The sequence below is a fragment of the Leptothoe spongobia TAU-MAC 1115 genome (assembly GCF_018739885.1).
Classification (GTDB): domain Bacteria; phylum Cyanobacteriota; class Cyanobacteriia; order Phormidesmidales; family Phormidesmidaceae; genus Leptothoe; species Leptothoe spongobia.
The window spans coordinates 1-40,878 of sequence record NZ_JADOES010000048.1; the positions used below are offsets into that span (position 1 = coordinate 1).

Genomic DNA, 40,878 nt, shown 5'->3' on the forward strand with positions numbered 1-40,878 from the left:
GGACGTGGAATATCCCGTTACACTACAGCAGGGTTACTTCATCCACCATCTAGCAACACATTCGTTCACGGGTATTGGCTTTAAGTTGATACCCTAACAACAGTTAGCTATATCCTCCTTGGTGTGGTCAGTTTTGTCATAACTGTAAAGACAACTGAACAAAGGAAGCTGAACTGAGCAATGGTCCAGAAAAAATCTGGAGGATTTTTATATAAACCGAAGACTGCATAGGTGCCGGGGGCATCAGAGACATCTGGAAAGAAGATAAATGCGATCGCTATGGCAGCATGGCTTAAGCATGAATACAAGAGTGTTACTTTTTTCAGACTTGTTCGTTGTCTGATCAGACTGCCATGGATGATGTAGTGAATAATGAGGATTGGAAAAATAATAATTCCAAATAAAAATCTATACCATCCTATGTTGAACACATAGCTTGCAAGGCACAGGATGATGGAGATAAGATTGGCAATGCATAGGATGATGAGAATAATATAGCTTTTAGACATAATATTCTCCTCTTAAATATCGGCTTAGGCTAAGAAGCTTGTCTCATTATCTATTAGATTGTCTATATCCGGGTATGTCTAACTTGTTTAGAGGTGAGATATACAGATATAGACAGCAGTCTTAGAGCCTTAGTCACTGAATCAAACTTGAAACAAGCGATCGCAGACTAACATAGGCCATGCACACCGACTGCCAAGAGGTCTCGGTGTGATGCTAAAGTTTTTTGCGGCGGGTGATGGGTAACGTTGGCTTGCTTAGTGAAAACCTTAGTTCAGTTTCTGCTTCAGATTCCTCTGCTACTGTGGTTGCTATGGTCGTCATTTTAGGCACTTTTGCTTCCACCCAATCAATGCGGGGGTTCAAGCATAATTGATATTGAGTATTTCTAGAATCATTGATTTACAATGCTTATAGCTACCAAAATAGGTATGTTCCAGCTTGTATGAAGGGGAAAGCCGGTTTGGCGGATGAAGTTAGAGGTGAGGACATATATCCTGGTGATTAGTTGTGTGCCAACCGTCTTGAAAGGTGAACTATGAAAACGTTACTGCACCTATCTGGTTTATTGAGCCTGGGTTTGTTGGGGGCTGGTCTGTTGGGCATCGCTTCATCGGCAAGTGCTCAGACGACTCTACGGGTGAATCACGATACATCGTCGTTTGAGAATGTGGAGCTGTCGACGGGGGATGTGGGTGTACGCGTGAGCTATATCCATTATGGTGATGTCGAGGAAGATGATGAGAATAATTTAAGCTATCAGCTAATTTATCAAGATGAAGAGTACAACGTAGTGGATACGTTTGCTTGGATTTTTGCTGAGTTTGAGTTGCTGGACCTAGATAGTGACGGGACTGACGAGGTGATCGTCCGTAACTATTCGGGTGGCGCACATTGTTGTACGAATACTACGATTCATCGCTGGACTGAGGATGGGTTTGCTGCGGTGGAGACTGGCTTTTTGGATGGGTTAGGTGGAGATTTGGTCGATCTCAATGAGGATGGCTATATGGAAATAGCGATACCCCATCAGGCTTTTTTGTATCGGTTTGGCAGCTATGCGGAGTCGTTCCCGCCGGTTACGTTTTCAACGTATCGCGATGGTGAGTTGGTGGAGACTACCCATGAGTTTCCAGAGCAGATTCGGGAGCAGGCGGAGAGCATGAAGGAGATTTTTCTGCAGGTGCGTGAAGAGGAAGACTATGTGTCTAATAGTTTGCTAGCGAGCTATGTGGCGCAACAGGCTGTGCTAAATGAGGATTTTGAGGCGGCCTGGGAGTTTATGGTAGATAACCATCGTCGGGAGGACCCATGGGGGTTGGAGATTTATGAGGAGGGGGAACAGGTGGGTGTACATAAGGATTTCCCGACGGCGTTGCGGGTGTTTTTGATGGAGACGGGGTATTTGGGTGAGGATGGATTGCCGGTGGGCGATCGTACGTGAAACGTTGGCTAATTTCTTTTCTTATCATAGGTACCTGATGGCCTAAGGTAGGCACGAGGCAGGGTGGGCACAAGGCACCACCCCTACGAGATTGTCTATTCGCATGTAGAAGATTGCGCCATAATTGTGGAGTTATCTCTATAGGAATCGTAATCCTGTGGCAGCTTCCTCTGGTAATCTGACGATTCATCGCTATAAGCGCTCTAACCAGGGTTTTGTGGAAGACCTGGGCAATGGGGTGGCGCTGACGCTGATGCTGGTTCCTGGGGGGGAGTTTTGGATGGGGGCTGCAGAGGATGAGCCTGATAGTCAGGACTCGGAGCGTCCTCGGCATTTGGTGCAGATGTCACGGTTTCTGATGGGGCGATATCCGGTTACCCAGGCGCAATGGAAAGCCGTGACTGGCCTGGAAAAAGAAGAGATTGACTTAAATCCTGACCCATCCAGGTTTAAAGGAGATCATCGACCGGTGGAGCAAGTGTCCTGGTTTGAGGCGGTAGAGTTTTGTCAGCGGCTATCGGCCCAGACCAGTCGAGAGTATGGATTACCCAGTGAGGCAGAGTGGGAATATGCCTGTCGAGCAGGTGCTGAGACGCCCTACCATTTTGGAGAGAAGATTACGACCGAAATCGTTAACTATTACGACAATGATTCAAAGAGAGAATATCGAGGAGAGACTACACCCGTAAATTACTTTGGTGTTGCCAATGCCTTGGGGCTGTGTGATATGCATGGCAATGTAGATGAATGGTGTCAAGATCACTGGCATGAAAATTATAAAGAAGCACCCACTCATGGAATTGCCTGGCTAACGTCCAACCAAAACACTATAAGGATTCTACGCGGCGGTTCCTGGTACACCGAACCGAGGGCCTGTCGGTCCGCCGCTCGCTATAATTCTTCGCCCGATAACCGCAGCTACAATTTCGGTTTTCGAGTAGTCTGTCGTGCTCCAGGGACGCTGCCGTAACCCTGCATCCCCGTCTTACTCTTAGCTTCCAGACTCCGACTGGGAGTCCCCCCGGCGGCTCTGCCGCTTATTCTGGGCTATTCAGTGTCCTTTTGCCAGGTCGGCATAGTCCGCAATTCTCACTCCTAAGACAATCAACAAAACTGCCTCAATGACAGAGAGAATGACAGTAAAGACAGAAACGTTTGAGGCCAGAATCCAGAAAACTATCAAGGCCATCAGTCCTGAAATCACAAATGTCACCTGATCGATAAAGAGCTGGGTATACTTCCGACGTTTACGGCGGGAATCATCACGGTGGGCCGTTTCCCAGCCAAACAGATATTTTTCATCAGCGGAGCCGCCGATCAGGGCAGCAACACGCTTTTCCAGGTCGTAGCGTATATAGCGACCAATAGCAGAAATTTTTTCGTCGTTGATCAGGTAGGTCCAGCCCATGACTAGACAGACCCAGGGAATCACCAGGAAGGCGCTGTAGCCGTTGGCATTGGTGAGGGCAAAGGAGGCGATGGCCCCAAAAATCCCCAGGGTGACGTACAGCAGGTTATCGCGGAAGCCGATGCGCATGCTTTGCTCTGCTTTGAGGACGCGGTACTCCTCCATGAGGATTTCTAGGGTTTTTTCGGTGCGGTCCATGGTCTTGTTGTAGTTTGGAGACGGTAAGGTGCATCAGATTAATTGTGTCGATTCATTGTGAAAGTGGGACGATTCGACGGAAAATTTCCAGAATCTAGGCAAAGTGCATTGTATCGACCAAAATAGATACGACTTAGATTTTGCGCAGTCAACTGGGTGAGGCTGCACCATTGATCAAGTATGGATTAAGCTCCGTTTGACTTGCTTGTTAGGTCCCCAAACCCCCAATTCTGGGGGCTTTGAAGTTGATTTAAGGTATTCTATTTTTACAAGGATTAACGTCGTCACTTATTTGTTTGTGGTTCAGCAATGCCCCATCTGCGTGCAGTTATTCTGACAGCGATATCTACTGAATTTAAGGCTGTCAGGGCATTACTAACGAATAGCCAGCGGGTGAAACATCCAGAAGGCAATATTTATGAACAGGGAACGTTTACAGCCAACCAGCGAACCTGGGCTATTGGCATTGCCGAAATAGGGAAAGGGGATCCGACTGCCGCATCTCAAACTGAACGAGCGATTACCTTCTTTAAGCCCCATGTTATCTTGTTTGTCGGTGTGGCCGGTGGCATGAAGGATGTAAAACTAGGCGATGTCGTAGCCTCCACAAAAATCTATGGCTATGAATCAGGAAAAGCGGCTGAAACGTTTAAAACTAGACCTGAAATCGGTCTTAGTTCATTTGCCTTAGAGGAAGAAGCCAAAGCTGAAGTTCGTAGTGATGCGCAAGCCTGGCTCAAAAGATTGGCCAATACTCCAGATGTGGTGCCTAGGGCCTGGGTTGGTCCGATTGCTGCTGGGGAAAAGGTCATATCTTCGAAGAAATCCAGTGTTTATCGGTTCCTAAAAGCAGAATATAGTGATTCGCTAGCCGTAGAGATGGAAGGCTATGGCTTTTTGCAGACGGTACAAAAACGTCAGCAGCCTGTTTCTGCCATGGTGGTGCGGGGGATTTCGGACCTGATCGATGGCAAAAACGATGATCCGAACCAGCCACCGGAGGACGTACGTCAGGCAACCGCATCCCACCATGCCAGCGCCTTTGCCTTTCAGATTTTGGCAAACTTTGAGCCGAATGTAGGGCTGTTAGGGAGTCAGACGCCCACTTATCAGGTAGCTGCTGATAGTTGGGAGCAGGTGTTTTCTTCCTTCTCGGATTCAGATGTGCCGAGGGTTGCTCCCCTCTGTCGCCAGATCTTTGAGGAGGTGTTGACGGCTGAAAAAGTAGCGTTTGCCTATCCAGAATTTGCCCAGCTAGAAACGGTGCAAGGGTTAAAGCAGCTATTGACCAGGGCAGACGATCTGAGTCTGGCGGTTACCTGGATAGGGCGAGTGATAGAGGAGTTCAAATATCCGTCAGATGGGGCTGAAGTGCGACCGGTACCCGCCAAGTTGCAAGCCTGGTACGATGACCATCGGCCAGTAGAACCAGAACCAGAGCCCCAAGAAAAGTCTCCTGGCTATCTCCTCGTAACCCTGGAACCGAAGGATGATGAAGACACCGTGGCAATCCGTGCAGAGTTTGACGATGGGACAGGTCATGTAACAACAGATTTGCTACCACCAGATGCACAATGTTCTCTGGATGATCCGAACGATACATTATCAAAGCATTTATCAGTTGCGGTGGGTAAAGCAAAAGGGGTTAAAACCATTGAGTTTTTTCTGTCGTGGCGGCATTTTGATCGACCGGTGCATGAGTGGAAGGTGAAGGCGGGGTTGGGAAAGCCAAAAGAACTGAAGCAATTTCGGAATACGGTGGTGCGATCGCTAGATCGACTCATTCTCGAAGACTTTTCAGACGAATGGCTAGAATGCTTACAAAACAAGCTAATTCGGTTACGCAAATGCTGTGATCAAGAATTACTAACCCTCAGCCATCCTGTGACAGACCTGGATTTTGAGGCCTTGGCAGAGGATTTGCCAGAAGGGTGTGATACGCTCATCCTCAAACTGCTGACAGCATTACCGGATGACCATGAGGATTTGGAGCAGCTAATGGCAACGGTGCTATGGTCGGGCATTCCCCTTTGGTTTTGGTCCTATGGGGCTCCGGCGGATACTACAAAGCTGTTAGATCACATTGATACCCTACTACGAGCATCCTACTTGAAAGATTCCGCAACATTTGCTGAGGTTATTCGAAAGGAACGGACTCGCCTACCTGATTTGGGCTTATTATGCGATTGTCCGCATCGACTGCCGGTCTTAGTGGATTGGAAAAATGGTCGTTTGCGTCAGCCTACTGCTTAGAGAAGTCTATGTCTGACTGGAAATTTTTTACAGGTGGTCTCAATCGTGATGGGCGGCCCCAGCAACATCCGCTGCAGTCGATCACTGAGCGACCTGCCTGGCGACAGTTTATGTCCACAGCAGACTTTGATCAGGACTGGCGAGAGGCGAGTGAGCAGCGTTGGACGGAGCTACGGAGTGAGCGACGGTTAGATACTCGGTCTCGGGAACGGGGACAGAGCTTTCGGATCCGGCAGGCAGGCAGCACGGGCCAATCAGAGATTCTGACGGCGGTCAACTCAGCACTGGCCCTGCGTCGTCCTTTATTGATTACGGGCAATCCGGGGTCGGGGAAAACGTCGTTGGCCTATGCCATTGCCTATGAGTTGCAGTTGGGTCCGGTGCTGCTATGGCCGATTACGACTCGGTCCACACTGTCGGATGCGCTGTATCGGTATGATGCGATCGCACGTTTGCAAGATACCCAATTTGATAAATCAGAACTAGAGCTGCAGATCCTGCTGGCTAAAGCCGAAGATGAGGATTATGACCGAGCCAAAATCGATCAGCTCAAGCAGGGGCGCAGTTTGGGCGACTACATTCAGCTTGGTCCTGTAGGTACAGCATTTTTACCCTCCCATCTACCCCGTGTGTTGCTGATCGACGAGGTGGATAAAAGCGACCTGAATTTGCCTAACGATTTGCTCAACTTGTTTGAAGAAGGTACCTACGAAATTCCTGAGCTGGTGCGGCAAAAAAGCGCTGCGACCGTGTCAGTGCGAACAGCCGATGACCAACTGCCAGCGAATATTGCGCAAGGTAAGGTCACCTGCTACGAATTTCCCCTGGTGATTATGACCAGCAATGGCGAGAGAGACTTTCCTCCAGCGTTTTTGCGCCGTTGTTTACGCATTACAATGCCCGATCCGGCAGATAGTACGGTTTTGGAAAATATAGTGGGAGCCCACTTTCAGCGAGAAGCGAGTGATACTAGTTGGGAAGAGGTAAAACAGAAAGTCGATCCGCTGATTGTGGAGTTTGCCCAGAAGCTACAAAGCAAAAAGTCTTCTCTAGCAACAGATCAGTTGTTGAATTTGGTTTACATGGTGCGTCAGTCTCAGCTGAGTGTCAGTGAGAGTCATGATGGGCAGGCAAAAGCTGACGAGTTGAAAGCCTTGGAAGATATTTTGCTACGCCGTTTGACTAGTGATGCAGGGGGCAAATGAACACCGAGCGGTTTGTCGAAGCCCTGAGTACCTATGATCTAAATCCGACAGAGATTGCGGATATTCTTTGGCTAGCGATGCGGCAACCGCCAGAAGACTTTGCGCCAGAACCTCAGATAGATGAGTCTTCTGTAACGGTTGATCCAGATCTAACGCCGACAGACTCTAGCAGGCCCATATCAGATGTGTCCGATAAGGATGAGTCTGATGACCAGGGTGCTGATGATCATGGGACTCGGCCAACCGATGAGCCATCTGCTGATATTGCGTCTGTCCCTTCCGGACCCTTGCCGTCTAAGGCTCTGCCCATTTCTGTTCCTGATGCCAGTTTTTTAGAAGAGACATTGCCGTTGGTAAGGGCGTTGAAGCCTTTACTCAAGCAAATTGCTTCCGAGACGGCTAGTCATGTGGATGAAGCGGCTACGGTAGATCGGATCGCAGAAACGGATATTTGGTCGCCTGTACTGGAATGCGATCGCGAACCCTGGTTTGAGGTGGCCCTGGTAATCGATAGCAGTGCAGGCATGGCCCTATGGCAGCGATTAATCCAGGATATCCAGCGGTTATTGCGCTGTTATGGTTCATTTCGTGACTTCCGGGTTTGGGAATTAGTCTCTACAGATGGACAGTTAGGGATATGTGCTGTACCCGACCGTTCTGTGCGCAGTCCCAGAGCGTTGCTTTCCCCCAATGGTCGACGATTAACTCTGGTATTTAGTGATTGCACAGCAGACTATTGGTGGGATGGTTCTCTGCAACCCGTGTTAGCAGGATGGGGCCAGTCCAATCCCACTGTCATCTGGCAGGTCTTGCCGGATTGGATGTGGAAGCGAACGGCCTTAGGGGTGGGGGACTCTGTGGCTATTCGTAACCGTATTCCAGGGGCCATCAATCCAGACTTAACGCCGACGTATTTATCACTGCGGCCACCCAAGCGTCTGGCGAAAAAGAGTACGGAGAATGGGGTGCCTGTAGGCTCCGGAACTACCATTTGTTTACCGGTAATTACAACAGATGCTCAATCCATTGGGTCTTGGAGTCGGATGCTAGCCGGGGATCGACGGCAGTCCACACCTGGGTTTGTTTTGCCTGCTGACGGCTGGGAGCGGACTAGGGAACGTTCGACTAATGAACCCGATGAGCGGCTAGAACAATTTCGTCTACGGGCGACACCCGAGGCCCGGCGGCTAGCGGCACTACTATCAGCCGCTCCTGTGATTACACTGCCAGTGATGCGTTTGATTCGGTCAGCGATGTTACCAGAGACGGCATCGCCGTTACCAGTGGCAGAAGTATTTTTAGGGGGACTATTGCAGCGGTCAACGCAACAGCCAGAGACGAGCGATCCGGAACAGGTGCAGTATGACTTTTCAGCGGAGACCCGTGAGCGATTGCTGGATATTTTGCCACCCGTAGATGCCGTTACTGTAATTGAAAAGGTCTCTGAACATGTGGCTCAGAGATTAAACTGCACCCTGGCAGATTTCCGAGCATTGTTGTTGTCGCCAGAGTTAAAAGCTGAGGCTGACCAGTATGGTCTGAAAACCTTTGCTCAGGTGACAGCCCAGATTTTGCGGCAGTTGGGGGCTGAGTATGCGGATTTGGCTAGTCAGCTGGATTCTGAGAATAGACAAATCCAGTCTAGTTCTCAGACATGGCCAGACTTTGAACTGGAGACTTTTGAATATGAGGTCGCTGAGTTTCTGGATTTCCCACCATTGCAAACTCTAGATTTTGAAACAGTGACCCTTCAGCTGGATCAAGAATTAGACTTGCCTCCGTTGCAGACTAAGGAAGTAGAAGTCGTCACTATTCTGTTGGAAGCACCTGCTAGTGTCGTTCCCAGTACAGAAATTAAGTCTTTTACCTTTAGTATGGCCACGATTGAGCGTGGTAGTGGATTATCAAGACCATGGGAGATTCGTACTCAGAAACGACAGGCCGAGCGGTATCGGGAAAGGCTAGGAACCGAGACATTTATGATGATGGTTGCAATTCCGACAGGTAGCTTTGTAATGGGCTCGCCAGAAGATGAGCCAGAACGCTTGAATCACGAAGGGCCACAACACGATGTCACAGTTCGTGAGTTTTTTATGGGACAGTATCCAGTTACTCAGGCCCAGTGGCAATTTGTGGCTAAGCTACCCGAAGTTGAAATTCCTATGGAGCCCGAACCTTCTTACTTTCAAAGAAATAACTTTCCAGTAGAGCAGGTGTCTTGGGATGAGGCAGCGGAATTTTGTAAACGTTTATCAGACTACACAGGACGTGACTATGAGCTGCCAACCGAAGCTGAGTGGGAATATGCTTGCCGAGCAGGAACAACAACCCCTTTCCATTATGGAGAGATGATTACACCTGATGTTGCTAACTATAATGGAGACTTCACTTATCACGATGGGGCAAAAGGTCAGAATCGAAGACAGACAACACATGTCAAGCAGTTTAAAGTAGCCAATGCCTTTGGTCTGTGTGATATGCATGGGAATGTGTGGGAATGGTGTCAAGACCACTGGCATGATAGTTACGAAGATATGCCTGCTGAGGGAATTGCTCGGTTAACTTCTGATAAGAATACTCCACGAGTGGTACGCGGCGGTGCTTGGGATTTCAGTCCTGAGTATTGTCGGTCTGCTTATCGCTTTAGCTTCTACCCTGATGACCATTCCTACTGTCTTGGTTTTCGCGTAGTCTGTCGTACCCCGAGGGCTTTTCCTGATGGTCTGTAACTGGATTTTAGCTACAATCGAAGCAAATCAATCTTCCCTGCTGCCAGCGATGAAGTTTATTGATCCTAAGACAGATTTTGCATTCAAGAAGATCTTTGGCTCTGAGCAAAGCCATGACATCTTGATTAGTTTCCTCAATGGGATTCTGTATGACGGGGAAAGTGCGATCGCAGATTTAGATATTCTTAACCCCTATCAAGCCCCAAAAATCGCTGGGATAAAGCAGTCCTATCTAGATGTCAAGGCAAAACTGGCCACGGGTGAAACGGTGATTATCGAAATGCAGGTGCTCAACGTGGAAGGGTTTCAAAAGCGCATTTTATACAATGCAGCCAAGGCATACTCCACCCAATTGCAAACAGGCCAGGGCTATCCATTGCTCAATCCAGTGATTGCCCTAACGATTACCGATTTTGAAATGTTCTCAGACATTGAGGCAGTGATCTCTCGCTTTGTTTTGAAAGAAAAACAGTATTTAATCGACTATCCCATTGATGATCTAGAGCTGGTCTTTGTTGAGTTACCTAAGTTTCAGCAATCGTTAGAGGCGTTGACTACCCTCACCGATAAATGGATCTACTTTTTGCAACATGCGGATGATTTTAGTGTTGTTCCCACACCGATGGGGAATATACCTGCTATTCAGCAAGCCTTTGAGCTAGCCAATGAGGCCAACCTGAGCGCTGATGAACTCGATGAACTTGAGCATCAGTCTATCTTTATTCAAGATCAGCGGGGGGCGATTATGTTGGCGGCCAAGCAAGAAAAACGGAAAATTGCAGCTCGCTTGCTGAGCAGTATGGCCGATAGTCAGATTGCTGCAGTGACAGAGTTGTCTTTAGCAGACATTCAAGCGTTAAGACAAGAACAAAGCGAACAGTAAAGGAATACAGGCTCTATGGCCACTCAGGCAGAATCACAGCAGGCCAACACTTCCTATGAGCGACGCCGAGAAGCAATCCAGTTTTTTGTTGAGGCTCTGGATGAAAATCTGACCCTAGAGATGGTGCAGATCCCGGCAGGCAAATTTACCATGGGTTCCCCAGAAACTGAACTAGAGCGGTTGGATCGCGAAGGACCACAGCATGATGTGCAGATTGAGCAGTTCTTTATGGGCCAATATCCAGTTACCCAGGCCCAATGGCAGTTTGTAGCCGGGGTGGAACAGGTTGAACGAACTCTAGAAGCTAATCCTTCTAACTTTAAGGGAGAGAATCATCCAGTGGAGCAGGTGTCCTGGTACGAAGCAGTAGAGTTTTGTCAGCGACTGTCGACTCATACTGGGCGTAACTATGGGCTACCCACAGAAGCAGAGTGGGAATATGCCTGTCGAACAGGAACGACCACGCCATTTCACTTTGGCAATACAATCACTACTGAGGTCGCTAATTATAACGGTAGCTCCTATGCAGGGGGGCCAGCAGGTGAACCTCTCAAAAGAACTACTCCAGTAGACCACTTTGGCATAGCCAATGCCTTTGGTCTGTGCGACATGCATGGCAATGTGTGGGAATGGTGTCAGGATCTATGGCACAAATCTTATGATCATAAGATTACTCCCAGCCAAGATGGAGTAAATCTACAGCAGGAACAAGCCGATCATCGAGTTGTGCGTGGGGGTTCCTGGTATAGCTCCCCTGGCAAATGTCGATCAGCAAGCCGATTTCATTTTCGTCCTACCACCTGTGAGTCAGATCTGGGATTCCGTGTGATCTGCAAAAGACCATAAGCCAGACATATCAAACATTTTTGAAATGACTGTCAGTAGGACGGAAAGTCAACGTACTAATTGACACATATCCTGCGTCCTCAACTTAACTATATCCGTAAGGTGTAGGTGTTCATTCGTAAATGGAGAAATCCAACATGACACCTATCCCATCCGTGATAGCTGCTTTATATTCCTTTTTTTGGAAGGTAAAAGCTCCACCAGATAGACATTCTGATTTCAACAAAATAGGGATAAGTCCAATGACAGAATTACGAAAAATCTTTGAAACAACTATCTCGATAGCTTTTTTCAATAAAGGAAGCTTACGAGATTTAACGTTGACCACTAAAGGAGGTGATTGCCAATGCCATGACTTGCTGTTTCGACTATGCAAGGGTTTAAGAAGAGGGCCTTCTGAAATTCTTGCATAGTTTGTTCAGTAAGCCCAAGAGCGTATATATTGCTATTTTTTGAGGAGAAAAAGAACATATTTTGGACTAAATGAGGTCAACGAATCAAAATGTTATGGGTTTTGGAGTTCTCTACAAAACTCAAACTTTGAGACTAATTTGCGCTTAAGAACACTCAATGTTTTTCAGAAGGCTCCTCAGATTATCTGGGGAGCTTACAGTTTTGAATATGGGCATCCATTGAATGGTGAAGCAGGTGAGAGGATGTCTGAAAAGTCGTAAGCTACGCTAACCGCCGCACCAGTATCCGTATCATGGCAATATAAATGAAAGTCTCTGAAGTTTCTGGCAAGATCTCATAATCTTTGGACCTGTGCAACTGAAATAAGCCTCATTCCAAACCCTTATATTTATTGAGATAGCGCCCTGTAAGCTCGATTTTCTGAAACCGTTGTCTTACCCTAGAATCAGATGATCAAGTGAGGCCAGAGGGATGGGGAACTACAAAATCAAGGTGAACATCGAAATCGTAGAAAGCGAAGAGGGTGTGAATGAATCGCCCCAGGAAGTGGGCGAGGGAGTCTTTGAATTTAATATCAGTGGAGCAGCCGCAGAAAGCATAGATGCCTGTGAGCAAGCCCTATTGAGTACGAATTATCCAGCCTTACGGTCGGCCTTGGCTCATCATCTCGAAACGATATCAAAAAAAAGCTCGAAGCCGAGACACAAACGGGGATTTGGGAGTTGAAAAGCCATCCCTATCGGGTGGATGGCGAGATCGGTCGATTTCGATTTGAGAGCTATGCAGCAGTGGGTGTTCAGTCATCGGGAGAGCCCCTATCGGTCCGGTCACTGTTTTCTCCCTTGAGTGGCAAAAGTTGGTATCGAACCGAGGGTTTCAAGGACGTTGCCTATGTTCATGGCAGTACAAACGAGTCCTACCGCAAAACGACGGCTCTGCTCAATCGTATCCGCCATCAACCCAACGGTGGGACACCCTTAAGAACCTTACAAGACAGTAGCGAACGGGAGGGCAAGCAACTGCTAGATTATTTAAAGGGTCGCAGTGAGCAAATTCTCAAAGACCACGATTTTACAGAGCAAGGTCGTCCCTTGTCTTCGTCCCCTGCTCATCCCTCTTCGCCGGTCTACCTGCCCTCAGAAGTAGTGCAAAAAGCCTTTGAGCAGTGCAGAAAACCTGAACGGGTTGTGAAGCAAATGCAGGCCAATCCTATCCCCTATGAAGACCCACAACAGAGTGTCCATATTTCAGTCGATGATGTTGGGGTCAAACGACAGAGTGAACATCGACCCGACACCTCTGAGACCAAAGAATCACAACGCAAATATGCTTATCAAATTCAAGCTGGTTCCTCACCCTCAAAAGTAATTGCACAGGTGACATCAGTTTGACACAGTTCGAAAATCTCTTGAACATGAGGTGTTGATTTTGTTGTTAAACCACAAATTTGATATCAAGAAGAAAACAGTGAACAAAAGACAGTGGTTTTTCTAGACTTTAGTAGTAGTCCGTTAGAGTTGACATCGTTCTCTCATTTAGAAGAAATATTTGACGTATAGAGCGTTTCGTTATACTGAAAGCCTGATAAATCCTCTAATCCTGGGGGGCTTTAAGATCTAAAGCCCCAAATCGTTAAGGGCTTCTTGCAAGAGTGTCATCTTCGAGGAAATCCTATGTATTTATTTTGCTTATTGATCTGCTCTAATGCTTTACTGGTTCTTCAAATAGTCTTGTAGTCTTGATCAATAGTATTTTTGTAAATTTATTTAAACTCTCTAAATGCCTAAGACTGTTTCCTCCAAAAGCTAAAACGATTGCTAATGCTGACTTTTTCACAGAAAGGAGTATGGGGCATTAGTCTAGGGTAGACAGCTTTAGGCCATTTGACGATAGGAATACTAAGCACAATGACTTGATAATTAGGAATGCTTTGAACTTGATTTGAGACGCCGAAGGATGGTTCTCCAAAATGTTTAATATTTCACTGCTTAGTCAGTACATGCCCCACGGTTATTGTTATCTGTGGAGGCCCAGTCTGGTTGGTCTGCATTTAGTATCAGACAGTTTAATTGGGCTGGCTTACTATTCTATTCCCATCACGTTGCTGTATTTCCTTAAAAAGCGCCGTGATGTTCCTTTTTATAAGGTTTTTCTACTTTTTGCCGCATTTATCATTTGTTGTGGCACTACCCATTTATTTAATGTCTGGACCCTATGGCATTCAGACTATTGGGTTTCTGGTGTTCTCAAGGCGATGACGGCCTTCGTTTCTACGTATACGGCCCTCGCCCTTATCCCAGTGATCCCTAAAGCGTTAGACTTACGCAGCCCGTCTGAGCTAGAAGCTTTAAATCAACAATTGGAAAAGGAAGTTGCTGAACGTCGACAAACTGAAGCTGAATTACGAGAGGCATCAACACGGTTGAACCTAGCCTTGGAAGCCGTGGGCATTGGTATTTGGGATTGGGACATCACGCATAATACATTGAGCTGGGATAGTCGGTTTTATGAACTCTATGGCACTACCCCCGAAGCCTTTGGAGGCGACTACGAAGCCTGGGCAACATGTGTCCACCCAGAGGACCGACCGTCGGCAGAAGCCTCTATTCAGCTAGCTTTACTCGATGAAGCGGTCTACGATATCGAGTTTCGAGTCATGCATGTCGATGGCGCAATTCGATATATGAAAGCGGACGGAATAGTTCAACGGGATGGCCAGGGGAATCCCATTCGCATGATTGGCACCAACTATGACATCACCGATCGAAAAGAAGCCGAACATCAGCTCAAGGAGAGTGAAGAACGCTTTACTAGTCTTGCCGCAACTGCTCCTGTCGGTATTTTCCGTGCAAATACTGAGGGAAATTGTATTTACGTCAACGAACATTTATGTGCAATTGCCCGGTTAACGCCTGAGCAAATGTTAGGAACTGGATGGGTTCAGGCTCTATATCCAGAAGATCGAGATGCCATTTTGGCAGAATGGCATCAAGCGACTAGTCAGAACCGTCCCTTTAAGTTGGAATATCGATTTGGAAGTCTATCGGGGCCAGTGACTTGGGTCTATGAAGAAGCAGTTCCAGAATTTAACTATACTAATCAGGTGAGCGGTTATGTGAGATGCCTTACAGATATTACCGAGCGAAAACAAGCAGAGTTAAGCCTACAAGTCGCTCAAGATAAAATAGTACAAAAAGAGGCTCTGTTCCGAAACACCTTTGAGCAAGCGGCTGTAGGGATTGCCCATGTCTCTCCCACAGGTAAACTCCTGCGTGTCAACCAGCGCTACTGTGATATTGTCGGCCATCCTAAAACAGAACTTTTAAACCTCGAGTTCCAGGTCATTACACATCCAGAAGATGTAGAGACTAATTTGGCTTATTTCCAGCAGGCTCTAGCAGGCCAGATCAAAACCTACCGCATGGAAAAGCGCTATATCCAAAAAGATGGCACTGTAACCTGGGCTAATCTAACCGGGACTCTAGTCCGTCAGCAAAGTGGCGAGCCCGATTACTTTATTGGTGTCATTGAAGATATCAATGCTCGGAAAAAAACAGAAGAAATGTTGCGCCTCTACGAGAGAGCCATTTGCACCACCCCTGACCATATGTCGTTTGTGGATTGCAATTATATCTATGCCATGGTCAATGACGTCTATGCCCAGAAGTTTGGTAAATCTAAAACCGAGATTGTCGGCCATTCGGTAGCAGAGCTTCTGGGTGAGGCAACATTTCGCCAAACTGTAAAACCTAATCTAGATCGCACCTTTGCAGGGGAAGAAGTCCATTATCAGAGCTTATTTTCCATCACAGATGAGTTACAGCAGTATCTAGATGTCACCTATACCCCCTACCGAGAAGTGGATGGAACGATTACTGGGGCCGTGGTGAGTGTGCGAGATATCTCAAATATCCATGCCGCTGAAATAGCCCTAACCCACCAAGCCCGACGGGCAGAGGCATTGCTAGAGCTACCCCAACTAGCTGAGCAACTGGATGAATATGACTTTATGAAACAGGCTCAGGATATCGCTAAGAACTTGACGGGTAGCCAAGTGGCGTTTCTTTACTTTGTCAATGAGGATCAACAAACCTTCGAACTGATCAATGGGGGGCAGCAAACCTTGTCTAACATGGGTAATGCTGTCTCTGAGACTCACCTTACAATTGATCAGACGGGGATTTTGGCTGATGTTATGCATCAGCGCAAGCCCGTACTATGCAATAGTCCCTGTGGGTCCTCTCTACAAGAACAAGAATTACTACGAAACCAAGGGTTACTACAAGATCATGAAAAAATGAACCGCCTCTTCAGTGTCCCAGTGATTGAAAATGGCAAAGTAGTGATGCTCACGGGGGTAGGCAACAAAAGTAACCACTACACCGATATGGACATTGAGACGGTGCAGTTAATTTCCAACCTGGTCTGGCGCATAGTACAACATTATCGATCGCTCCAAACGGTTCATTTACTGGCTGCCGTTGTCGAGTCCACCGACGATGCCATTATTACCAAGGACCGCAATAGTTTTATTACCAGTTGGAATGCAGGGGCAGAAAAACTTTTGGGCTATTCGGCATCGGCAGCGATTGGACAATCGATTAAAATGCTTTACCCGATTGATCGGATTGCCGATGCCACTCAAATTCTGGAACGGATTAGGCAGGGCCAAAGCATTGACCAGCTTGAAACGGTGCGCCGCCATAAAAGGGGTAACCTTTTAGACGTTTCGCTGACCATTTCCCCCTTAAGGGACCGGTCTGGCCAGGTTATTGGGGCTTCAAAGATCATGCGGGATATTTCTGCTCGCAAGGTTGCAGAACAAAAACTTGAGGCCGAAATGAGAGAACGTCAGTGGGTGATTCACACCCTGCAACGCACGGCTCAACAATTAGAGGAAAGTAACCAAGAACTTCAGGACTTTGCCTATGTGGCTTCCCATGATCTTCAGGAACCTTTGCGAAAAGTCCAGGTCTTTGGCGACCGATTAAACCACACCTGCCAGGATAGGCTTTCTGAGAGAGGGCAAGACTATTTGGCACGGATGCTAAGCGCGGCGGCACGTGCTCAGGTGCTCGTTAATGATTTGCTTAGTTTTTCTCGGGTGACAACGCAGGCTAAACCCTTTACTCCCACAGATTTATCCCACGTTATGGCAGGGGTTTTATCGGATTTGGAAGTTCGCATTGAGCAAACTGGCGCGACCGTAGATGTGGAGCCGCTACCCACTATCGATGCTGACCGTACTCAAATGCAGCAGGTCTTTCAAAATCTTTTAAGTAATGCCCTTAAGTTTCATAAGCCTGGTGTAGCACCTCAGATTCAGGTGAGAGTTCAGCGTTATCTTATGGGAGGAAAAGAAGTTTGTGAATTGCGGGTGATCGATAACGGCATAGGGTTTGACGTTAAGTATTGCGATCGCATCTTTCAACCGTTTCAGCGGCTGCATGGGCGTAAAGCTTACGAAGGCAGTGGCATCGGCCTAGCGATTTGTCGTAAGGTTATTCGCCGTCATGGAGGCCTGCTCCAAGCAGACAGCCAGCCTGGAGCCGGTGCCACATTTATGGTTATCCTACCCGTTCAACAGTCTCAGCAACAAATAGAAGATAATAATGTCCCACCAACGGAGTAAACCGGTCATCATTCTGATGGCCGACGATGATGAAGACGATCGTCTGTTCACCCAAGAAGCCTTAGCCGAAAATCGAATTGTTAACGATCTGTATTTTGTCGAAGACGGCGAAGACTTAATGGATTATCTATACCAACGCGGAAAATACAGCGAACCGGGTATAGCCCCTCGCCCTACGCTGATTTTATTAGATTTGAATATGCCCCGCAAAGACGGTCGTGAAGCCCTGCAAGAAATCAAACATGATCCCGAACTGCGCAGTATTCCAGTCGTGGTATTAACCACGTCTAAAGCCGAAGAAGATATCCTCAGAACCTACGACTTAGGGGCCAGTTCTTTTATTACCAAACCTGTCGACTTTCAATCTATGGTTGATATTATGGAAAATCTTGGTACATATTGGTTTCAAATTGTACATTTACCCGATGAGGTCAGTTCAGCTTAGGAATCAAAATCAATTAATTTCCAGATTCTGGTTGTACAGACGTTCCATGGAACGTCTCCAACATCTAATTTTGGAACTTATTAATGGTTCGCTTCTTAGAGGCTTTGTTAATATATCGAACGTTTTTCTATCACGAATTACTCATCTTTGAGAGTCAGGTCGTATCGTCATAGATGCAAGGAGTGTTATAACAATGAGTGATTTAGCATACCAAGTCTTGCTAATCGATGACGACGAAGATGATTATGTTGTGACCCGAGACTTATTACAAGAGTCAGAGCAAGCATCCTTTGAACTAACCTGGGTAAATACGTTTCAAGCCGGACTGGATGCCCTACAGACTGACCTCCATGATGTTTATTTATTGGACTATCGTTTAGGGGCAGACACTGGGTTAGAACTATTGCAAACTGCTGTAGACTCTGGTCTACGGAAGCCAATCATTCTTTTGACAGGATTAGGCAACCACGACATCGATCGTCAATGTATGGCCATGGGGGCTTCAGATTATTTAGTCAAAGGAGGTCTGTTGACTGGCCCCCTCCTGGAACGCTCTATCCTACATGCGATAGAACGGTCCCAAGCGGCTACAGAGATATGCTTATTAACCCATGTGCTTCAGAGTATTCACGATGGGGTCTATATGGCCACTGAAGAGGGCAAGTTGCTATTCCTCAACCAGTCCCTCAAACAACTCTGTTCCTACCCCATTAGTCCGATGTCGGGGCAAGGGTTAGACCCATTTCAGTACCCAATATTAAAACAACTCTTGTCCCAGGGCAACCAAAACGGTCAACGACAACAATCTCCCATATTCAAAACTGAGCTAGCCCTCAAACCTTCCAGAGGAGCAGATCGGACGGTCTTGCTATCCGAATCATGGGTAAAGGCTCAACAACAAACCCTGCGGTTTGGCATGATTCACGATATTACTGAACGTAAGCAAGCTGAACTAGAGCGCGATCGTTTTTTCAATCTTGCTATAGATTTATTATTTATCGCCGACACAGACGGTACCTTTAGACGCATCAGCCCTTCCTGGGCTGCTACATTGGGGTATACAAGCGATGATTTATTAGGCCAGTCTTTTTGGCAATTCATGCTTCCAGAAGAGCAGGATACTAGACAGGATTTACAGGATACCCTAGGCCAAGGACAAGACATTAATGGGTTGGAAGTCCAAGTTCAGTCAAAAGATGGAAAATGTCATTGGATAGCCTGGAATCTAGTGCAATTCCCCCAAGAAAAATTACTCTATGGTAGTGGACGCGATATCTCTCAACGTAAAGCGTCAGAAGCGCGATTAACCTACGAAACATTGCACGATAGTCTAACGGGTTTGGACAACCGAGTCTGTTGCTTAAATCGTTTGGAGCTAGCAATCGAACACCAAAAACGGCAACCCCATGAACATTTTGCCGTTTTGTTTGTGGATCTCGATAACTTTAAACATATTAATGATAGTCTTGGACATCTGGTGGGTGATCAGCTTCTGATTCAAGTTTCTCAAAGGCTAAAAACGACGGTAAGGGGAGTCGATGAAGTGGCTCGCTTGGGAGGGGATGAGTTTTTGATTCTACTAGAGAAACTAGAGAAACTAAATGATGCTCTAAAGACAGTTTATCGTCTACAAAATGAGTTGCAAAGACCGTTTCAGTTAGAGGCTCGAGAAATTTTTACCAGTGCCAGCATTGGGGTTGTCTTTTCTAATTTATCGTATCAGACGGTCGATGAAATTATTCGTGATGCTGATATTGCGATGTATCAGGCCAAAAGTCAGGGAAAAGCAAGCTATGCCGTATTTGATCAAAAGATGTATCTTCAAACCCTGCATTTAGTAGAAACTGAGGCTGCTTTACGCCAGGCTGTTAAAAAACAAGAGTTTTGTTTGTATTATCAACCCCTAGTGAATCTGCAACAACCCCATCGGCTTGAAGGCTTTGAGGTTTTATTGCGCTGGCATCAACCAGAGAAGGGTATTATGTCAGCATCTGAATTTATCCCTATTGCTGAGGAAACAAGGCAGATTAATCGCATTGGCGATTGGGTTTTACGGAATGCTTGCAAGCAGTTAAAAACTTGGCAGGTTGAAGGGAAAGTTACAACAGATTTATATGTCAGTATTAATCTGTCTGGTCAGCAACTACGAGATCCATCTCTACTTGACACCATTGATACTATCCTGACAGAGACTCAATTAGACCCACAATGTCTTAAGTTAGAAATCACTGAAAGCAGTCTCATTCACAATATTCAGGTTGCTACCGAAATAATGGAGTTGATTCGTAGCCGAGGTATTGAACTGAGTCTTGATGACTTTGGCACTGGGTTTTCCTCTCTGCGATATTTGCAGCAATTTCCTATTTCGACAATTAAGATCGATCGTTCTTTTGTAGATGGATTAAATAATAGCGATCGCAATTTTAGGATTACGAGTGCGATTGTGAATCTGGCTAAAGCATTAGGATTTAAGACCATTGCAGAGGGTATTGAATCCCATGAACAGCTCATTGAATTGCAAGGACTAAGCTGTGATGCTGGCCAGGGCTATCTATTTTCCCAACCTTTACCAGCCACAAAGGTGGAAAATTATTCTACCTGTGCAATTCAAATAGCTTAAGGCTAAAACCACTGCCCTGCTTGAGATAGAGTTCTCGCCAGTCGATTTTTGGCAGTGGAACACCTATCCTAGAGACCATCCGACTACGTAGGGTTTAGGTCATGGGGAACTACAAAATTAAGGTCAATATTGAAATCGTAGAAAGCGATGAGGCCATCAGTGCAGGTCCCGCAGAAATAGAGACCGGCGTGTTTGAGTTTAAGACTCTGGTTAGAAAACCTTTAGCGGTTCTGCTATCAAACTCTTATCTCAACCAGTCTCTTCCTCATTTCATACAAGACGAGAGTATCGCTTGCCAACAGAAGCAGAGTGGGAATATGCCTGTCAAGCAGGTACCAATACACTGTTCTCCTTAATCAGAATCAGGTAACTCAGGTTAAAATAAGGCTACAGCAATGAACTGGAGTTTATGGGTAAAGATGTATTTCATTATGCAGTGAAGGCAGCATTGCAAAAAGACGGTTGGACAGTTACCCATGATCCCTATGGACTAGCCATAGGCGGTGTGGAAATGTATATCGACTTAGGCGCGAAGCAACTGATCGGGGCAGAACGCGAAGGCCGTAAAATTGCTGTTGAAATCAAAAGCTTTATTGGAACTTCTCCTATTTCCGAGTTTCATACAGCCCATGGACAGTTCATCGACTATCAATATGCTCTAGAAGAAGAAGAGCCGGAACGAATCTTGTACCTGGCGGTGCCAGAGAAAACCTATACAACTTTTTTTAGTTTAAAATTTATCCAAACTGCGATTAAACGTAGTCAGTTGCGTCTTTTAGTTTATAACCCGGATGAGGAGATCATTGTCCTATGGCATTAGAAGAGTATCGCACCCACATCCAAGAACTGTTATCTGAACGTGGTCAACGGTCAGCCCAATCATCTACACGCACAGATTTCGAAACACAAATTATTTTTGATACAAAACGCGATCATTACCAATTAGTACACGTAGGCTGGAAGCCCAATGGCCATCGTAATTATGGATGTGTCTTGCATCTAGATATTAAGGACGGCAAAATCTGGATCCAACACGATGGAACAGAAGAAGGAATAGCCAATGCATTGGTAGATAAGGGTGTACCAAAACAAGATATTGTTTTAGCCTTTCACCATCCTTCAATGCGAAAGCATACAGAATTTGCTGTTGCTTAAGGGTATATCTGACTGAATATTTGAGGTAAGCCACTGGTTTGATCAGTGAGACCAGAAAGGCTTTGAGCGTTACGGCAGTAAAGTTCCTCCTATGGCAGATGGCATGACCGAGCCTCGCGGATTGTACCCAGACGGAGTCTAGGCACTAGAATTTTGGATCGTGAGAACAGATTATGTATCTGTAGCCAACTCATCAAGAAATGAGCAGAAGCTATTAATATCTGCCTTTAATGATCCGTAGCATTGAGGTAGGTCAGTAACCAACTCACGTAGACGAGCAGGCTTGAGATTGAACGTATAAATATTTCGGACAATATGCCTCAGCCCACGATACTCATCTAGACAATGGCGAGTACCATGACTGATCACAGCCGGTCGAATAGTTGATAGTTCGGCAGACATCTGCATTAATAAATCCCGATGCCAGCCCGCACCATCAGGGACAGAACCATCAATTGCTTTAGCAATCTCTTCTAAAATCCGTTCTGTTCCCGTGTAAAAACTATGCAGATTTAAGGCAACCCCATCGTAATAGTCTTCATCCTGTTCAACAGCTTTTGTTAAAAGTGTCTGAGCACGTTCGACAATCTGTGCCAAATCACTCAGTTCAGATCGGATTCGAGCGGCTAGTGCGATCGCTTGTTTACTCATAGCTCTTGATGTAAACGCTCAATCTCAGCCATGACATTGGGAGAGACATCCTCAGCCATCACTAAATCAATTTTTAATCGATTGTCCAAAGCCAATAACCTACCTACCGCAGAGTATAGAGCATCGTCTGAGAGTCCCCAAACCGCTAGGTCAAGGTCAGAATTTGCATGGGTAGCCTGCCAGTCCACCATCGAACCAAATAAAACCACTCGTTGCACCTGAAATTCATTTTTTAGGATTGCAGCAGCTTCTTTAGCAATTGATAATGCCCACTGATGCCTGCACTGTAATTCATCTTCTTTTTGCTCGGCACGTTTTTGGGCCGATTGTCGATACAGGCGCATTTTTTGAGCATCAATCGAAGCCATACATAACGAGTTCGCGTTTATAATCCAGGTTCGGATGTTTCCCCTACTGCCATATTAGCCCCTTGTTTAAACTAGAAAAAATGACGTGGTAAAAGACGATGGTGCAGCTAAAACGATGGCAGTGGATTGTACTAGCGCTGCCGCTGGTACTGGTCGTCATCTTTGTCATGATTGCGGCGGGCTTTCAGCTACGTACCTGGGGAATTACCTGGGTTTGGGGCGTCATTCTATTAGTATTTGTCGGCTGGCGTTGGCTGCTGGTGCACTGGACCAAACCCCGTGAAATTGAGCAAATTGTTACTGCTGTTAAGGCAGAGCTGACATCGGTGACGGCCAGTGGGGACGATAATCAAACTCTGGAAGCCTCGTTACAGCCGATTTTGACCGCAGCCCGAGAGGATGCGCCCGTATGGGACGACTGGGTCGCTTTTTGGCAACGGTGCCAGAGTATCGTGGCGACGGTGGCCCACCACTATCACCCGGATGTGAAGTATCCGCTGCTCAATATCTATGTCACCCAGGCCTATGGACTGATCCGGGGAACGGTGGATGACATGGACCGAGCCATGACCCAGCTGGCTCCGGTGCTAAACCAGGTCACCGTAGGTCAAGCGTACGAAGCCTATGAAATCTATCGCAAGCTAGAACCCTCCATGGGCAAGTTGTGGCGGGCTTGGAACTGGGCCCAGTGGTTGCTTAACCCAGCGGCAGCGGCGGCGAAGGTGGCTAGTCAGAAAAGCTCCACCCAGGCCAATCAGCAATTACTGGTGAATCTGAGTCAGCTGCTGAGGGAAACGGCGCTGCGTAACCTGGCCCAGCAAACGGCCATGCTCTATGGTGGCGATACGCTCCCGGCAATCTTTGATGCGGAGAAGTCCAATGCTTTGGAAACAGGGGCCAAAACGGCGACGCTCCAGTCTATTTTAGAAACCGCTACCCCGGCTAAAACGGTTGAACAAAAGCCAGTCTCTCTCATGCTTGTGGGACGTACCGGTGCTGGTAAAAGTAGTCTGATCAATACCCTCTTTAAAACGGATTTGGCAGAGGTCGATGTTTTACCCAGTACCGATAAACTGCGTCAGTACAGTTGGCAGCTAGACACCGGCGAAGTTTTGAACTTGATTGATTCCCCTGGCTATGAGCAGATTTCACGGGGGGATTTTCGGGACTTGGTGCTCGAACAGGCTGCTAATGCAGATCTACTAGTGCTGGCAACACCGGCTTTAGACCCGGCGCTCCAGATTGATAAAACCTTTTTGCACGATCTTAAGGCGGCTGAGCAGTATCCCCCTACGGTGGTGGCCCTGACCCAGGTAGATCGACTGCGACCTGTGCGAGAATGGCAGCCGCCCTACGATTGGCAAGCGGGAGAGCGTTCCAAAGAAGCCTCTATCCGTGATGCCGTTGCCTATCGGATAGAGACCTTGGGTGAGGTGACCGTGGTGCCGCTGGTCACCTATGACAGCGATCGCACCGCCTGGAATGATGAAACCCTGGCGCTAAAACTAGTGGAAACCTTAGGTAATGCTAAGCAATATCGTCTGGCGCGGTTTCTAACCAATCAAACGGCATTGGCGGCAGCGGCAGCTAAGCTAATTGACCAGTACACTTTTCAGATGACGACTACCCAGGGGGTAACCGAATTGCTCAAAAGCCCAATCCTACGCTACATCTCGCGGATGATGACGGGCTCAGATCTATTGGCGACGGCGCTGATGGAAAAAATCCCGGTGGAGCATGCTCCGGTGGTGATCGGTAAGTTACAGCTGGCCTATGAGCTGTTTAATCTGCTGGCTAAGGAGGAGAGCAGTTTTGATTTGGCCGTCCTCTGGCCCACGCTGCTGGATAATGATGCTCCACCAGAGCAAAATGCTTGGGCCTTTGGGCATGCACTGACGGCCTATTGGTTAGGAGAGACGAATCGACTGGATAGGGCGTTTGACCGGTATTTGCAGGAATATGGCCAAGCAGACGCGTCGATTGCTTAGGCCAGACTATTGCTAGATCAGCCTTATACGGCATACGGGTATCCAGTATGCACATTGTTTATATAAAATTAATCTTGTTTTAGGAATTCTTGAACCAGGCAATATATGAATTTTCAGGTTGGTTCTCTACACTGTAGATAAGGAAATTTAAGGTTTTCCATATATTGGTGCATATCTACTCAACATTAGTCTTGCTTGATGGTCTCATCATGATGATGAGACTGGTTCTTGGGGTGTGAATATCATTCAGACAATAATTGAGTTTTATATGGCTTAATTTCTTAAGTAATCATAGGTGAAATCTAAAGGTAATTCTTCTTCTAAATTTAGGGAAGACCAGGTTTGGGTTTAAGTTGAACGCCTAACTATCTAATACGAACTAATACGAAATCCTGACTGATAGCGCCCGATATCGAAGGGCATCCACATATTAATTTAAATCTTTGTGCCTATAGTTCACGGCATCAGTGATTGTTCAATGCTTGAAAGTAATGTTGGTTGCTAGGGGCTGTGTAATCTGCAAAGTTGTTGGCACAATTATTGTCTAAAGGTCTGTCTTGTTCTAAAGGTAGGATGCAAGATTTGCCGGAAATGGTTGCTTTTTTGCAGAATATAAGCAAATAAACAATAAAGTATGAACCTTGTTTGAAATTATGAGATTTGGATATCACTTAATAGTAATGGCTGAAGCTTTTACGCTAAAGGTCATGACAATATGAGGAAATAGAGCTTTTGGGTGATAGCTAAAAGCTCTATATAACTTAGGCGATTGTATGGGAAGTATTCTCTTTGAGAAAAACTCAATATGCAATTGTTATCAGTATATTTATCAGAGCCTAGGCGCATTATGCATGATCAATTTGAGGTAACTTCTTTCCTGCAAAAGTCGATTGCATCTTCTCAAAGTGGTCGAGTTCATATTATTGGTAAAGATGTCGAATGGTGTCTTGATATTGTCGATGGACAGTTGTTGTTTGCTGCCCATTCATTGCAGTATCTGACAGCATTGGAAACTGTGTTACCCAGCCTGGGGTATGAGGCGGCATTGTCTGTCTATTGGCGCTTGGCTCGCTCAGATTCATATAAACGCCAGAGTGGAGACCAGGGGCTGGAAGCGCTTAACTGGACCTGTAAAGTTGTTGCGGCTTTGGTCCGGTATGAGGCGCTTAGTTTAGAGCAGGCTGAAAATACTCTGGCGAAGCTGGCGGAGGACGCGGTTGAATCTCTTTTGGGGTTGGATGCTGCAACGGTAAACTGGTACCCGATGCCGAAGGATCTATGGCATGTAAACACCCAAGGCGTTGATATTTCGGCTCTGATCGACCGTCTTTTGGCACGGTTAAAGCTATGGCAGTCTGTTTGCGATCGCATTATCTCTCCCCACCAAAGACCCTACTGCGAAAACACTAGCGACCTGTATCAGGAGGTTCCCCAGGGGATCCTACCGCACCAAATGTTAACCGCCCTGGCCCGCTTGATGCAGGGAGCCAGTATTCGTCAGTTGGCCCAGGCTGTCAAACAGGATGAGGCTAAACTAGCCAAACTTCTGTATCCCTATATTCGGCATCGAGTGATCAAGCTATGGCCTCCGGTCCAACCCCTGGACCGATTACCCTGGATCCCGCAGACAAAACAACCGTCTGACATGACCTCAAGTGTGGCTACTGTACGTCAGTCTGAGACCGCTGGATTAGTAGTTCATGCACCATCGTCTGCTAGCAGTGGCTTGGTGGTCAAAAAGGCGTCGTCTGTTGGCAGTGGCTTGGTGACTAACCACAGGTTGTCGTCTAACACCAGGAGCATCATCAAGCAGCAATCAGGTTCCAATAGTTTGGGTAAGCGCTCATCTATAGAGCCGAAAACTCGACATCTAATTATTTGCATTGACGATAGTCAGGCCATGTTAGAGAAGATTGATAGCTATCTGGATCCAGAGCATTTTGAACTTAAAACCATTATTGATCCGGTGGCCTCTGTGTCAAAAATATGTGTCATGAAACCCGATCTGGTACTGATGGATGTTTCTATGCCCAGTATTAATGGTAATTCTCTCTGCCAAATCCTAAAACGTAGCTACATGTTCAAAGATGTTCCCATCATCATGATTAGCAGTAATGCGAGTCCGCTCAATAAGGCCACGGCTCAATCTTCAGGGGCAACTGACTATTTAGAAAAACCATTTTCAAAAGCACAACTTATGAGGGTTTTAGAAACCTATTTAGAAATTAAACGCTCTTTTTAATTAACCCCTTTAGGTTTAAGGCAAATCTTGTCTCTGGTGAAGTAATCATTGTAGTAGTAAGGTATTGAGCACAATGGCAAAAAAAATCTTGGTGATCGACGACGTGAAATCTGAGCTGGATTTGATCAGCCATTACCTGGAGCAGGCAGGCTATGTAGTTACGGGGATTGAAAACGGTTTAGAGGTTTTTGACAAGGTTAAGGCCGATCGTCCAGATGTGATTGTGACGGATTTAGTAATGCCTGATATTACAGGTTTAGAGCTCTGTCGTAAACTCAAGAAAGATCCTGACACGGCTGATATTCCCGTTGTTGCCTGTACCACTAAAAGTCGCAACATGGATAAAAGTTGGGCCAAGAAGCAGGGGGTGGTTGGCTATGTGGTCAAACCCTGCACCGCTGATCAATTGGTAGAAGCTGTCCGATTTGCCATCCTGTAGTTTTATCTCCAAAGCCCCCTTACTCTCTATGCAAACGTCTATGCAAACGTCTAAGGCGTTAAAGCCTGCAGACCGACTGCAGCAGCTTTTACCCGAGTTATTTAATCCTCAGCCCGTTGTCGGTGAACAGTTCCTGCGATTGGAGTTAACCCCAGATCTGACCGTTGCGCTGGCACTCAGTTGGATTGAGGAAACCCTGTTGATTTCGCCTCAGTGGGTAACACCCATGCCCAATATGCCCATTCATGTATTGGGATTAATGAGTTCCAAAAGTCAGGTCTTTTGGGTAATCAATTTCCCACAACTATTGGGGTTACCTGTTGCCTTGGAGGTGTCTCAATATTATGAGGTAGTGGTTATTCGGGCACTACCGATGGAGACAATGGAGGTGAGCACAGAGGGGGAACTTTATTTGGGACTAGTGGTTCCAAAAATTCGGGGTTCCATCCGACTATCCCTTGAAGACATTGTTTTTCCAACCGATGAAGTCGAGTCTAATTTACAACCTTATTTAAGTGGTCAGGTTGTTCTGGATGGCAAACCCATACTTATTTTGAGTGCCGAGGCTATTGGAAAACATCAGCTACCGACAACCGATTAATTATTTTGGCGTTGTTGATCCTCAGGTGATTTAATCAGCAACGGAATAATTTTCTTTTTCACGTTTATTGATTATTTGATAACTGAAGAGAGTAGAAAATCGTTATGACCGCTCAGCAATATTCACTCGACGACCAACGTCAGTCCCCAAAACCGACAAAATCTCAGGGGCGAAGCCTACAAAATTCAACAACAGAAGCCACCGAAGGACGCCCCCTTAGCAGGCAGCTCCTGCAAACACTGTTGCCCATTACCCTGCTGCCCTTGGTTGTGGCCAGTGGTTTAGCGATTCTGGTTACCCGTCAGTCGGAACAAGAGGCTGCTCTATTACTACTGAAAGAGGAATCGGTGCTAGCCAGTGAAGCCGCCAACGTTTTTGTAGAAGATAACTTTAGAATTATTGAAGGGGTACTAATTAACCCAACTATTCTGGACGCTGTGCGCCAGGCTGATCAAGACGTTGAAGAGAAAGGACTGGCTGATCAACCTATCGAGTCTCTAGAAAAGCAGTTTGGTGCGCTCAAGCTGCTGAAGCCTAATCAGGTGCTTAACAAGTATATGGCGGACGTCGTGTTGGTGGAAGGTTTGGGAGAAATCTTTATTACCGAGCGCCATGGTTTGAACGTTGCCTATAGTAATCCCACATCGGATTTTGTGCAGTGGGATGAGGCCTGGTGGCAAGGGGCAAAAGAATCAATTCGATATGTTGAGCCTGTAGAGTTTGATGAATCCTCGAATTCGGTAGGGTTACCAATTGCCAAGACCATTCACCCTGCTGATAATCCTGAAGAATTTTTAGGGGTGATGAAGGCCCTTTTTCCCCTATCTACCCTGAATGAACGTCTTGAGGTTTATTTGACAACGGCGATTTCAGGTTCCCAAAAGGTGCAGGTGATGGATACCCGAACTCTGCTCGCGTTCTCGACCATTACTGCAGATAGTAGCGTTACTGTCGACAAGGAAACGCTTGATGCGACCATTGTTGATGGTGGAGAGCCGGTAGCGCAGTTTGCCCAGGCATTGTATGGTCAACTAGGCCGGACCGGGGAAGATGTGGAGATAATTAAACAAGAGTTAGCACCACAGTTACAGGGTAATTTAGTCGAATTAGAGCGGATTGAAACCAGTGCAGATCAGGAAATTTTGATTGCCTTATTGAAAGTTGGTGGTCGAGAATACAGTATAGCCACGGTGCCCAATGCCCCTTGGGTTGCGATCGCATCGGTGGACATTGCTGAAATCAACTCAGCCGGACGTAACCTGTTATTGATTTTTGCTACCACTACGGCAGTTTTGGGTGTCACTGTTGCCGTTTTACTCCAGGTATTTGCCCGCCAACTCTCTGCTCCTCTACAAACCCTGACTGCCACATCTCAAAAGGCCTCCTCTGGTGACCTGGATACCCGTGCCATGCTGGCAGGTACTCGTGAGACAAAAATCTTAGGTCAAAGTTTTAACAACCTGTTGGATCAACTTCAATCTTTGATTAACCAACAAAAACAGCTTGCCGATGAACAACGAGAGGAAAGGGAAGCCCTAGAAAACGACATTACCCAGTTGATGGAAGAGGTGGGTGATGCCGCAGACGGGGACCTATCGGTGCGGGCCAAACTGTCTTCAAACGACGTGGGAATTGTGGCTGACTTGATCAACGCCATTGTCGAGAACCTGCGAGAAATTGCCGTCAATGTAAAAGAGTCCACCGGGGATGTAAGTCAATCGTTGTTGGCTAATGAACAGCAGATTCGCACCCTGGCGGAACAGGCGATTGAAGAGGTGAACTCGCTGCAGACTGCGGTGAAAGCAGTAGAAGAAATGGACCAGTCGATTCAGACAGTGGCAGATAACGCCAATGAGGCCTCCACCCTGACCAATGATACCTATGTGACGGCCCAAACTGGTTCTCTGTCCATGGAAGAAACCGCTGGCAGTATTCTAGATCTGCGCTCAACGGTGGGTGAGACGGCGAAGAAAATTAAGCGTCTGGGGGAATCGGCCCAGAAAATTGCCCAGGCCGTTAGCCTGATTGATGAAATTGCCTTAAAAACTAACTTGCTGGCGGTGAATGCGAGTGTGGAGGCCTCGCGAGCGGGTGAACTGGGACAGGGCTTTACGGCGGTTGCAGAGCAGGTGGGCTCCCTGGCAGAACAATCGGCAGGTGCTACCAAAACCATTGCCCAGATTGTGGCTGAAATTCAGACAGAAACACAAGAGGTAGTAGAAGCCATTGAAACCGGTACCGCGCAGGTAGTTGATAGTAGTCAACGGGTAAAAGCGACTCAGCAACAGCTGGAGCAGGTACTGGCTAAGTCAGAGAAAATTAACCAGCTAATGCAGGATATTTCTGCCTCTACCATTAACCAGACCATGGTATCAAAGGCTGTAACTGAACTGATGCAGAAGGCCACCCAAACGTCTGAGCAACAGTCTCAATCATCGACTCAGGTGGCCCAGGCGATCCAGGAAACCGCCCAGGTTGCGCAAAAACTACAGGCCTCAGTGGAGCAATTTAAGGTTGAAGGGTAGACCATGGAACTAGATAAGGAGCAACAGGCTCGACTCACCTTCCTAGCAGAGGCTGAAACCTACTTTGGCGAGATTGAGACTGTCTTGCTAAGTCTCAAGACGGCGGACGATCATGCCGCCCAAATCAACATTGCCATGCGGGCGGCCCACTCTGTTAAAGGGACGGCTGGCATGATGGGGTTTGGGGTGCTCGCTCAGGTGGCCCACAATCTAGAAGACGCGTTTAAAATTCTGCGTGCCCGTCAGCTGTCGGTGGATACCCATCTGGAGACCCTGCTGCTGCAGGGGGTAGACTTCCTACGAACAGTTCGGCAACAATATCATGATCAGCAGCCCATTGACCCTCGGTGGTTAGGCAATGATGTTGATCCCATCTTTGCTCAGCTTACTCAGCGTTTAGGCGCTCTCACCCCTGAGGATGAAGCTCGACTGCTGTCGGAGGATAACAATGAGAACCTCGATTTTGTTATTTTTACCACCAGTGTTGACGATACCTTAGAAGAGTTTGAGGAGACACTGCCTGATCTAGATGGCGATGAGTTAAAGCAGGCATTGATGGCTATGGCTCGACAGATGTCTGAGTTTGGTCTGATGGCTCAGCTGGACTCGTTTGTCTCCCTATGTCAGTCTGTTCAACAGCAGTGCACCCAGGCCCAGCCTGATGATATTTGTGCGATCGCACACCAGGCGATGAAGGTCTGGCGACGATGTCATTCCCTGGTGCTCTTGGGACGGACGGAGCGGTTGCCCAGTGAACTAAAGCTGGTTAAAAGCAATCATCGCAGTATTGTCGAACTTCCTAATGTTGAAGGCCCCTTGTCCGAGGTGTTGCCTGAGTTGCCGCTTGACTTACCCAGTTTCGGCTCTGATGATATAGACCAACTGCAGGATCAGTTTGCGGCGCTGGATATGACCGCAGACATACCGCAAGAAGTATTGCCAAACGATGATCTAGACGCTCCGTTAGTCCCCGATCTCGCAGCTGTAGAGAATCACTTTGACGAATTAGTTGACTTGGAGTCTCTCCAGGGACAATTTGCCACCCTGGAGTCAGAACCTGCTTTAAACTCTCCACTGGAAGAGCCCTCCTCCCTACTGGGAGAGCCCTCTTCCCCACTGGAAGAGCCCCCCTCCCTAGGAGAGCCCCCCTCCCCAGTTATTCCACTCGTACCCCTAGGCAGTCCCCCCCGATCAGACGTTGCCAGGGTGCAAAAAACATCCACTGTGAGAGTCTCGGTGGACCAGCTCAAGCAAATTAACAGTACCTTTGAGTCGCTAATTCTCAACCGTAACGCTGTTAACCTCAAGCTAGAACAACTGCAGGACTTTAGTGAGCTGATGCAGGAGCGGATGGTGACGCTGGCCTCGTTTAACAAGGAGCTACGGCAGTGGTATGACCAGGCATCTACAGAAGGTCCAATGTCTGTGGTCGGTGCCAATGTAGATAGCATACCTGTTACCCATAGCCCCCATGGAGTGAGGCAAAATGAGTCTCCTACCATCGCTGCCCCTGAAGAACTGGATGCATTGGAGTTTGATCGCTATTCTAAGCTGCACCTGCTAGCCCAGGAGCACATGGAGACCATTGTTAAACTAGAAGAGGTGAGCCGTGATATTGAGCTGGGTCTCAATGAAATCGGCCAGGCCGTTGGCAGTCTTAACTACACCAGCCGGACGCTGAAAAACCACATTACCCAAACCCAAATGCGACCGTTTGAAGAGATTGTGGGCCGCTTTCCTCGGGTGGTTCGAGACTGGTCGGTACAGTATGACAAACCGGTAGAGCTCAGGCTGGAGGGGGGCACCACCCTGATCGAACAATTTGCCCTGGATCAGCTCAGCGATCCGCTGATGCATTTGCTGCGCAATGCCTTTGACCATGGTATCGAAAGCCCTAATGTCCGCCGAGCCCGAAAGAAACCGGCTGTGGGAACAATCGCCCTACGGGCGGTGAATCGCGGTAACCGTGTTGTGATTACCCTCAGTGATGATGGGGGTGGTATTGATCTAGAGCGGGTGCGCGATCGCGTCCGCAATTACAATCTCCCCACTGACCAGGTGGACACCATGGGGCGTCAAGAACTACTGTCATTCATTTTTGAACCTGGCTTTAGCACCAGTGATGCGGTGACCGAGCTATCGGGACGGGGCTTTGGTATGGATGTAGTACGCACCAACCTCAAAGAACTGCAAGGTGATATCCAGGTGGCCACCGGAACTGGTCAGGGGACCACATTTACCATTAGCATTCCGCTATCCCTATCGATTTTGCGGGTAATGTTATTAGAGCGTAGCAGCTCAGTCTTTGCCCTATCTGTTGATATGGTACAGGAAGTGATCAGGACTCCAGCGATAGATATGACGGAGTCATCCATGACCTGGAGAGGTGGGCTGATTCCTCTAATCCGTTTAGAAGAACATTGGACCATGCGGTCCAGACCCTTGGCAATGAGTGGTCAACCCATGATCAACTGTCCGATGGTCGTAATTGTGGGGGAAGGCAAGAACTGCTATGGCCTCATAATCGACCGCTTCTGGCAGGAGCAAGAAGTGGCTATTCGTTCGGTGGCGAGCCCCATGCCATTACCCGCAGGATTTGGAGGGGTGACGGTCCTCGGCGATGGCCGGGTGATCCCCCTGATTGAACCGATTCGTCTGATGGAGTGGATCGTTGCCGGACCAGAACAGGCATCACTGCAGCCCCTGGCTCCAGTGATGCCTGCACAGTCCAAGGCTGCGAGAATATTGGTGGTGGATGATTCTATCCATGCTCGACGCTACTTGGCGACTACCCTGGAACGGTCAGGCTATTTGGTAGAACAAGCCAAGGATGGCCGCGAGGCCGTGGATAAGCTGATGGGTGGTCTCACCGTTGAGGCCGTGATTTGTGATATCGAGATGCCTCGTCTTGATGGTTATGGTGTTTTAGAAGAACTCAGAGAGAAACCAGCCTATGAGACATTACCTATTTTGATGTTGACGTCTCGCAGTAGTGAGAAACACCGCAAGCTGGCGATTAACCTAGGAGCCACGGCTTATTTCTCGAAGCCATATAACGAACAAGAACTGTTGCAACAATTAAAACAACTGACTGGGATATTGGAGGCAGTATAGATTGGGGAAGGCATTGTCTCCTACTGTTGGAGATACCGATTAGAGGTTGAATGGGTTGTTTGATCGTAAGAACCCTAAACGGCTGATGTCAACCTCAGATTTTCTAAAATCTTCAGGGTAGGCGTTGACTGATTGAGCGTATAAAAATGAAATCCAGGAATCCCCAAAGTTATCAACTTTTCACATAGTTGAGTAACCACATCTAGGCCAAAGGCTTTTAAACTTGAGGGCTCATCTTGGTAATCCAACAATCTTTTCTCAATCCATTGAGGGATTTCGGCCCCACACATGCGACTAAATCGGGCTAATTTCTCATGATTGGTAATTGGCATAATCCCTGGATAAATAGGAATTGTTATCCCCTGTTGCTGACAGCGGTTAACAAAGTCTTCGTAGGCGTCTGAATTATAGAAATACTGAGTAATGGCAGCGGATGCTCCAGCTTCAACCTTGCGTTTGAAGTTAATCAGGTCATGCTGGGCATTTTTAGCTTCTGGGTGCACTTCTGGATAAGCGGCGACGATGAGTTTGAAGCTGTCACCATAATGCTGCCGAATAAAGGTGACGAGTTCATTCGCATAGTGAAATTCGTTGGCAACATCAGCCACATCTTTGGGTAGATCGCCTCGCAGGGTAACAATATTACCAATACCTGTGTTTTTATAAGTATCTAATAGCGCTTTCAATGAGTGATGGGTATCGCCAATGCAGGATAGGTGGGGAACGGCGGGAATCCCTTTGGCATTGATATCTAGAACCAGCTGCTTGGTGCGATCGCGAGTGGTACCCCCAGCCCCATAGGTAATCGAAAAATACTCAGGATTATAGGCTGCTAAGAGCTTGTATTGTGCCATGAGCTTAGCGATGCCTTCCTCTGTTTTCGGTGGGAAGAACTCGAAGCTTATGGGTAACTGATTACTGACCATGGGAGTGACCATTCTAATATGATTTTATTTAACTCATGTAACGAAAATACCTAACTAATATTTTTTGGTGGTATTATTATCGAAAATAATTTTAGCACAAACGGTTATAAGTTTAGATCAAGATGACTTCCCAGTCTTTGTGGCAACCTCAGCAAGTTCATGTAAATCTGTTAACCCGCGTATCTGTACTCCCAACATCCCTGGCTTGGCATCAGACCTCTTTTCCCGGTATCTGGTTTGGTTGTTTTGAGTCTAATCATGAGGTTCAAGACCATCCAACAACAATGCTGACTCGGTTTGATCCAGGGGGCTTTTTCCCCCATCATGGGCATCCAGGTGGGGAAGAAATTTTGGTGCTTTCAGGAGAATTCTCAGACGAAACAGGTGTACATCCACCGGGCACTTACATGCTTAACCCTGAAGGGTTTAACCATCGCCCCTACAGTGAGGAAGGATGTTTAACGTTTGTTAAACTACGACAACATGGAGGTAAAACTCGTCACCAGGTGAGACGAAGGATTTTTGAGGAGCCTTGGCAAACAGGCATCAATCCTCAAATTAGGGTTCAACCTCTATATGAGCAAGTCGGATTCTCCGAAAAGGTCTGGGTTGAGCAGTGGTTACCTGGTACTCAGTTGTTGGATGTTATCGAAACTGAGATAAAAGAGATCTTTGTGATTCAAGGTACTTGGTGCGATGAATTAGGCTGTTACCCAGCGGGTAGTTGGTTACGGTATCCTGTCAATTCTCCTTACAGTCCTTCCACAGAGGCAGGGTGCTTGATTTATGTTAAGACCTACCCCATTGCCGATGAAACGGAAAGATTTGTTGTAGGTGATGACTTTCAACATCCTGAAGAAGCTATCTTGTGGGATCAAGAATTGGCGTTAGGGCGAGCGATGGCCTTTTAGATGGCATAGTGATTTTAGATGGCATAGTGAAAAGTCATACATAGTCACTGCTAGTAGTCATCCACAACATTCATGGGAGAATATGGTTTTTCTCCCGTCTTATCTCTGTAACAATACAACCTGCGGCCTGAGCCGCCTGGATCTCCTTGGGATTATCAGAGTAAAAGTGAATCTCTTGTGGCGTAACCTTTAAATGCTTAGCAATTTTCTGATAGCTGCTACTATCGATTTTAGCCCCGGTCGTCGTGTCAAAGTAGTCTGAAATATAGGGCCTTAGATCACCAACATTGCTATAACCAAAAATCAACTGCTGGGCTGCAATGCTGCCGGAGGAGTAAATGGCAATGGTTAGCTTCTGGGCTTGCCATTGTTGTAGAGCGGGTAATACATCATCGTACATCTCTCCTTTGAGGCTGTTATTCTCATAGCCTGTACGCCAGATCTTTCCCTGTAGATCTTTAAGCGCAGTCAGTTTACGATCGTGATCAGTGAGATACGTTAAGTATGCAGCTGCACCGGACATGTCATCTTGTTCAGACCAACAGGAGAGGGCCGGTGCCTCACTCCCATAGTTCAACCAAAGCCGCTCGATGATCTCCCTAATAGCAGACGATGCGAAATTTTCCTCCAGAAAGGAGCTATAGCGACTGCGGGCATAGGGAAAAAGTGTTTTGGTAACAAAGTCTATGGGGGTGGTAGTGCCCTCAATATCAAGCAGGATAACCTTGATCATGCCACTAGTTGATGTAGGGGGTAGGCAACGGCTGTATCCGTCTGATCGGTTATACGCGTTGGCGTGGTTTCTGTGTATACCTGAAGTGTCGCCATAGTTTTTACTCGAAAGTCTTTACTCGAAGGCTGATTTACTGAGATGGTAAACAATTGCCTGTTTCCAAATATTTTACTTGTAATAGAAATTCATAAATTTCAAGATGCCGTTTTGCTTCAAATAAATTTCTCCCCCATACGTAGAGGCCATGGCCAGCTAGCAATAGACCATAGGGCCAGTCAGTGCAGGGAAGGGTAATATTTTGACCAAGGGTGGTCATGTCCTGGGTATTGGGCAGAATCGGTAGCTCTAACCGCGTATCGTGCGTGTTAATACCGACAATCCCTTTTTGCATTTCATATCCTTCCCAGCTAACCCTACCCTGGCTGACAAAATGGAGCGATAAAACTGTGGCGTAGGGGGAATGGGTATGCAAAACAGCGCCAGCATTAGCATGCAGCGCTAAGGTACGATGTAGAGCCGTTTCAGCTGAGGCTTTTCCCTCTCCTTGGATTACAGTACCTTGTTGGTCAACAACAATCAGGTCATCGGCCTTGACCGTACCTTTGTCGACACCACTGGGAGCCATTAGCAAATGCAATGGATCACGTTGTAAAACAGCGCTAAAGTTGCCCCCAGTCCCCAAGGTCCAGCCACGGTTATATGCTAACTGCATGATATTTATTAGATCATCATGCATGGTGTGTCCGTCCATAGGTAACTGATATGCTAAAAAACTCTACTGCGCAAAGCCAATCACGCCTTCAAAGCATCCTATGGCAAGGTAGCACTCTACACTTACTTGATCAACGTCGTTTACCATTAGTGACTGAATATGTTGTGTGCGATACCGCTGATGCGGTGGCTGAGGCTATTCAGGAGATGGTGGTTAGAGGGGCCCCTGCGATTGGTGTTGCAGCGGCTTTTGGGCTAGTACTAGCAGCCCAACAAGGTGAAAACCTTGAGGAAAAAGCAACTTTGTTAAAAGCCGCCCGGCCAACGGCGGTTAATTTAATGTGGGCCGTTGATACTATGTTGCAAACGCCAGTTTCCGATTGGGAGAAAAAGGCGTTTGCTCTATATGACTCAGATGTTTTGGTAAATAAGGCGATTGGTGAGCAAGCCCAGAGTCTGATCCCAGAGAATGCGACGGTAATTCATCACTGTAATACGGGCAGTCTGGCCACGGTTGATTATGGCACAGCGTTGGGCGTCATTCGGATTGCCCACGAACGGGGTAAGAATATCCATGCTATTTTGGATGAGACTCGGCCTCGACTACAGGGGGCAAGACTTTCTGCCTATGAGTGTCAAGCGTTTGGTATTCCTCACACTGTGATTGTTGATGGGGCTGCACCATGGGTGATGAGAACCCGTCAGGTGGATTGTTGTATTGTTGGGTGCGATCGCGTGGCTGCAAACGGTGATGTTGCCAACAAAATTGGCACCTATGCCCTGGCCTTAGCCGCTAAAGCTCACAACGTCCCTTTTTATGTGGCCTGTCCCCTGAGCACCCTGGATCTTGCCACCCCCAATGGCGAGGCGATCGAGATCGAAGAACGGTCTACTAAAGAAATTACCCATATTCAGGGTCAACTCATTTGCCCCGAAAATACCCCTGTATTTAATCCAGCATTTGACATCACCCCTGCTGCATTGATTTCTGCCATTATCACCGAGACAGGGATTATCACTCCCCCCTATGCTGACAACTTGAAAGCATTAAAATCCCAGGGACTTTAGGAATGAGGATTCAATTAGGTTCTATCCCTCCATGACTCATCATCAATCTTAATCTTGACAGACCACTAGCTTCTTTCCTTTAGAAAAAAGTCTACTTTTGGCTAATAGCCAAGGGTTGTACTTAGATTTTACTTTTCTATGCTTATATTTTCGATGCAGGTTGTGGCTAGGTATCTCGTTGCACCATGATCATAGCGCAGGTCATATTACTGCCTATTTGGCTGATTTCCTATGGGAGGGCCAGCATTTAAGATAAACCTTGTCCACGTCCAGGACGGTCGTTTTTTCGTATAGGAAACTACAGGTTTCAACTTGGACGTGATTTAGATAAAAAATGTCTTAATAAAAATGCAATATGACCAGCGTAATTCAACTCGAAGAAAACGACCAATGGCTTTCTAGCCTAGGAGATATCTATGCATTTTATGCACAATCATTGACTGGCAACACAAGCAACTCACAAACCTATGGCTTTGAGGTCGAGCTATACGCGTTACAACAGCAAAGAGAGTATGCAGGACATCTAGCTAATGCAACGCAGGTTCAGCATGTATTACGTGACTTGCAAGCCGCTAACCTGGATAGCACGGGTTACAAACAACAACTTACATAAACGAAGCTAATCAGCATCGTGAAGCATTGCAACGACTCGGTGCTGATCCAGCACAGCTGAGTAAACCACACCATGCCGATAAGTTGGATCTGGTAACAGGCTATGCTCAGTTTGGTGAACGCTATGAATTACCACAGGTGGGAGATGGACGATGATGTTGTTCTATAAACGAAAAGGCATTGATCCCCATGGCACAAAGTAAAGATGTATTGTTTATCATTGATCCCATCGATTCTTTAGAGCCAGGGCATGATACCTCATTGGGCTTAATGGAAGCCGCCATTAAAAACGGTGATCGAGTTTTCATAACAACACCAAAAGATCTTGTGATTGCTTCCGATGGCGCTGCTAGTAGTGTCTACGCTGTCGTTCAGGAAGTTACCAGTTTTGTGCAACAGCAATATCCCAAAAAGAATAAACTGGTTTCAGTACCTATTGTTGAAGAATCGATCCAGAGCTATGGTGGCAATGATGTACAAATCATCAAATTAACAGATAAAAATTGGCGGCAACAGATCTGGGACTATGCTGAGGAAAAGGCCAAAACCAATCGTTCTGTGATCATTGCGCAAAAATTCTTGCCGGACGTTAAGGATGGCGACATGCGTATTTTTTATACCAATGGTAAACCCATTGCTGCTGTCAATCGTATCCCGCCAGGTGAAGAAGCCTTGGCTAATATGGCGCAAGGGGGGACAGGCATTGCTGTGCCTTTAGAAAATGTCTCATCTGCCAGTATGGCAGCGGCACACCAAATTGCTGACTGGGGAAAAAAGCGAGGGATTGTTATTGTTGGCATTGATGTGATCGGACGAGAAACACCGTATATTACTGAGCTGAATCCAGGCTCGCCAACGGGGCTGATTGAAGCTCAGAAACAATTAGGCCAAGATGTATGCAGCGATGCTTGGGCTGCTGTGAATGAAGCAATTCATGCCCATCAGATCGTCCATGGTAATTTGGTATCTTTGCACTGGCAATTTATGCTAGAGCTGATTCAGCGCCCAGCATCTTACATGGCTAATGTGACGTCATTAGCCCAGCAGTGGCTTGCCAATAGGGGTAGGCATAGATGAGACTCAGCTCTTGGGAAAATTTCTCGCTTTAAGTTTGTGGCCATATTATGGATTGCCAAGATGGTGTCAATCGAGACAAGCTAGGGGGTGCCACTGAACTGGAGGAATGGCAATCATCATGCCAGCATAGACACGTCGAATTTCAGGTCGTACCTCAGTAAAAAGTGGGATAGGTCAAAACGTCATACCACATCCAAGGCTGTGTGGTTAATCCAGCCCGCTGTGCTGCGGTATCTTTCGTCTAGCCATGTTGCCAGATCCAATTGAAATAGGTCACCACTAATCGAGTCGTCACCTGAGTCTGTTCCCAGCACTTACCAAATTTGTTCTGGCGTCGATGCCATCATCCTGTCTGTTGCCGAATGATGCCATTCGTGCGCTCAAGTCGTTGGGTATTCCTTTTGCCAATCACATGCATGATATCAGGAGATAAGATGCGCTCGTAGCCACCCCAATCATCGGTATACCCAATCTTACAGACAGTTTTACCTTCTGTATTGGCCATTAACTCAGCACACAGGGGCAAAACCTCCATGGGGCTTACCCCCTGTTTGAAAACGTTGTGTCCTCACACGTGGAGGGCAAGTCAAAGGGCAAGGCGAGATTGAAAGATTAGTAAATTATTTAATGGCTGCAGTGCATATTCCATCGAATCAATCTGTATAAGGCCCGAATCGCTTGCTTTCACACCTTCCTCTGCCGGTCTATAGCCGTATATAAAACTCAACATATTTCTTGGCAGATTTTACCTGGATTTTACTTTTTCTTGTTTATATAGGTATGTTGTATTTCAGGGTGTTTGAAGCTTAAGGAAGTAAATCCCCATTTCACGCAAAAAATGATGGATTTTACCTTTGTCAACGTAGATGGCCATGTATATTTTTAGACTGCCCAAGCTTTCCTTTGAGAGAACGGCTTTCTTTCGCTATGCCATCTAAAAGGTTTTATCAGGATTTCACTTCATCTGAGGATTATTTGTCTAAGTAGGTGATCACAATTAATTTCAAAATTCTGAAGGCTCCCTTTTTCTGGAAGGAGTTCTATTATCCTAATTAGGCATAATGGGGTTTCCCAAATTCTGGGGGACTGTCAACTCTTGGACTTTGTACAAATTTGTAGAGAGGGATGTACGAAGAAGCGGCAATAGGCGATAAAGAGCAAATAAAAACACAC

Annotated in this window: 32 protein-coding genes and 3 pseudogenes; 26 read left to right on the plus strand and 9 right to left on the minus strand. The window is 46.8% G+C overall.

All coding sequences use genetic code 11. The annotated features are described in order from the left end of the window. Positions 1-107: 107 nt before the first annotated feature. Positions 108-509 carry a hypothetical protein gene (locus IXB50_RS18830; protein ID WP_215610540.1) on the minus strand — a complete coding sequence of 134 codons (402 nt, stop codon included), beginning with the start codon at positions 507-509 and terminating at the stop codon, positions 108-110. A 536-nt stretch (positions 510-1,045) separates the two neighbouring features. Between IXB50_RS18830 and IXB50_RS18835 the strand changes: the two genes are divergently transcribed. Next, the gene (locus IXB50_RS18835; protein ID WP_215610541.1) at positions 1,046-1,951 is read left to right on the plus strand and encodes an FG-GAP repeat domain-containing protein; all 906 of its coding nucleotides are present in this window, start codon (positions 1,046-1,048) and stop codon (positions 1,949-1,951) included. 157 nt (positions 1,952-2,108) lie between these two features. Next, positions 2,109-2,921 (plus strand): formylglycine-generating enzyme family protein, encoded by an 813-nt coding sequence (locus IXB50_RS18840; protein WP_215610542.1) that lies wholly within the window; start codon positions 2,109-2,111, stop codon positions 2,919-2,921. Between the two features lie 81 nt (positions 2,922-3,002). Here the strand turns inward: IXB50_RS18840 and IXB50_RS18845 are convergent, their stop codons facing one another. After that, positions 3,003-3,557 carry a hypothetical protein gene (locus tag IXB50_RS18845; RefSeq protein ID WP_215610543.1) on the minus strand — a complete coding sequence of 185 codons (555 nt, stop codon included), beginning with the start codon at positions 3,555-3,557 and terminating at the stop codon, positions 3,003-3,005. Positions 3,558-3,866: 309 nt separating this feature from the next. Here IXB50_RS18845 and IXB50_RS18850 point away from each other — a divergent pair, with 309 nt between their 5' ends. The 5 genes from IXB50_RS18850 to IXB50_RS18870 are packed head-to-tail and all read left to right on the plus strand — an operon-like array spanning position 3,867 to position 11,473. Then, entirely contained in the window at positions 3,867-5,810 is a 1,944-nt protein-coding gene (locus IXB50_RS18850; RefSeq protein ID WP_215610544.1) for a phosphorylase family protein, read from the plus strand. Positions 5,811-5,818: 8 nt separating this feature from the next. Further along, on the plus strand, positions 5,819-7,015 hold the full coding sequence (locus IXB50_RS18855; RefSeq protein WP_215610545.1) for an AAA family ATPase: 1,197 nt from the start codon (positions 5,819-5,821) through the stop codon (positions 7,013-7,015). Further along, the gene (locus tag IXB50_RS18860; protein ID WP_215610546.1) at positions 7,012-9,744 is read left to right on the plus strand and encodes a formylglycine-generating enzyme family protein; all 2,733 of its coding nucleotides are present in this window, start codon (positions 7,012-7,014) and stop codon (positions 9,742-9,744) included. Before IXB50_RS18855 ends, IXB50_RS18860 begins: the two co-directional genes overlap by 4 nt. Before the next feature lie 49 nt (positions 9,745-9,793). After that, positions 9,794-10,627, plus strand: a complete 834-nt coding sequence (locus IXB50_RS18865; protein WP_215610571.1) for an Rpn family recombination-promoting nuclease/putative transposase — start codon at positions 9,794-9,796, stop codon at positions 10,625-10,627. Positions 10,628-10,642: 15 nt separating this feature from the next. Further along, entirely contained in the window at positions 10,643-11,473 is an 831-nt protein-coding gene (locus IXB50_RS18870) for a formylglycine-generating enzyme family protein (RefSeq protein WP_215610547.1), read from the plus strand. Positions 11,474-12,148: 675 nt separating this feature from the next. Here the strand turns inward: IXB50_RS18870 and IXB50_RS22230 are convergent. Continuing rightward, positions 12,149-12,232 (minus strand): annotated as a pseudogene (locus IXB50_RS22230) (IS5/IS1182 family transposase); the annotation flags it as partial. Positions 12,233-12,379: 147 nt separating this feature from the next. Between IXB50_RS22230 and IXB50_RS18875 the strand changes: the two are divergent. From IXB50_RS18875 to IXB50_RS18910, 8 genes and pseudogenes are all read left to right on the plus strand, one after another. Beyond that, positions 12,380-12,613 carry a hypothetical protein gene (locus tag IXB50_RS18875; protein WP_326520840.1) on the plus strand — a complete coding sequence of 78 codons (234 nt, stop codon included), beginning with the start codon at positions 12,380-12,382 and terminating at the stop codon, positions 12,611-12,613. Then, positions 12,610-13,278 carry a hypothetical protein gene (locus IXB50_RS18880; protein WP_215610549.1) on the plus strand — a complete coding sequence of 223 codons (669 nt, stop codon included), beginning with the start codon at positions 12,610-12,612 and terminating at the stop codon, positions 13,276-13,278. Before IXB50_RS18875 ends, IXB50_RS18880 begins: the two co-directional genes overlap by 4 nt. Before the next feature lie 578 nt (positions 13,279-13,856). Beyond that, complete coding sequence (locus tag IXB50_RS18885; RefSeq protein WP_215610550.1) at positions 13,857-17,519, plus strand: PAS domain S-box protein; 3,663 nt, start codon at positions 13,857-13,859, stop codon at positions 17,517-17,519. After that, the gene (locus tag IXB50_RS18890) at positions 17,500-17,964 is read left to right on the plus strand and encodes a response regulator (protein ID WP_215610551.1); all 465 of its coding nucleotides are present in this window, start codon (positions 17,500-17,502) and stop codon (positions 17,962-17,964) included. Before IXB50_RS18885 ends, IXB50_RS18890 begins: the two co-directional genes overlap by 20 nt. 193 nt (positions 17,965-18,157) lie before the next feature. Continuing rightward, the gene (locus IXB50_RS18895) at positions 18,158-20,584 is read left to right on the plus strand and encodes an EAL domain-containing protein (RefSeq protein ID WP_215610552.1); all 2,427 of its coding nucleotides are present in this window, start codon (positions 18,158-18,160) and stop codon (positions 20,582-20,584) included. Between the two features lie 265 nt (positions 20,585-20,849). Beyond that, positions 20,850-20,933 (plus strand): annotated as a pseudogene (locus tag IXB50_RS22880) (SUMF1/EgtB/PvdO family nonheme iron enzyme); the annotation flags it as partial. A 60-nt stretch (positions 20,934-20,993) separates the two neighbouring features. Then, positions 20,994-21,404 carry a XisH family protein gene (locus IXB50_RS18905; RefSeq protein ID WP_215610553.1) on the plus strand — a complete coding sequence of 137 codons (411 nt, stop codon included), beginning with the start codon at positions 20,994-20,996 and terminating at the stop codon, positions 21,402-21,404. After that, the gene (locus IXB50_RS18910; protein ID WP_215610554.1) at positions 21,395-21,739 is read left to right on the plus strand and encodes a XisI protein; all 345 of its coding nucleotides are present in this window, start codon (positions 21,395-21,397) and stop codon (positions 21,737-21,739) included. The genes IXB50_RS18905 and IXB50_RS18910 overlap by 10 nt, the downstream gene beginning before the upstream one ends. Positions 21,740-21,910: 171 nt before the next feature. Here IXB50_RS18910 and IXB50_RS18915 read toward each other — a convergent pair whose 3' ends face one another. Then, complete coding sequence (locus tag IXB50_RS18915) at positions 21,911-22,390, minus strand: ribonuclease toxin HepT-like protein (RefSeq protein ID WP_215610555.1); 480 nt, start codon at positions 22,388-22,390, stop codon at positions 21,911-21,913. Then, positions 22,387-22,758: a nucleotidyltransferase family protein gene (locus IXB50_RS18920; RefSeq protein ID WP_215610556.1), complete on the minus strand. Its 372-nt coding sequence runs from the start codon at positions 22,756-22,758 to the stop codon at positions 22,387-22,389. The genes IXB50_RS18915 and IXB50_RS18920 overlap by 4 nt, the downstream gene beginning before the upstream one ends. 98 nt (positions 22,759-22,856) lie before the next feature. Here IXB50_RS18920 and IXB50_RS18925 point away from each other — a divergent pair, with 98 nt between their 5' ends. The 6 genes from IXB50_RS18925 to IXB50_RS18950 all read left to right on the plus strand — a co-directional run bounded on the left by IXB50_RS18925 (position 22,857) and on the right by IXB50_RS18950 (position 33,667). Next, entirely contained in the window at positions 22,857-24,746 is a 1,890-nt protein-coding gene (locus IXB50_RS18925; protein ID WP_215610557.1) for a GTPase family protein, read from the plus strand. Between the two features lie 847 nt (positions 24,747-25,593). After that, complete coding sequence (locus tag IXB50_RS18930) at positions 25,594-26,988, plus strand: response regulator (RefSeq protein ID WP_215610558.1); 1,395 nt, start codon at positions 25,594-25,596, stop codon at positions 26,986-26,988. Positions 26,989-27,061: 73 nt separating this feature from the next. Continuing rightward, entirely contained in the window at positions 27,062-27,427 is a 366-nt protein-coding gene (locus IXB50_RS18935; protein WP_215610559.1) for a response regulator, read from the plus strand. A gap of 40 nt (positions 27,428-27,467) precedes the next feature. Continuing rightward, on the plus strand, positions 27,468-28,028 hold the full coding sequence (locus IXB50_RS18940) for a chemotaxis protein CheW (RefSeq protein ID WP_215610560.1): 561 nt from the start codon (positions 27,468-27,470) through the stop codon (positions 28,026-28,028). A gap of 104 nt (positions 28,029-28,132) precedes the next feature. Beyond that, positions 28,133-30,553: a methyl-accepting chemotaxis protein gene (locus IXB50_RS18945; RefSeq protein ID WP_215610561.1), complete on the plus strand. Its 2,421-nt coding sequence runs from the start codon at positions 28,133-28,135 to the stop codon at positions 30,551-30,553. A 3-nt stretch (positions 30,554-30,556) separates the two neighbouring features. Continuing rightward, positions 30,557-33,667, plus strand: coding sequence for a hybrid sensor histidine kinase/response regulator (locus IXB50_RS18950; protein ID WP_215610562.1), 3,111 nt, complete (start codon positions 30,557-30,559; stop codon positions 33,665-33,667). 74 nt (positions 33,668-33,741) lie between these two features. Here IXB50_RS18950 and metF read toward each other — a convergent pair whose 3' ends face one another. Further along, positions 33,742-34,605, minus strand: a complete 864-nt coding sequence (metF, locus tag IXB50_RS18955) for a methylenetetrahydrofolate reductase [NAD(P)H] (protein WP_215610563.1) — start codon at positions 34,603-34,605, stop codon at positions 33,742-33,744. A gap of 110 nt (positions 34,606-34,715) precedes the next feature. On the opposite strand from metF, the gene IXB50_RS18960 reads away from it, so the two are divergent. Next, positions 34,716-35,504 (plus strand): cupin domain-containing protein, encoded by a 789-nt coding sequence (locus IXB50_RS18960; RefSeq protein WP_215610564.1) that lies wholly within the window; start codon positions 34,716-34,718, stop codon positions 35,502-35,504. A gap of 70 nt (positions 35,505-35,574) precedes the next feature. On the opposite strand, the gene mtnC is transcribed toward IXB50_RS18960, so the two are convergent. Together mtnC and mtnB are read right to left on the minus strand one after the other, a co-directional pair. Next, entirely contained in the window at positions 35,575-36,237 is a 663-nt protein-coding gene (gene mtnC, locus IXB50_RS18965; RefSeq protein WP_215610565.1) for an acireductone synthase, read from the minus strand. A gap of 130 nt (positions 36,238-36,367) precedes the next feature. Further along, positions 36,368-36,973, minus strand: a complete 606-nt coding sequence (gene mtnB / locus IXB50_RS18970; RefSeq protein WP_246564712.1) for a methylthioribulose 1-phosphate dehydratase — start codon at positions 36,971-36,973, stop codon at positions 36,368-36,370. 26 nt (positions 36,974-36,999) lie between these two features. Here mtnB and mtnA point away from each other — a divergent pair, with 26 nt between their 5' ends. The 4 genes from mtnA to IXB50_RS18985 all read left to right on the plus strand — a co-directional run bounded on the left by mtnA (position 37,000) and on the right by IXB50_RS18985 (position 39,705). After that, positions 37,000-38,016 carry an S-methyl-5-thioribose-1-phosphate isomerase gene (mtnA, locus tag IXB50_RS18975; RefSeq protein WP_215610567.1) on the plus strand — a complete coding sequence of 339 codons (1,017 nt, stop codon included), beginning with the start codon at positions 37,000-37,002 and terminating at the stop codon, positions 38,014-38,016. A gap of 355 nt (positions 38,017-38,371) precedes the next feature. Further along, a complete protein-coding gene (locus IXB50_RS18980; protein WP_215610568.1) occupies positions 38,372-38,629 on the plus strand; it encodes a hypothetical protein in 258 nt (85 codons plus the stop codon). 26 nt (positions 38,630-38,655) lie between these two features. Then, positions 38,656-38,784: a hypothetical protein gene (locus tag IXB50_RS22545; protein WP_281413297.1), complete on the plus strand. Its 129-nt coding sequence runs from the start codon at positions 38,656-38,658 to the stop codon at positions 38,782-38,784. Between the two features lie 33 nt (positions 38,785-38,817). Continuing rightward, positions 38,818-39,705, plus strand: a complete 888-nt coding sequence (locus IXB50_RS18985) for an ATP-grasp domain-containing protein (protein WP_215610569.1) — start codon at positions 38,818-38,820, stop codon at positions 39,703-39,705. Between the two features lie 154 nt (positions 39,706-39,859). Here the strand turns inward: IXB50_RS18985 and IXB50_RS22235 are convergent. Then, a pseudogene (locus IXB50_RS22235) lies at positions 39,860-40,225 on the minus strand (IS1 family transposase); the annotation flags it as partial. Positions 40,226-40,878 lie beyond the last annotated feature (653 nt).

What these genes read in the sequence shown, in the direction of transcription:
- IXB50_RS18885 (WP_215610550.1), top strand. Translation starts at nt 13,857, where the DNA reads ATGTTTAATATTTCACTGCTTAGTCAGTACATGCCCCACGGTTATTGT.
- IXB50_RS18985 (WP_215610569.1), top strand. Translation starts at nt 38,818, where the DNA reads ATGGCACAAAGTAAAGATGTATTGTTTATCATTGATCCCATCGATTCT.
- mtnB (WP_246564712.1), bottom strand. Translation starts at nt 36,973, where the DNA reads ATGCATGATGATCTAATAAATATCATGCAGTTAGCATATAACCGTGGC.
- IXB50_RS18850 (WP_215610544.1), top strand. Translation starts at nt 3,867, where the DNA reads ATGCCCCATCTGCGTGCAGTTATTCTGACAGCGATATCTACTGAATTT.
- IXB50_RS18865 (WP_215610571.1), top strand. Translation starts at nt 9,794, where the DNA reads ATGAAGTTTATTGATCCTAAGACAGATTTTGCATTCAAGAAGATCTTT.
- metF (WP_215610563.1), bottom strand. Translation starts at nt 34,605, where the DNA reads ATGGTCACTCCCATGGTCAGTAATCAGTTACCCATAAGCTTCGAGTTC.
- IXB50_RS18895 (WP_215610552.1), top strand. Translation starts at nt 18,158, where the DNA reads ATGAGTGATTTAGCATACCAAGTCTTGCTAATCGATGACGACGAAGAT.
- IXB50_RS18855 (WP_215610545.1), top strand. Translation starts at nt 5,819, where the DNA reads ATGTCTGACTGGAAATTTTTTACAGGTGGTCTCAATCGTGATGGGCGG.
- IXB50_RS18870 (WP_215610547.1), top strand. Translation starts at nt 10,643, where the DNA reads ATGGCCACTCAGGCAGAATCACAGCAGGCCAACACTTCCTATGAGCGA.
- IXB50_RS18910 (WP_215610554.1), top strand. Translation starts at nt 21,395, where the DNA reads ATGGCATTAGAAGAGTATCGCACCCACATCCAAGAACTGTTATCTGAA.
- IXB50_RS18915 (WP_215610555.1), bottom strand. Translation starts at nt 22,390, where the DNA reads ATGAGTAAACAAGCGATCGCACTAGCCGCTCGAATCCGATCTGAACTG.
- IXB50_RS18960 (WP_215610564.1), top strand. Translation starts at nt 34,716, where the DNA reads ATGACTTCCCAGTCTTTGTGGCAACCTCAGCAAGTTCATGTAAATCTG.
- IXB50_RS18860 (WP_215610546.1), top strand. Translation starts at nt 7,012, where the DNA reads ATGAACACCGAGCGGTTTGTCGAAGCCCTGAGTACCTATGATCTAAAT.
- IXB50_RS18845 (WP_215610543.1), bottom strand. Translation starts at nt 3,557, where the DNA reads ATGGACCGCACCGAAAAAACCCTAGAAATCCTCATGGAGGAGTACCGC.
- IXB50_RS18920 (WP_215610556.1), bottom strand. Translation starts at nt 22,758, where the DNA reads ATGGCTTCGATTGATGCTCAAAAAATGCGCCTGTATCGACAATCGGCC.
- IXB50_RS18905 (WP_215610553.1), top strand. Translation starts at nt 20,994, where the DNA reads ATGGGTAAAGATGTATTTCATTATGCAGTGAAGGCAGCATTGCAAAAA.
- IXB50_RS18830 (WP_215610540.1), bottom strand. Translation starts at nt 509, where the DNA reads ATGTCTAAAAGCTATATTATTCTCATCATCCTATGCATTGCCAATCTT.
- IXB50_RS18925 (WP_215610557.1), top strand. Translation starts at nt 22,857, where the DNA reads ATGGTGCAGCTAAAACGATGGCAGTGGATTGTACTAGCGCTGCCGCTG.
- IXB50_RS18935 (WP_215610559.1), top strand. Translation starts at nt 27,062, where the DNA reads ATGGCAAAAAAAATCTTGGTGATCGACGACGTGAAATCTGAGCTGGAT.
- IXB50_RS18890 (WP_215610551.1), top strand. Translation starts at nt 17,500, where the DNA reads ATGTCCCACCAACGGAGTAAACCGGTCATCATTCTGATGGCCGACGAT.
- IXB50_RS18940 (WP_215610560.1), top strand. Translation starts at nt 27,468, where the DNA reads ATGCAAACGTCTAAGGCGTTAAAGCCTGCAGACCGACTGCAGCAGCTT.
- IXB50_RS18835 (WP_215610541.1), top strand. Translation starts at nt 1,046, where the DNA reads ATGAAAACGTTACTGCACCTATCTGGTTTATTGAGCCTGGGTTTGTTG.
- IXB50_RS18930 (WP_215610558.1), top strand. Translation starts at nt 25,594, where the DNA reads ATGCATGATCAATTTGAGGTAACTTCTTTCCTGCAAAAGTCGATTGCA.
- IXB50_RS18950 (WP_215610562.1), top strand. Translation starts at nt 30,557, where the DNA reads ATGGAACTAGATAAGGAGCAACAGGCTCGACTCACCTTCCTAGCAGAG.
- mtnC (WP_215610565.1), bottom strand. Translation starts at nt 36,237, where the DNA reads ATGATCAAGGTTATCCTGCTTGATATTGAGGGCACTACCACCCCCATA.
- IXB50_RS18980 (WP_215610568.1), top strand. Translation starts at nt 38,372, where the DNA reads ATGACCAGCGTAATTCAACTCGAAGAAAACGACCAATGGCTTTCTAGC.
- IXB50_RS18945 (WP_215610561.1), top strand. Translation starts at nt 28,133, where the DNA reads ATGACCGCTCAGCAATATTCACTCGACGACCAACGTCAGTCCCCAAAA.
- mtnA (WP_215610567.1), top strand. Translation starts at nt 37,000, where the DNA reads ATGCTAAAAAACTCTACTGCGCAAAGCCAATCACGCCTTCAAAGCATC.